Origin of the sequence: Methylophilus sp., assembly GCF_035460085.1 — a bacterium.
In the GTDB taxonomy this organism is placed as follows: domain Bacteria; phylum Pseudomonadota; class Gammaproteobacteria; order Burkholderiales; family Methylophilaceae; genus Methylophilus.
In genome coordinates this window covers 1-57,671 of the sequence record NZ_DATHWZ010000025.1, presented here as the reverse complement: position 1 = coordinate 57,671, position 57,671 = coordinate 1, and the positions used below count along the sequence as shown (strand labels likewise).

Genomic DNA, 57,671 nt, shown 5'->3' with positions numbered 1-57,671 from the left:
CAGCCAGTAAACCACCTGGCTGATAATGCCACTCAGCGTGACATTGAGATTGGCGCTGCGCATAAAAGATTCCAGACCGGAACGCTTGGCAAAAGCATCAAACTGGGTGATTTCCAGCAGGCGTTTCACGCCGATACGTACCAGCTTGGCAACCAGCCACCCAAAAAACAGGATGACAATGACTGCCAGCAATTTGGGGACAAAGTTGACTAGCTCAATCCAGAATTGATTGAGTGAAGAAAGAAAAATATCGATTTGATACTGCATGGCAGCCCTCCGTTTTTATCGTTAATACTTTAATTTTAAGCAGTGTTTCTGATGATAAGGTTTGTTAGCATAACTCAATCCGACCGGACTGTGGCGTAAAAGGTTCGTGAAAAAGCAACTGCTAGTGAAGCTACGCAGACGGCCAATCCCCTATGTTAAAATGGCGGCATGACTACCGTTAACCCTCCAAAATCACTGGTGATTGCCTCGCGCGAAAGCGCACTGGCGATGTGGCAAGCCAGGCATATTCAAGCGCGTTTACAAGCGCTTTACCCACAATGTGATGTCAGCATTTTAGGCATGACCACCACTGGTGACCAGATTCTGGATTCGCCTTTATCGCGCATAGGCGGCAAAGGCTTGTTTGTGAAAGAGCTGGAAAACGCACTGGCAGATGGCAGTGCTGACCTCGCCGTGCACAGTATGAAAGATGTACCCATGCATTTGCCGGAAGGCTTTGTATTAGTGGCTACCGGCGAGCGTGAAGATCCGCGTGATGCGTTTGTCTCCAATGCTTACACCAGCCTGGAAGCTTTGCCGGATGGCAGCATCGTTGGCACTTCTAGCCTGCGTCGTCAAAGCCAGATCCAGGCGCGTTTTCCGCACCTGAAAATTGAATCCTTGCGCGGTAATGTGCAAACGCGTTTGCGTAAGCTGGATGAAAACCAGTATGCCGCCATTATCCTGGCGGCTGCCGGTTTGATCCGCCTGGGCTTGGGTGAGCGTATTAAAGGTTTTATTGATGCGGCACACTGTATTCCGGCGGTAGGCCAGGGCGCTTTAGGCATCGAGATTAACGCCAGCCGCACCGATCTGATCGAGATTCTGGCGCCACTCAATCATGTAGATACCCAATTATGTGTAGAAGCGGAACGCGGTTTCAGCCGTGCTTTGGCCGGCAGTTGTACCGTGCCGCTGGGTGCTTATGCGACTAAAGAGGGTAATACTATTTCCATGCAAGGTTTTGTCGCCAGCGTCGATGGTCAGCAAATGCTCAAAGAATCCGTCACTGGTGATGCCGTGTTGGCAGAAAAGCTCGGCCAGCAACTGGCGCAGCAGCTGGTTGCCCGTGGGGCGGACAAAATCCTGGCAGCGCTGGACGGCGTAAAGTGACGCAGCCGCTGGCGGGAGTGCATATTGCAGTGACGCGCCCTCCGGAACAGGCGACCAAACTGAATGCTGCGATTGCACAAGCGGGTGGTTCGGTGATTTCATTTCCGCTACTGGATATTGCCAGCCTGCCTGATCTCTCGGCATTTTATGCTGCCATCTCACCGCTCAACCAGTTTGACTGGGCGATTTTTATCAGTAGCAATGCTGTGCAATACGGCATGCCACTCTTGCAACAAAATCCACTACCTGCCAGTTTAAAATTCGCTGCGATTGGGCCAACCACTGCCAGTGCACTGCAGGGTTTTGGTGTCACTGAGGTATTAAAACCAAGCGACCGTTTCGATAGTGAATCTTTGCTAGCCTTACCTCAATTGCAGCAGATGCAGGGCCAGCGCGTATTGATTGTGCGAGGCGTCGGCGGCCGCGAAGTGTTGGCGGATACCCTGAAACAACGCGGTGCCCAAGTCGTGTTCGGGGAGTGTTATCGGCGCGTCAATCCGCAGGAAAATGCTGACGTATTGGCGCAGGCTCATGCCAGCCACCAATTGCAGGCCATTATTATTACCAGTTCGGAAGCATTACGGTTTTTGCTCGATCTGGCAGGCGACTCCGAATGGCTGAAAACAATTCCTTTATTCGTCAATCATGACCGCATCGCCGAACAAGCACAATTACATCATTTGACAGTGTTCAGTGCCGGGCAACCCGGCGATGACGCCATGCTGCAATTGCTTATCCGGCATTTTCAACCCCATTAATTAAATTCTTTTCATAAGCATAAACAGGCTTGACATAAATCACTATATATCTAATTATTTAGTTATATGAGATTAATCACCCACATCCCTGAAGCCTGGTCGGATATTTCTGACCTGTTTGTTGCCTTAGGAGATGCACATCGGCAACGAATTTTGCTATCGTTTGAAAAAAACGAACGCCTGACCATTTTGCAAATCGTAGACAGTTCAAATCTCAGCCGCACGGCAGTTACACATCACCTGAAAGTACTTGAACGGGGGGGTGCCTTGCAAAGCGAGAAAATTGGCCGCGAGGTGTATTTCTGGGTCAACAAAGCGCGGATGCAGCAGGCCTTGCAAAACGTCATGACCTATTTAAAAGAAGATATTTAAGGGGAATTTAAATGCTTGTCAGCATTTTAAGAGTGTTATGCCGTTTGGTGTTTCGTGTTCGCGTAGCAGGGCTGGAGCACATACCTTCAGAAGACCGCTTGTTGATTATCGCTAATCATGAATCGTTGCTCGATGGCATGCTGATCGGCCTGTTTTTACCTAAACGTGCGACATTTGTTGTGCATAGCGATGTATTGAAGAATCCCGTTTTCAGATGGATTCTGAGTCTGACGCCACATCTGGCAGTAAATCCCACCAGCCCGTTAGCGATGAAAAAAGTGATTCAGCGGTTGAATGCCGGGGAAAATGTGGTGATTTTCCCGGAAGGGCGCATTACTTCTACCGGTGCGCTGATGAAGGTATATGACGGCCCTGGATTTGTCGCAGCAAAAACCGGCGTCAGGATCTTGCCGATCCGGGTAGAAGGGGCCGCCCAATCTTATTTTGGCCGCTTATCTGCCGCTCATCCGCGTAAATTATTTCCTAAAGTGATGCTGACCATCATGCCGCCGACTGAAATTCGTACCGAATCTCAAGATAAAACACCGCTTACCAGCAAGCAACGACGGCGCATTGCTGGTGCTGCTATGCGCAACATCATGCAAAACATGCTGTTCCAGACACAGCCAAATAAAACGTTGTTTGAAACCTTCCTGGATGCCATCGATAAATCTGGCAGCAGCATGCGGATTATTGAAGACTTGAACCTGCAGGAGGAAACTTACCGGGACTTGCTGAAGAAAAGCCTGGCACTGGGACGACTCGCCTGCAAGGTCAGCAAGCCAAACCAGGCCGTCGGCGTGTTGATGCCGAATATCACCAACACTGCTGGCCTGATCCTGGGGATGATGGCGTTCAAGCGCATTCCTGCTATGTTGAATTACACATCAGGCACGGCGGGTATCCAGAATGCCTGTATCGCGGCCAAAATCAACACCATCATGACTTCGCGCCAGTTCCTTGAAACGGCCAAACTGCAGGAAGTGGTTGCGCAACTGAAAGACATCAAGATTGTTTACCTGGAAGATTTGCGCCCGCAATTTGGCCTGCTGGACCGTGCCTGGCTGATCGGCTACGCGCTGCATTTCCCGCGTGCTGCCATGGAAAAGATCCACGCAGAAGATACTGCCGTGATCCTCTTCACTTCGGGGTCGGAAGGCAAGCCCAAAGGTGTTGTCCACAGCCACAAGAGTATCCTGGCTAATATCCACCAGATCATGGCGACGCTGGATTTCAACCCGACTGACAAGTTCATGATGTCGTTGCCGATGTTTCACGCATTTGGCTTTACCGGCACTTTGCTGCCGCTGCTTAGCGGTATCCGTATCATGCTGTTTCCCTCGCCTTTGCAATACAGGGTGATTCCGGAAGTGATATACGAGAAAAATTGTACGGTGTTTATCTCGACCAGTACTTTCCTGGCCAATTATGCCAAGTTCGCACACCCATACGATTTTTACAAATTGCGCATTGTGGTGGCAGGCGCGGAGAAACTGAATGAAGAAGTACGAAAGGTTTATCACGAAAAATTCGGCATTCGCATACTGGAAGGTTATGGCACCACCGAATGTGCGCCTGTGGTGTCGGCCAATACGCCAATGGCGAATAAACAGGGTACTGTCGGCCAGTTTTTTCCGGGGATTGCACACAAACTTGAGCCTGTGGCTGGCATAGAAAACGGTGGCTTATTGTATGTCAAAGGTGACAACATCATGCAGGGCTATTACCTGTATGACCAGCCAGGCAAATTGATTCCGCCGCCCAATGGCTGGTATGACACTGGCGATGTCGTGGAGGTGGATCAGGAAGGCTTTATTCATATCAAAGGCCGCGTCAAGCGCTTTGCCAAAGTGGCTGGCGAGATGGTATCGCTGGAAACGGTAGAAAAAATCGCTAATACGGCTGCGCCTGACCACAAACATGCCGCGACCACGCAAGCAAACGCCAACAGGGGCGAAAATATTGTACTGTTTACTACAGATGCTGCATTGAAACGGGAAGACCTGCAGGTGGTAGCCAAAAATCTGGGCGCACCGGAAATCGCCATCGCCAGGAAAATCATCGTCGTGGAAAATATTCCGCTACTAGGCACCGGCAAAACAGATTATGTGACGCTTAAACAAATGGCAGAAGAGCAGTAATGAACCGCAGGCAGTTCTTGCTGGCAGCAGGAGGCCTGGCCTTCGCTGGCATCAGCCACGCCGCCTGGCGCTATTGGCCAGATGCTGGCTTAAGCAATCCTTGCCTGGCAAACATGCCAGACAGTCTGCTGCAACACCCGACCTATCAACACATCTGGCAGGGAGTCCGGCCAGACCAGGTGTGGGATATGCATGTGCACCTGGTAGGCGTGGGCGATGCCAGCAATGAAACCTGGTTTAATCCGGAGATGGATAGCTGGATGCATCCATCGTTAAAGCTGCAAAAAGCGTTTTATATGAATGGCACCTGTGCAGACCCGGCGCGTATCGATGAATCCACTGTTGAGAAAATGACGCAATTGGTAACTGCCATGCCCGTGGGCGTCAAACTCATGTTGTATGCTTTTGACTGGTACAGGGACCAGACCGGGCAGATTCTCGAAGCCGCTTCCATTTTCCATGTATCCAATACTTATGCAGCACACATTGCCAACCAGTTCCCGGAACGGTTTGAGTGGGTGGCGAGTATTCATCCTTATCGCCCCGATGCGCTGGATGAACTGGATAAAGTCTACGAGCATGGCGCGCGTGCTATCAAGTGGCTGCCTTCAGGCATGGGCATAGACCCTGCCTCTAAAAAGTGTGCAGCTTTTTATAGAAAGCTGGCTAGCCTGAATTTGCCTATCATCAGCCATACAGGCAAGGAAAGCGCCGTTGCCGGAGGTGAACAAACCTATGGTAATCCGCTACGCATGCGCCAGGCACTGGACCAGGGTGTAAAAGTGGTGCTTGCGCATTGCGCCAGCGATGGTAGTGATGAAGACCTTGATCATGGCGGCCGCATCATCAAAAGCTTCGATTTATTCACCCGAATGATGGATACGCCCGATTACAAGTCATTAGTTTTTGGCGATATTTCTGCGACTACCCTGATCAATCATGCCTGGGTATTGCCTACTTTAATTGCACGCCAGGACTGGCACCCGCGACTGGTGAATGGCTCGGATTACCCTCTACCCGGCATCATGCCACTGACCAATATCAATACCCTGATTGCTGACGGCTGGCTAGCCGATGAACACAAACCCTTTTTATTGGGTTTGAAACGAACCAACCCTCTGCTATACGACTTTGCACTGAAACGCCTGCTTAAGATCAACGGGCAAGCGTTTTCCCCGCACGTTTTCGAAACCAGGTCATTATTTGAGCGACTTTGAAGAATCCATCATGAATAACCAATTCAGCTTACTTACTCAAAACCGTTTCCGCCCTTTTTTCTGGACCCAGGGACTGGGCGCCTTTAACGATAATGTATTTAAAACAGCATTGATCACGCAGGTGGCCTTTAACACTGCCAGCCTGACCACGCTGGATGGCAGTATGCTGGTCACGTTGCTGCCTGGCCTGTTCATCCTGCCGTTTTTCCTGTTCTCCGCATCTGCCGGTCAACTGGCGGATAAGTATGAAAAGTCGAAGATTATCCGGCTGGTCAAACTGCTTGAGATCGCCATCATGCTGTTTGCCAGCATCGGCTTTATGATACATAGCCTCGCCATGCTGGCCTTGGCATTGTTTCTGATGGGTGTGCATTCCACCGTGTTTGGCCCGGTGAAGTATTCATACCTCCCGCAACATTTGCAACCAGGTGAATTGACTGCTGGTAACGGCTTGGTGGAAATGGGCAGCTTCGTCTCAATTTTGCTGGGACAGGTACTTGGAGCGTGGCTGGGTAGCCTGCCGCAACATGAATTCTTCACCAGCCTGAGTATTTTGCTGATCGCTATCTCCGGCTACCACATCAGCCGCAGTATTCCGCTGTCACCCGCGCCGGTGCCGGAGATGAAAATCAACTGGAATCCCATCACCGAAACCATGAATAACGTGCGCATCTTTTGGGCGCAGCAGACTTTGTGGGTGGGTATCGTCGCCATTTCCTGGTTCTGGTTTTTCGGCGCCACCCTACTGGCGCAGTTTCCCAACCTGGCAAAAGATGGCCTGCATGGCAGCGAGCGCGATTTTATTGCCTTGTTATCCATCTTTTCGGTGGGCGTGGGGATAGGATCCCTCTGGTGCGAAAAACTCTCTAAAGGTAAGCAGGAGCTTGGCTTGGTGATGCTGGGAGCCGTTGGCATGTCGCTGTTCGCCTGGGATTTTGCCTCTACTGCGGGCAGCATCCAGCAACAGTTTTTGGCTAACCCTGGCTGGTCGCTGCAATCGATCAGCCAGCTGGACTACTGGCGCATGCTGTTAGATGTGGCCTTACTCGGTGTGAGTGGTGGCCTTTATATTGTGCCCTTGTATGTTTTGCTTCAATCAAGGGTTGAGGCGCGCTATCAATCGCGTGTGATTGCCGCTAACAACATTATGAATGCCTTATTCATGGTGCTTTCGGCCGGATTTTCTCTATTGTTATTTAGCCAGGGTTTAAGCATTCCGCAACTGTTTTCAGTGACGGCAGTCTTGAACCTGCTGGTGGCGGGTTATTTATGCCTGCGCCAGCCTGAATACTGGCTAACTAGCGTTGCGTATGTAAGACGCTTGTTCGCATCGGAGTAGACTCACATGCGCAAATTGGCATGGTTTGTACTGGGATGCTCCCAGACGGTAATGGCAGCAGGTGAGATTGTGAAACATCCCCTTGGGCAGTACGACAGCGAGCAGTTTATAACCCTGAGCATGCCTTGCGCGCATTGCCAGAGTTTGCCGCAGGCGCAATGGTATTTCAAAAATGAAATCGTGGCAGTGCCGGGAGCAGGTCAATCATTGACCTGCTTTTCACTGGATAAACGCGGTGCTGATGATGTAGCTTCTCTGGATTTGCATGCATTGCCAGATGTCGTATGGACTGGCTCGACCCAACAATGGACTCATACGCATTTATCAGGCGATGGAAAGCGATTGCAGTTAGCTGACGGCAAAGAAATGTCGTTTGAAATCGTGCCAAAAATCCCGACCAATCTGTCTTATTGGAATCAGGATACACAGGCGTTTTACGCACAACGAGCCCTCAGCATCCGCGGCGAGCAAGTCGGGCAAAGTATCATAGCGCGCACCCTCTGGCCGGAAGATTTTCGTCTTAATCTGCAAGCACAGCCGCAACCATTGCAAACGAATGAATCACTCAAACAACTGGTGCAATTCGATCAAGGCGGCGCACATAGTCCGCACGAAAGTCGGTTGTTATGGCAGAAAATGCCAAGTATTCAGCCGGCACTGGCCGGTAAAGCCGTCCTGGGTGTGTTGTTAAATGGGGCACAAGGTGACGACGATGAGGCACACGGAGGACATTTTGCGTTGGCTACCGGTGTCGTCGGTGACGATGGCAGTTATCACCACTGGCTGGTGAATAATTATTACAATCTGGCGACCAATAGCGAAAAAGGCATTATTGCCGGGGTGACGCCGTTTGATAAATACATGGCTGATCTCAATAGCGGGCAGGCATTTTACCGTCCGTCATATATGCTGGTGGCAGTGTTTTCGCAACCGTCTGTACCGGCCAATATTCAGGCGGCTAGCAACCGTGTCTACCAGCATTTTTACCGCAATGATTTTGTGTATGATCATGCCACTGACAACTGCGCAGGCACCAGTGTCGATGTCTTGCACAACCTGGGTTGGAAGGTACCGGAAAGTGGCGGTGAAAGCGTGCTCAAAGCAAGCGCTGCTTATTGGTACATAGCCGCGACTGAACGCAGCCTGACCAAAGGCCGCGAGATTTACGATTACCTCAACACTGAAATGACGCGCCTGTTTCCCGCTGTCGCGTTTGATGCGATTGGCAATGACTTGCTCAATATCGCCCAAACCGGCAGCACACAAACCTTGTCTTCACCCGAGATGCAAAGCATAGCAAATCAAATTGAAGCGATTTATTTTGTTCGCATCCCGCAGATTCCTTCCAGCCGGGTTGCAGGCCTGTCGCCGGTATATAGCTTCGAGCAATATTTGCGACAGGTACCTGCCGATAGAAGCCAGTGGAAGATTATTCCGGTCACGCCTAATCCTTTACCGCAAAACTTAAAGGATGGTTTGGCGCTTAAACCACAAATGCCAATGCTGATACCTTTGCCCGCTATTTTGTTTTTAATGAGCGTCCTCGGAGTCTTCTATTTGTTAATCAGAGTATCTTGGAACGCAATCAAGTGGCCGCGCAAAAATATTAAGAAATAAAGTATTATCGTCAAGACTTAAAGTTTTGTAATAAGCGTGGTCATTAAAATCTTTGTCATTTTCCAGTGAGACTCTATACAAATGCGATTAGGAATTATCTTTTACGTTTTTCTCTTTGTTTCAACTAATACATGGAGTGCGAGTTCTGACTTAAAGCCTTTTGACTTCCAGATAGAGTCAAATCAACCAAGTAACGTTACTCAGAATGTCGCATGTGGATTTCCGGCATTGGAAACATCATCAGATTTTGCTGTATTTGCAGCGGGTGCATATGCTGGCCGCAAGTTATCTTTCCAAATAGACCAGAGTGGGCACGAGGCAACACAGATAGATGTGGCTGTTAACAGTCCTAATAAGCCTGTGGTGCTTATGCTGGGAGCTTATGAGCCAACTGTCTGGAATATAGGATGGTCAAAAAATACCCAAATTTTGGCGGTACTTATCAGTGGTTATCATAGACAGGCGGTTGCCGGTTTAGAAAAAAACACTCCTCAATTAATTAGCTCAGCTGATAATCATGGTCCTTGTGGATATTTCTATGTCACTGACAGCAGTCTGCAAAAGCTTAATCCAATGGCAAGGCGAGTTTTCGGCAAAGCAGTCAATATGATTTTCCCTGCGGAGAATGGACGAGTAATTATTGGTGATGCATTACAAAAAGACACAAAGCTTGTTACCTCTGCCCAAATTTCACCAGCCGCATTTTATGTCAAGGATGCACCCATGGCAGGCGCTGTCGGCTTAGAGGATGCTGTTCGCAAAGGTATATTAAGAAAGGCGACTCAAGAAGATGCTGACTTATGGGTTGATTCAATAATACAAAATTCGGTGCAGCAGGACATTCCTCCTATAGCCAACAGGACGCTTCTCAAACCGCCTAGTCCAAGAATTTATAATGCTTATGTCGTTCTTAAAGCATTTACATATCCTGCAGGTCTCTATGGGGCGCAATCGGTTACCTTCATGATTCCTAAAGGGGTGCCCAGGCCAATAGGTAACCCTGGTCATTCAGCAATTTACGATTTCAATACACTGAAATGTGAAGGTGGTGAGTGTGGTCCACGTATGCCTGCTACGGGGTCAGTAGGTCCAAGATAAAGAGGAATTTGGATACTTTTGAGCATAAGTTATGAAAAGCTATGTATCAGTTTCAGCAGGACTTTTAATCATTCTCTTAGTAACTTCTGCGCGTGCTCAGGATGACGGGTTGGAGACCGAATCCAGAAATGTCGCATCCGCATTTATGGGCGCGGCTAATTTTGTCGTAGGCCGTATAGGCATTGAATGCCTGCCTATGCTGGGCCGGCTGGAAACGCCCAGGGAGTATGTGAATATCTGGCAGGAACGCAATGCCAAATACTACACCGCATCGACCAGATACATCGCGAAAAAGATGGAAGCTGCGGATGCCATTGGCGGCAGTGTTGCCAGGGATGCGGTACTCAAAGAATATTCGACTATCGTGCGTAAAGAAGGCGAAGCGACCATTGTTGACTGGATAGGAAAAGGCAATAAAAGGGAAGGCTGCCAGCGGGCGGTGATGCTGATTGATAAAGGCATACTGGACGTGAATCCCGAAGTACCTGTTTATCAGGACCTGCAAGCTTTGGCTGTCTGGTCCAAAATTACGGAATGATAGTCAGCTGACCAGTCAGGCACGGTATTTCAAGCAAAAAATCTATTGCAGACTATAGATGGTAGCAGTGGCCCATTATTTGTAACCAGCTAATTAAAACAAGCTGATTTGGACGCAACTTATTCATTCGTTAACTATCTGTTTACATGTCGTCCTATAATTTTCCACATAATAAAAAGGCCTCTTATGTCAGAATCAATCAATCGAAAACTTGTTTTAACTGCCATTATTTGCTTGTTGTTATACCAGGTAGGTACCTGGATTACGGTGATTGCCGGGGCAATGTGGGGGGCTTCGGCTGCAGTGGTCGTGGCGGTAGTTTCTTATGTGTCGGCAAGGCTCGCCAAACGCGGCGCGACCAGCACTATCTGGTTTCTGGTGCCGACTTTATTATTTACGGTGATTCCGCTGCTGGCGAAATTGTGGAGCGCATTCACCAGCCAGACCGGCATTGCCGATATGTTGCTGGATTTAACTCCGTTGCTGGTGGGCTTCGTGATTCCGGTGATCTTGCTATCCATGGTCTATCTGGACTTGCGTAAAAAATCTCTTAAAAATGGCATTTAGCCAAGCTGCCAGATACCTGCTGAACCAGGTATCTGGCGCTTTGCAATAACATTGCACAATAACCCGTTATAATTACACGCTTAAATCAATCCTGATTAAGCACAACATGCCATCAAGTTATTTCGGTACCCCGCGTCCACGTTCAAAGTTATGGGCGTTTGGTCATTGGTTCGGGCCTTACGCACCACTGATTGTAATGTTTTTGACCGGCCTGGTCTTTCTTTCCCTGACCCGCTTAGGTCTGGTCGGCTGGAAATGGGAGCGTGTACTGGCGACTGGCGAACTTAGCCAGATTTTGCTGCAAGGCGTGCGCGTTGACTTGATTCAGCTTGGCTTGCTGGCCATTATTCCGGTATTACTTTCGCCCATACTCGCCACCCGCAAACTGTTCCATGTCTGGCGCGCTTTTACCTTCTGGTGGGTGTTGCTGTCACTGGTCTTGCTGGTCTTCCTGGAAGCGGCAACCCCAGGATTTATCCTCGAATATGACGTACGGCCCAACCGTATTTTTGTCGAATACCTCAAATATCCGCACGAAGTGTTCGGCATGCTGTGGCAGGGCTTCAAAATAGAATTGTTTTTTGGCCTAGGCATGGCAGTGCTGGCATTTGTACTGGTATATCAACTGCTCAAGCCTTGGCGTGAAGCTGAATCAACCTGGTCAAATCCACAGTTATGGCTGGTATGGCCGGTGATATTAGTGCTGACAGCATTTGGGGTTCGCTCTACGCTTACACACCGGCCGGCTAACCCGGCCCTGTTTGCCATTACCCAAGACAGTATGGTTAACAGCCTGATCCTGAATTCTACCTATTCGGTTTTTTACGCCGCTTACAGCTTGCAGCATGAGGCTAAATCGAGTGAGATGTACGGCAAATTGCCGCGTGAAAAAATATTTGCAATCACCGGTGCAAAAGAAGGCGATATCCCAACTTTGACCACGTTGGTGCCATCGGTGAAACGCGAAAAACCATTAAACCTGGTGATTCTGTTGCAGGAAAGCCTGGGTGCCGGGTTTGTCGAATCACTGGGCGGTAAGCCGGTCACCCCTAACCTGGAACAACTCAAATCCGAAGGTATCTGGTTTACGCATTTGTATGCCACCGGCACGCGTTCTGTGCGCGGCATTGAAGCGGTGGTGACGGGCTTTCAGCCTACACCTGCAGACAGTACAGTCAAACTGGGCTTAAGCCAGGGTAACTTCTTTACACTGGCTTCCTTATTAGGCAAGCAGGGTTACCACACCGAATTCATTTATGGCGGCGAGTCGCATTTTGACAATATGCGCAGCTTTTTTATGGGTAATGGTTTCCAGCAGATTACTGACCAGCCTGACTTCAAAAACCCGGTGTTTGTGGCCAGCTGGGGCGCTTCGGATGAAGATTTACTCAATAAAACCCATGAGCAATTGCTGGCGCACCATGCCAGCGGCAAACCATTTTTCACGTTGGCATTCAGCTCATCCAACCACGCGCCGTTTGAATTCCCCGATGGCCGTATCGAGCTCTTTGAACAGCCGAAAGCCACTGATAACAATGCGGTGAAATATGCGGATTATGCGATAGGCGAATTTTTCAAGAAAGCCAAGGCCAGCCCATACTGGAATGATACGGTGTTCCTGATTGTGGCTGATCACGACATTCGCGTGCGCGGCGATTCGCTGGTGCCGATCGAGCATTTCCATATCCCGGCGCTGATTCTAGGTGGAGCGGTACAGGCAAAAACGGTTAACGCCATCGCCAGCCAGATCGATTTGCCGGTGACGGTATTGTCATTAATGGGCATAGCTGCCCAGCACCCGATGACTGGGCATGATTTATCCAATATCAATGCCGATTATCACGGCCGCGCCATGATGCAATACAACTATAACTATGGCTGGATGCAGCAAACGGGTGCCAGCATAGCGCAGAATGAAGTAGTGGTGTTGCGTGAGGGCAAGGCGCCGGCTTTCGGGCATTACGAACCGAACAGCAAAAAGCTGGTGAACACTGCTGCACCCGCCGATGCGCAGGCTTTATCCGAGCAGGCGTTGGCCAATGCCTTGTTGCCGGCCTTATTGTATAAAGAGCAGCGGTATCGCTTGCCAGAGTAAGAGGTTGGTTTGAAACGTTCCCCATTGCCAACAATGTTAACCAGCCAGGTGCTGCTGGATGGGTTGTCTTATATTTTCAAAGGAGGGTTGTGGCTCAAAAACAGCCACCTGCCGCAGAAAAATCATGCGGTGCCTGCACACTTTATCGGCATTTGCGTGGCGACCAATACCCACCCTGAAACCGATGATTATGTACTGGCGCAACTGGCTGCGCTCGGGCTAGGCCGCGTACGGCTGGATATCGGTGACGATGATATGTATGTGCATCAGACACGTTTATTGCAACGTTTGCTGGATGCCAGCTTGATTGTGGATGTACATTTGGTGCAGCCGTTCGCAATCGCCAGACATATGCTGGATGCGCAAGTACAGGCCAGATGGCAGCAGTTTGTCGAGCAGTTTCTGCAGCAATATGCCAGCCAGATTGCCAGTCTTGAAATCGGCAATACCATTAACCGCAAGCGCTGGTCCGGGTATCAGTGGCCTGGTTTTATGCAGGCCTGGCAGATCGCGCATCGCCTGGCCAGGCAATATGGTGTAAAAGTTGTTGGACCGAATATCCAGGATTTTGAACCGTTGTATAACATTAGCGCGTTTAAAAAACTGCAGGCCGAACACTTGCTGCCGGATATCCACAGTAACAACCTGTTTGTGGAGCGTGTCATTGAGCCTGAACAGCCGGATCACCGTATTTTCCAGTTCCGCTGGACCCGCTATTTGAAATTCAATCTGATCAAAAAAGCCCGCCTGCTGGAAAAAATCGGTGCCGATTATGGGGTAGAGACATTGATCTCGCCGGTGGCATTCTGGGCGATTTACCGCATCCAGCGGCATTTACCGGATGGGGCACAAAAGCAGGCAGATTATGTCACGCGCTATTTCACTTTGCTGGCGGCTTCCGGCGCCTTGCAACAGGCAAACTGGGGCGCCATGATCTGCCACCGTGAAGGCGTGATCAATGATGGCCTGGATGATGCACGCTATCCTGCATTGGAGCGGGTAGCCTATTACCAGTCAGCCGATGGTAATCTGCATGAATACCAGCGCAACCCGAGTTTTTCTGCCCTGAGAACAGTGGCGCGCTGGCTGAATGGCGCGCACTATATCGGCCCGTTGGCGACCGGCCACGGCTTGGAAATTCACCAGCTGCGCAAGCATCAAAAATTATTTCACATCGCGTGGACAGTCAACGGTCAATGTGCAGTGTTGAATCAGGTCTATGCGGAATCAAGCTTGCGTCAGATGGAGTGTATCAACCGCAATGGTCAGACGATCAGCCCACCAGCGCTGATCACAGAAACGCCTGTATACCTGATGTGGGAAGCCACGGAGAATGTTGATCTGCATACTGCCAACCCCAAGCTGTCGCAAACTGTTATCCACGCGCACATACAAGGTTTGCAGTATTTCCCGGTTCAAGAGGCTGACTGGCGTGGCATGATCCTGGCTGAGAGTAGCGAGCAGGCAGCGCAATTGTGGTACGCCTGGCATCCCGGCACGCTCAAGGCACCAGGCAAAGAACAAGCTTTGCGCCATGCCAGGAATGCCATCTGGCCAGTACCGGACCCCAGACCAGCTAGTAAAAATGCAGTCAATCAGGCATTCAGCAACACAACAGAGAGAAAAGTCACCGTCAAGCAGCCTATCCGTATGCATTGGCACAAGACGTTGCTGGATCGTTTTAAACCCAGCAAAGCCAAGCGCAGCTGGAATGGCGCCATGGAACTGTTGCGCCGCGGTGTAGGCACTGCCATGCCATTGGCGTATTTTGAACGTGCCGACGATGCCACCCTGAAGCAAAATTTCTTTATTTGCGAATATGTGAGACATGACTTTACGATTGCCCAGGCATTTATCGCCTTTAGCCAGGGCGCGGCGTCATTTAAGGGTGTTCCTGCGCTGACGTTGTACCAGTCATTCGCGCGTTTCTGTTTGCATATGCATGCTTCGGGTATTTATTTCAGGGATTTTTCCGGCGGCAACATCCTGGTCAGCCAGCAAGCTGATGAACTGGAATTTTCATTGATCGACACAGCCCGCTTGCATGCTTATCCAACTGCAACGCCTTACAGTGAAAGAATTGCCGATTTAACCCGCGCGGTGCAGAAATTACATTGGGATGGCCGTAAACAATTCCTTGCCCTGTACCTCGGCTTGTCCGGGCACGGCCTGAATATGGGGACGTTACTGCCATTTTATCTATATGATTTTAAAGTGCATTTGAAGCGCACTATAGGCCGCAAAGGCATGCGCAAGTTGTTGCTCAAGATTAAAAGCTTGCGTAACAGAAACGATGCTTAGGCGAGTCTCATGAAAATCATGACGGCATGTTGCGCAGTTTAAGCACGACAAGATTTGGGGTCGGTTTTAATATGGTTACACGTAATAGCAAACGCTAAAACGAAACTAATTAAAGGAAATCAATCATGTGGACAAAACCAGCTGCTACCGAAATGCGTTTCGGCTTTGAAGTAACTATGTACGTAATGAACAAGTAATTGTTCTTGCTACAAAAAACGGGCGCTATCAGCGCCCGTTGTCATTTGTGTAGTACCGTTTATTTCTGTTTGAGACCTTAAAACTTTTTAGCCGGGACTCGCTCAAAAAACGGAACAATCATCAACCCTGACTATAATGAACATATTTTCAAGCACTTCTGGATTCATCCGCTCTATTGGCGGGATGTTATTAGTTAGTTGCTTACCGCTACAGGCTTGTTTGGATCAACAATCGTTGCAAGCATTAGCAGACAAGGAAATGCAATATCTGCTACAACGTATCCCACCGGCCTTTGGTGATGCTGTGTCTGACCAATTGATTCATAGTCATATACGTTTAAAAGCTGGTGATGATTGTCAGGTACACTGGCAGTTGAGACTGCCCGCTAAAGATATCGCTGAAGCGCAAGCCTTGCTGCAGGCGGAACCAGCCAAACAGATCATGCTCGCTGCTCAGGGTTACGAGATACCTGAGCAAGAGGATGCCGAAGCAGATTTTTTTGTAGACCCAACTAACTTGCAACCTTTGCGAAAAGAGGTTTTGCAAACTGCGCCATTAGGTAAATTACGGGCCAGTGTTGAATTGATGTATGCCATGCTTACACAAGCAAGGACTAATGTGCAGGAAACGCATGCAGAATGGACACCAGCGGAGTTGCAATCTGTTCAAGCAAGCTGCCAGCAACAATTCCACGCCAGCAGTACTGAAGCCGAATGCGACTGTTACAGTCGAGGCCTGGCAAAAAAATATTCGGCAAGACAGGTGAAGTACAATCGCTATTTGTTGACCAACCCTTACGCATTTGCCACCGGCAATGGTGAAGATTTTAAGCGTCTAGACAAGACGCTACAAACATCTTGCGGGCTCAGCCTCTAAATTTGCTACACCTCATTAATAGTTAAACTGGCCAGATAAATACCAGCCGGTCTGGTTCTCTTTGGTGGCAATCGTACCCAGGTCGATATACGCGCCCGTCACAGACACGTTTCTATGTGGGAACCAGGTCAGGAACACATCTTGCGCTTTCTTTTCTTCTACACCTGACAGATTGTCAGGTTTAAAGCGTAATTCAGTGCCCACCAGGAAAGTATCCGACAACATCACCGCAGCTGAGACAGCAGGGTAAATGCGATAACTGTCTCGTCTGTCGCCTCCAAAACCCAGCAAACCAAACTGGTTGGCTTTGGTCGCATGCAAGTTAGCATTCACTAGCAGGTTATAGCCATTGGCCGCGCCGAGAAATAACTTGCTGGCGGCTACGTAATAATCGACACCACTACGGTCTTTGGCGCCTAATGATTTGGGCACAACATTAAAGTCTTCGTTATATTTGTACTGAGCGCCGACTGAAATCTGCGGTAGCAAACTGTCCTGGTCATAAATAGCATCGCCAATCAGGCGCAATTTAACGCCTAGTGTGTTCAGGCGGATTTCCTTACCTGGTACAGTATCACCCAAGCCAAATCTGGTTTGCGTTGCGCTGACTTCCACGCGGTTCTTAAAGCCTAACGAAATGCCGGCAGAATTCAACTTGTAGTCCGCTTTGGTTTCAGCATGTGTGTAAAAAGCAGATCCGCCAATTTGACCGTCAGTCCCGTAACCGCTGATCACTGCCCAAGGCATTAATCCGCCGCCGGCCGCGCCTTCGACCTGGGTCACACCACCGGTGGCCAGCAGGCGGTCGCCCGCGGTTGCTGAGGAAGAAAACGCCGCCAAGGCCAGTAAAACAGACAATGCGGATGAAATAGATTTCACTGTAAACATCACAATCTCTTTTAAGGATTATTCGATTTACGCATTATCTAGTTTTTGCGATAAATATAATTGCATGAAAAAAGACGGGATTATGGTTGTGCTTGCAATATAAATCCATGAGCCGCAATGTAAGATGTGATAGTTGACTGAAAGAATAAGGGAAAAAGAAATGCGATATTTTGTGATCGCCATGACGATATTGTTATGTGCAGGGTGCATGATGCAAACCAAGCCTGAAGCGACATTGTTTCAGCGCATTGGCGGCCTGCCGATGTTAAGCAGGTTGTCTAACCAGACCCTGGATATCGTCAGTAAAGACCCGCGTACCAGCCGCTCGTTTGAGGGCGTAAAAATGAAAACCTTGAAAGAAAGTGTCACTAATTTTCTGTGCGTGAAAACCGGTGGGAATTGTGTGTATGAAGGTGAGACGATGAAGAAGGCGCATGCAGATTTGCATAATACGGTTGCGGAATTTGAGATTATGGTGGATGTATTGCGGGAGCGCATGGATGCGAATGGCGTAGGTACTAAAGAAAAGAATGAGTTGCTGAAAATATTGGCACCGATGAAATACGATGTCGTCCCTAATTAGAGTGAAGAAAGAGCGCATGTTGACGATAATAAAGCGTACGCTGTTTGCAATCGCGATGACATTTTTTGGCATTGCCCATGCAGATGTCACTGTCATTGTTTCGAATGCAGCAGGTATTCCGGTGGCCGATGCGGTAGTGGCTTTTTATGATGGCAAAACGCCTGTCAGCAACCCAAATGCCAAGGGTAAAATTGTGCAAAAGAACAAGATGTTCAATCCAAAAGTGACGGTAGTGCAAACCGGCACCAGCATCAATTTTCCTAACGAAGACAGCTTCAGGCACCATGTCTATTCATTCTCACCAGCCAAAAAGTTTGAGCTTAAACTTTACTCCGGCGTGCCGACTGACCCGGTACTGTTCAACCAGGCCGGTTTGGTGACCCTGGGGTGCAACATTCACGATTCTATGGTAGGGTACATATACATTGTAGATACACCATTTTTCGCTAAAACGGATGATAAAGGCCGCGCAGTCGTCAAGCTGGCTGAAGGCCAATATACTTATCAGGTATGGGCGCCTGGCGTGAACAAACCAGCTACCGAGCAAAAAGTTAATATTGAGGGTGCTACAGAAGTTAAAGTGTCCATTCCATAAAAATAAACCTGAATGATCCAGTTCAAACATATTCGCTCTCGAATAGCGTTTACCTTTCTCTCTGTCGTAGTCGCTATTCAGTTAGCCGGCCTCCTACCGCTAAAGTATGCATTAATCAAACATGCTAACCAGCTTGCCGAGGAGCAGATGAATGTCGGTGAGCGTGTATTTGTTAACCTGCTGCAACACAACACACAAAGCCTGAAACAAGCCACCCAGGTATTGGCAGCTGACTTTGGCTTTCGCGATGCCGTGGCCAGTAATGATGCCGAGACCATCAAGTCTGCGCTGGAAAGCTATCAGGGCCGTATTCATGCGCAAGTGGCTTATTACATCAGCAATAGCGAAGAGCTGGTGATAGGGACGGTCGATGGCAATTTTGAAAACGATGCCAGAGAAGATGTGCGGCAGGCGATCTCGCAAAACCAGAATGGCACATTGAAGTTTGATATTGTCGATGGCAAGCCGTATCAGCTGATTACGGTGCCGGTGAAAGCCCCGGATGTGATTGGCTGGATTGTCATGGGGTTTGCCGTGGATGGCCGCTTAGCTGACCAGATCAAGCAGCTGACACATCTTGATGTGGCCTTTCTGCAAAAAACCGCACAGCGTGACTGGCAACTAACGAGTGGCACTGGCACCAATCGACTCTCTAATGTGCTGGTCAAAACCGTTTCAGATGTTTATCACCAGAAATTGTCGCTGCATAAAGTTGATCTACAAGGTCAAACCTATCACCTGAAAATCCGTTCCTTACACGAAACCAAAGACGAAGTGTTGCTGGTGGTCCTGCAAGGATCAGTCGCACCTTTCACACATGACCTGAATGAATTATTTCAAAGCATGGTGGTGCTGACTTTTGTCGGCGTGCTGATTTTCGCCGCCTTGATCTCGTATGTGTCGCGCAAAACAACGGAGCCGATTGCCGAGCTGGTAAAAAATGCGGATGAAATCGCCATGGGTAACTATGAAAAAGAAATCCATATAAATAGCACTGATGAAGTCGGCTATCTGGGCAAGGCGCTCAACAGTATGCGTGAAGCGGTGTTGCAGCGTACGCTACGTATTCAACGCTTGGCGTTTAACGATGAGTTGACTGGTCTCTCGAACCGGCTGGCATTCACCCAAGGGCTAAGCCAATCAATCATCCGACATGCAGAAACACAGCAATCGCTCAGCGTGATTGTCATTAACATCCATCGATTCAAGCCCATCAATAAAACGCTGGGCAGGGATTTTGGTGATGATTTATTGCGACATGTCGGCCAGGTCTTGAAGCAAAACGTATTTTCCGAGGATGATGTGGTTGCCCGCTTGGACGCAGATGGTTTTGCCGTGTTACTACAACACACTGACCAAGCCAAAGCGACCAAGTATGCCGAAAAAATTAACCGTATCTTCGATATGCCAGTGAATGTGCAAGGTCAGGCGATTGATGTGCGTATTGCAATAGGTATTGCGCTTTACCCGGAGCATGGCGTCAGTGAAGAGGCATTACTTAACCATGCCGAAACTGCCCTGCATGAATCCAAAATCAAGAAAGCAGACTGGATCGTATATAACACGGCACTTGAGATAGACCAATCGGAAACCTTAACCCTGATTTCCGATTTGAAAGAAGCCATCCAGAAAGATCAGTTATTGCTGTATATCCAACCAAAAATAGATGTGAAAACCCGCAAGACCTTGGGTGGTGAAGCGCTGATCCGGTGGGTGCATCCGGAAAAAGGCATGATTTTCCCTGACCAGTTTATTCCGTTTGCCGAACAAACCGGCATTATCAGTGAAATTACCAACTGGATGCTGCAACGCGCCTGCCAGGTGCTGGCCGATTATCGTAGCCAGGGCTTGTACATGAGTCTGGCGGTGAATTTATCCACGCGTGACCTGAACAATATGCAGTTGCCAGAGCAAATAGAAGCCTTGCTAAAAACACATAGATTGGATGCAAAAGCCCTTAAACTGGAGATCACGGAAGGCAGCTTGATGCAGGACCCAGAGCGTGCCGAAACGGTGGTCAGGAAGCTGGCAATGATGGGCCTGCACCTGGCAATCGATGACTTTGGGACGGGTTATTCGTCATTGGCTTACTTAAGGCAATTACCTGTGCAAGAGCTTAAGATTGACCGCTCGTTTGTCATGTTCATGGACAAAAACGCGGGGGATGCCAGTATCGTCAAATCCACCATTGACCTGGCCCATAACCTTGGGCTCACCGTGGTGGCTGAAGGCATCGAGAACGAAGAAGTGCTCGCTCAGTTAGCCAAACTGGGTTGTAATGAAGGGCAGGGGTATTTTATTGGCAAGCCCATGCCTGAAAAAGATTTTTCAATCTGGCTGGAGCGCTGGGAAGGGCAGAATGAGATTGATATCGATATTGGCGATGACCTGTCATTTGCCATTAATCCGCTGGACGGATTTAATCCTCCTGCCTGACAGCGATAAATTTCGCTAATCATTGCCATAAAAACATTCAACTTTCCTTAGCGGCTGATTGGTCTTACCATGCATTTCATATGCTTAAAAAGGAGATTGAAATGAGCAAAATCAGAATGCACAAAAAGGGCAATTTTATGATCCAGACACTATTGGACTATTTCAGAAAATAATTTATTTATTTTATTGCTATTTAATAGCGCGCTATTTATAATGTTTTTCATGAGTAGCACATCAGCAGGCAAAACCCCGATTTTAAATGAGCAGTTATGCTTTGCTGTCTATTCCTTATCGCTGGCAATCAACAAAGCATACCGGCCTTTATTGAAAAAGCTGGGGCTAACTTATTCACAATATCTCGTGATGCTGGTCTTATGGGAAGGTGACCAGCGTACGGTGAGTGATATTGGCGAACAACTATTTCTGGATTCGGCAACCTTGACGCCCTTATTAAAGCGACTGGAATCTGCTGAGTTATTGCAGAGAGTGCGTTCAAGTAAAGATGAGAGGCAAGTCATTATTTGCCTAACCGATAGTGGACGCAGTTTGCGTGAGCAGACATCAGATATTATGGATGAGATGTTATGCGCCATGGGCTGTCCGGTTGACGAACTTGTGTCGCTGCGCGACAGAATGAAAGTGTTACGTAACCACTTAATTCAGCATGCAGAATAAAGAAAAGGTTGAAAAAGTTTTTTAGTAGTTGGGTTGTTTTGCATTTTTTTTGTCATAAATATAGTGTGCTATTTAATTTTGCGTTATATGTTAATTTTGCGTTATTTGTTTTACGGTATTAATTTTTTTGCTTATTTACAGATTGAAAGGACATCATCATGAAAATAAAAATACTGATCAGCATGCTAACAGCGGCTTCCATGATCACTGTAACTTCTGCTATGGCAGAGGAAAAGCCGGTGACCGAGCAACTGGTGGATACCTTGACCACCCTCTCGGGCGGTCCACATGCAGGATTCCGCTCTAACCATGCCAAGGGTGTGATGCTGGAAGGCTCTTTCCAGCCCTCCGCACAAGCCGCCAGCATCAGCAAGGCTGCACATCTGCAGAAAGCCGCTAGCCCAGTGCTGGTGCGTTTCTCAGACGCAACAGGCGTACCTAATATCCCGGATGCCAACGGCAATGCTTTCCCCAAAGGGATCGCTATCCGTTTTCAACTGCCAGATGGCTTAAGCACTGATATCGTGAGCATCTCGGTGAATAACTTTCCCGCGGCGACGCCAGAGGATTTTTTAGGTTTGCTCAATGCCGTGCGTGATTCACAAAATAGTACCGCCAAACCAAGCCCTGTAGAACAGTTCCTGGGTGCGCATCCGGCAGCGCTGAAATTTGTGACCACACCCAAGCCTGCACCGGTTAGTTTTGCAACGCAACCGTTCTTTGGTGTGAATGCCTTCAAATTCACTAATGCTGCTGGTCAGACTGTCTATGGTCGTTACCAGATTATTCCTGTGGCAGGTGCACAATATTTGACCAAGGAAGCTGCTGATGCCGCGGCGCCGGATTACCTGATGACCGATATCGCCGAGCGTGTGAAAGCAAACGCGGTGCAATACAAACTGCTACTACAAATTGCGGACAAAGGGGATGAAGTCAATAATGCGACGGTGCAATGGCCAGAAAGCCGCAAGATCGTTGAGTTAGGGACGTTGAGCCTGAAATCAGTGGTTGCGGATAGCAAGGCAAAAGAAAAAACGCTGATGTTTAATCCGTTGCAATTGACCGAAGGTATCGAAGCTAGCCAGGACCCTATCCTGCTGGCCCGCCCGACATCTTATGCGGTGAGCTTTGGCAGAAGACTGGGTAAATAAAGCTTGGCCTGATCAATTAAAAAAGCCTCGGTTGATGTGCATCAGCCGGGGCTTTTTTCAGCCACTGACAAAAGTGGTGGCTTTGCCATTAATACAGTAGCGCAAGCCACTTTCCGTCTTGCCATCGGGGAACACATGCCCCAGATGCGCATCACAGACATTACATTTCACTTCGATGCGTTGCATGCCATGGCTGCCATCCTCAATATAAGCAATCGCATTGGGCGTCAGCGGTTGGTCAAACGAGGGCCAACCTGAAGACGACTCAAATTTTTGCCCGGAATCAAACAGTTCCTGTTCACAGCAGGCACACGCATAACGGCCTGGTGTGAATGCTTCACACATCTCTGAAGAAAACGGGCGCTCGGTGGCGCTGAGGCGTGCGATAGTGAAGACATCTTCATCCAGTATTTCACGCCATTCACTGGCGGATTTACGCACTCTGTAATTAGGCTCAGGATTGCCTTCTCTGGCAAATTTGAGTACATCTTTCCATTTCAACATCATCAATCTCACTTCACTCAAGGTATGCACTGATAGTAATGAAAGTAGCCTGCGACAAAAAAGCGTTAAACCAACTGATTTCCATGCTTGTTTTGCCAATGTAATCGAGGCGCTGGCGGGTACACTTAATCCATCGAGTATACCATCACAGCAATAGTTCGATTTGCAGGAGAATCTCTTTGATCGTCAGACCCAGACCGCATTTGTTTGAACTGTTTTTTATTATCAAGGGCTCGATTGTGTTGAGAATCATGCCGCTGCTGATATTTGTGGCTACGCTCTCCACCCTCATCGTCTCCATTTATACCTTTAAACCAGGCTGGTTGCCCAAGTTTGATGGTGGCCCATTTGCCTTGCTGGGCATTACCTTATCCATTTTTCTGGCGTTCAGGAATAACGCCTGCTATGAGCGCTGGTGGGAAGCACGTAAAATCTGGGGCGAATTTGTGCTGACTTCCCGCAGTCTCGCCCGCTTGAGCCAGCTACTGGAAGAGTCCGAAGATGCTACCCGATCTCCACGTCGCATCTTGCTCGAATGTAATATCGCTTATGCACAAGCGTTGCTGGTGCAATTGAGGCCCACTAATCCCAGCCACAAAATTCGCACTTACCTACCGGAAGCGGTATTTCTGAAATATTCAAATAGCAAAAACCCCGCAGAAGCGATTCTGCGCGCGATGGAATGTGTGTTGATCGAGGCATTACATAGCGATCGCATCGACACTATCCAGTTCAACATGCTTGATGAGCTGGTACAAAAGCTGGCGCTGGTACAAGCCTCTTGCGAACGCATACAAAATACCCCGATTCCGTTTGGCTATACCTTGCTGTTGCACAGAACCGCTTATACTTTCTGCTTTCTGTTACCTTTTTGTTTTGCCAATACCCTCGGCTGGGCGACGCCTTTTGTCACCGCCCTGGCTGCGTATACCTTTTTCGGCCTGGATGCCCTGGGTAACGAGCTGGAAGAGCCGTTTGCCATGGGCGCGAATGCATTGCCTATCAGTGCACTGGCAGATGTGATTGAAATAGAAACCAAGGAAGCATTGGGCGATACAAATATTCCCCCATTACCTATCCCGAAAGATTTTGTGCTGATGTAGGCCTTTCACTGCACGAACATACTTTAAACAAAATAACGTGAATATTGCAGGTCCTGGGTTTCTATCGCTGGGGTTTGCTGCGCCATAAGATCTGCCAATATTTGGCCTGAACCGCAGGCCATGGTCCAACCAAGCGTGCCATGGCCAGTATTGAGCCAAACATTGGGGAAACGTGCATCCGCCTGCCCAATGATAGGTGTCCCATCAGGGGTCATGGGGCGTAGTCCTGTCCAGAACTCGGCTTGAGAAATATCACCCGCTTGCGGGAATAATCCATTCAAGACTTTTTCCAGTGTTTTCCGGCGGTGCGGGTTCAGCGTCAAGTCAAAGCCTGCCAATTCGGCCATGCCACCCACACGTATGCGTTGGTCAAAGCGGGTAATGGCGACTTTATATGTTTCATCCATGACGGTGGAAACCGGCGCGGCATCGGTGTTAATAATAGGGACGGTGAGGGAATAGCCCTTCACGGGATACACCGGCAAATTCAAACCCATCCCTTGCATCAGCCCGCGCGAATAACTGCCGAGGGCAACCACATAGTGATCTGCCTCCAAGGTTTCGATACCATTGCTGCTATTAATTTCCACGCCTTGCAACTGATTGTTCTGTGTGATCAGGCGATTGATGGTGATCCCTTGCCTGAATTTAACCCCGAGAGTCTGTGCGAGCGCAGCCAGGCGACTAGCAAACAACTGGCAATCGCCGGTTTCATCATCAGGTAAATGCAGACCGCCTAATAGCTGGTCTTTAACGTGAATTAAAGCAGGCTCAATCTGCGCGCAGCCAGCAGGGTCCACATGCTGAAAAGGCACACCCATTTCACTGAGCACTGCAATATCTTTAAATTCAACATCAAGCTGTTTTTGGGTACGAAACACTTGCAAGGTACCCCGGCTGCGCTGCTCATACTGGATGCCCGTGTCAGCACGCAACTCCCGCAGGCAATCGCGGCTATATTCCGCCAGCCGCACCATGCGGGATTTGTTCAGCGTGTAGCGTTCGAGTGAGCAGTTTTTGAGAAATTGAGACATCCATTGCAATTGCCATCGGCTTAAGTCCGGCCGCATGGAGAGCGGCGCATAGCGCTGAAACAACCATTGAAATGCTTTCAGCGGCACACCGGGGCCGGCCCACGGTGCAGAATAACCGGGTGAAATCTGTCCTGCATTAGCAAAACTGGTTTCCAGGCCGACTGCCGGTTGTCGATCAACCACAGTGACATCAAAGCCTTTTAATGCAAGGTAATAGGCGCTTGTCACACCAATCACACCGGAACCTAGCACTAACACTCGCATGGTTGACACTCCTGAAGCAGCAGTCGATGATATAACGCATTTATTTAAACCGTTTAGGCCATATTATCAAAGTTGATAAAGAAATAGCTTGGTTTGAGAAAAATGTTGATTGATTAATTCAAAAATAATCTTTATGAATTGCAGAAGCGATTCTGGGGTGACTTGCGACCTACTCAGAGGTTTATCAGATCGTAAATGGCGACGTTATTTTGAAATAACGGAGTTTGTGGTTGGAAGAGGCTAGGTGATAAAGGATAAAAAGCGTCCGGACCGCAAGCGCCTTTAGGATTACTTTTAACTTGCGACCACTTTCTCTAACGCCTTCACCATTACTTGCGCGGGGTCACAAGGCGTAGCCCATTCTTTTGATTGTGCAGCAATTTCCACCATGCCGGTAGGGCTGGTGACGTTCACTTCGGTTAAATAATCTCCAATCACATCCAGCCCAACTAAAAACAGGCCGTGTTGTTTGAGGGCTTTACCAACTGTTTCCGCAATTTCCAGGTCGCGAGCGCTTAATGGTTGTGCAACGCCTTTACCACCAGCCGCCAGGTTGCCGCGGGTTTCACCTGCTTTCGGGATACGCGCAAGCGCGTAAGGCAATGGCTCGCCATTGATGATCAGGATGCGTTTATCGCCTTTAAGGATCTCCGGGATATAGCGCTGCACCATGATAGTTTGGGTTTGAAATTGGGTGAGTGTTTCCAGGATGGCGAAGATGTTGGGGTCATCTTTTCGCAAACGGAAAATGCCGCTGCCGCCCATGCCATCCAGCGGTTTGACGATGATATCGTCATGCTCTGCCAGAAAAGCCAGTATCTTTTCCCGCTGGCTGGTGACGATAAAAGGCGGCGCAAATTGTGGAAAGCGTGCTACTGATAGTTTCTCGTTCCAGCCGCGTATAGATGCGGGATCATTGATGATGCGTGCACCTTGTTGCTGAGCGAGTTCCAGCAAATAGGTGCTGTATAAATATTCGTTGTCGAACGGCGGGTCTTTGCGCATCAATACTGCGTCAAAAGCAGTCGGGATATGTGTAGTCTTGTCACCGACTACCCAGCCACTACCCTCAAATGCAAAAGGCTGCGCATCGACCAGTGAAACTTCACGCTGCAAGTGCCAATCATGTTGTTCACATACCCATAACGCGTGCCCACGCGCATGCGCAGCACGCATGATGGCAAGACTGGTGTCTTTGTAAACAGTCAGGGTGCGGAGCGGGTCGAGTATAAACAGCAGTTTCATCGTGCGCCTTAGATTATGCGTTCAGTGGATCGTTTTCCTGCAGTTCCATCCCGGCTGCCAGCAATGCCAGGCGTGCGACCACACCATACGCATAGAAGCGGTTCGGTGGTGCATCTGGTGCGCCAGCACAGTCTGGCAGGGTACAGGGCTTTTCAAATGCCAGTGGCACAAATTGCATGCCGGGCGCATTGAGGTTTTCATCCACACCGCGGCTGGTGTGCACGCGGTAAAAGCCACCCACCACAAAGTGATCCATCATATAGACGACAGGTTCAGCGACGGCATCATTGATGTTTTCAAAGGTATATACCCCTTCCTGGATCATGACTTCGCTGACTTCCATACCTTCTTTGATCACAGACATTTTGTTGCGTGTTTTGCGATTGAGGTCACGCACTTCGTCGGCAGATTTCACACTCATAATACCCATGCCATAAGTGCCGGCATCGGCTTTTACAATCACAAACGGGGCATGGGTAATGCCGTATTCGTCATATTTAGCCTGGATTTTCTTAAGCATGGCATCAACTTTTTCGGCCAGTTGATCTTCACCCACGCGGTTATGGAAATCAATGCCGCTGGCGGTGTCAAAATAAGGGTTGAGCTGCCACGGGTCTACATCCAGCAGCTTGGCAAAGTTAGCTACCACTTTGTCATAAGCGGCAAAATGTTGCGATTTGCGGCGGGTAAACCAACCCGCATGTAAAGGTGGAATTAAAGTTTGCTCCAGGTTTTGCAGTATCTCCGGGACTCCACCTGATAAATCATTATTGAGCAGGATGGCACAGCTATCGAATGCCGGGTAATCGACACCTTCAAAAGATGCGGCATTGAGTTTCAGGCGATTTTTTTCGCGTACCAACGGTTCCAGAATCAAAGGCAGGCCATCGTGGGTTTCCAGCCTGGTCACTTCAGTGATCTCGGGTGACAGGCTGCCAACGCGCACCTCCATACCTGCCGATTTCAGAATATGACACAGTTCAACAACGTTACGCAGGTAGTAGGTATTCCGGGTATGGTTTTCCGGGATCAGCAACAATCTGCGGGCATCCGGACAGATCTTCTCCACCGCAACCTGGGCGGCATGCACCGATAAACTGAGAAATTCCGGGTTCAGGTTATTGAATCCGCCTGGAAACAAATTGGTATCTACCGGTGCGAGTTTGAAGCCCGAATTACGCAGATCCACACTGGCATAAAATGGCGCGGCGACTTCCTGCCATTGAGAACGAAACCAGTGCTCGATATCCGGCATGGCTTGTAAAATGCGTTTTTCCAGACTGTCCAACGGACCGCTTAAGGCGGTGGTTAAATGGGGAACCATATCTTGCTCCTGTGCGAATCTTCTTAGGCTGGGTTTTTCAAGTGTGAAGGCCAGCGGGCTTTTAATTTATGCTTCTTGGGCGATGACTGCATGGGCCTGCTGGTCGGCATGGTAGCTACTACGCACCATGGGGCCGCTGGCAGCATTGTCAAATCCCATCGCGTCTGCCTGTTCCTTAAACCAGGCAAAGGTATCAGGTGTCACGTATCGCAGCACTGGCAGGTGATGTACGCTGGGCTGCAAATACTGACCCAGCGTCAGCATGCTGACATTGTGCGCACGTAAATCACGCATGACTTCTATGATTTCTTCATCTGTTTCACCCAAGCCGAGCATCAGTCCCGATTTTGCCGGCACATGCGGGTACATCTCGCTGAATTGCTTGAGCAGGTTAAGAGAATGCTGGTAATCAGAGCCTGGACGTGCTTGTTTATACAGGCGCGGCACCGTTTCCAGGTTGTGATTCATCACATCAGGCGGTGCTTCACGCAGGATTTTTAAAGAGACATCGAGGCGGCCACGAAAATCAGGTACCAGGATTTCGATTTTAATCGTAGGAGATTGTGCACGGATGGCGCGGATACAATCGACAAAATGCTGGGCACCACCATCCGGTAAATCATCGCGGTCAACCGAAGTCACGACCACATAACGCAGCTTCATTTGCGCAATAGTACGCGCCAGATTTTCCGGTTCATTCGGGTCAGGCGGTAATGGTTTGCCGTGCGCCACATCGCAAAACGGGCAGCGACGCGTACAAATATCACCCAGGATCATAAAAGTGGCGGTGCCGCCACTGAAGCATTCACCAATGTTGGGGCAACTGGCTTCTTCACACACGGTGTGCAGGTTATTGTCGCGCAGTACCTGCTTGATTTCCTGGAAACGCGCGGAATCGGGCACTTTCATGCGTATCCATTCCGGTTTTCGCAACGTCGGCATGGGCACGATTTTAATCGGGATACGTGAGGTTTTTGCAGCGTCAATTTCTTTGACGCCAGCCACCTTTTTCGCCGGGCGTTCAGTTTGGCATTTATCTGACATGCGCCAGTTTCTCTTTCAATTTTTGGGTTAGCGCTGCCGCAATATCAGCCATGGCCAACGGAATCTTTAATTCTGTGGTTTGCGTCATTTGCATGCCGGCGTAGCCACAAGGGTCTATGTCGGCAAATGGTTGCAAATCCATATCAACATTTAAACTTAAGCCATGATAACAGCACTGATTTTTAAGGCGTAGCCCTAACGAGGCTATTTTTTTACCGTCAACATAGACACCCGGTGCATCGGCACGCGCTTCAGCGGCCACGCTGTGATCTGCCAGGAAGTCTATCAGGCTGTTTTCCAAGATGGAGACGAGTTGCCTGACATTCAAGTGGCTACGGGCCAGGTCGATCAGGCAGTAAATAATCAGCTGTCCGGGGCCGTGATAAGTGATTTTGCCGCCACGATCTACATTCAATACAGGGATGCTGTTATCAGGCAGCCTCACTCCGCGTCGATTAAGGCCCAACGTATAAACCGGCGGGTGTTCAGTCACCCACAGTTGGTCGCTAGAGTCGGCATTGCGTTGCGCGGTATAAGCCTGCATTTCGGCCAGGGTGACTGCATAGTCAGTCAGGCCCAGTTGGCGAATTTCCACGTCAGGCATGGGAATGTGGGTTGCGACTACAGCACGACCTTGACCATCGGGTGCGAGGTCAGGCTGCGATAGATTTCATCCAGTTGCGGTTTGGAAGTGACGTACACCAGGCAGGTAAGGCTCAGGTATTTACCATTGCTGCTGCCACGGATTTCGATCAGGTGCGTGTCAAATTCCGGTAAATGTGCCTGTATAGTGCGGGTAATCTCAGAAGTAAAGTCATCATGCGTCTCACCCATGACCTTGATAGGAAAGTCAGTCGGAAACTCAATCAGCGTTTCTTCTGCTGCCGGTATTTGTTCAGAAGGTGTCTGGTCTTGCTGGCTCATATGGTCACCTGCTTTGAAACGGTTATTGCAAATATAAACGCACTTGGTCAATCATGCGTGAAAAAATATTACTGGCTTCAACCGCCTGCATGGTCACCAATGGCACGCTGTGGACAACTTTGCCATTCAACGTAAATTCAATTTTTCCTACCGCTTGCTGGGCTTTCAGTGGCGCTTCCAGCGGTTTGGCGATACGCACATTGGCTTTCATGTTCGCGTATTCGCCTTGTGGAAGAGTCAGGTACACCGGTTTTGCCACAGTTAAATCTACTTCGCTTTCAGTGCCTTTCCAGACTTTCTGGCGGGTAATGGCTTTAGCAGCCGGATAAATCAGTTTAGATTCAAAAAACTGGAAGCCGAAGTTCAGCAGTTTCTGGCTTTCGGCAGCGCGTACATTGTCTGAAGTGGTGCCCAATACGACAGAGATCAGGCGGAAATCATTACGTTTGGCAGAAGAGATCAGGCAGTAGCCAGCAGATTCGGTATGCCCTGTTTTCATGCCATCGACGGTCGGGTCCAGGAACAGCAACCGGTTACGGTTAGGCTGGGTAATCTTGTTATAGGTGTAAGATTTTTGTGAGTATAAGCGCGCGTAATCTTGAGGGAAGTCGCGGATCAAGGCATTCGCAAGGATAGACAAATCACGCGCTGTCGTAGTGTGGGTCGGGTCAGGCAGGCCGGTTGAGTTGATGAAATGGCTGTTTTTCATGCCTAAAGCCGCGGCTTTCTTGTTCATCAGCGTGGCGAATAACTCTTCACTGCCGGCAATCCCTTCTGCCAGCGTGATCGCCGCATCGTTCCCCGACTGGATAATCAGGCCATGTAAAAGCTCATCCACCGTGACGGTCATGGTAGTGTCGATGAACATTTTAGACCCTTCGACTTTCCAGGCCTTATGGCTCACAGGCAATGTTTGTGTCAGTGCCAAACGCTTTTGTTTGACCGCTTCAAAGGTCAGGTAAGCGGTCATCACTTTGGTCAGTGATGCTGGCTCTACCGGCATGTCAGGATTATTCGCTGCCAGCAACCCGCCGGTATTGGCGTCACGTAGCACAAACGCTTTAGCCGCCAGGGTCGGCGAGGGTACATTCAGGGTGATGGCTTCAGCCGCCAGCGTGATAAATGGAAGTGAGAATAGAAAAGCAATGCAATAGCGCCACATGGTTAGTCACTTAACGAGATAAACAGTCAATGAGAAAAACCCCTTACGGGATACATAAATTCACGAAGAAGAACCTTCTCCTGAACAAACAATTACCGGGTAAAAATCAGTGCAGGTAACTGCAATTGGTCACGCATCTGACTGGCTGCCTGTGCTGCCAATGCGTGATCTGGATACGGCCCCAGTACAACCTGGAACAGCTTGCCATTATACACTTTGTTGAGCAGGGTTTGTGTCTCGGGGATGGCAGTGAAGATGCGTTTCTGCAAGCGGTCGGCATTTTCTTCCTGGCCAAAAGCGCCTACTTGTATATAAATACCATTGGCTTCCAGCCCGCTGGTAACGGTGCTTGCCGATGTAGGCGCACCTGCAGTTGCAGATGCGTTCGCCGAGGAAAGTGCGCTTGCTGATGAAGCGGTCCCCGTTGAAGAGGACGACACAATCTCTCTGGTGACTTGCACTGTGTCACTGGATGCCGGCGGGCTCGCTGACATTGTCGGGTCGATCAGTGAAATTTCTACCTGGCTGGAACCGTGCTGGATAATGTCCAGTTGCTTGGCTGCCGCGTAAGACAAATCAATGATACGTGGACGGCCGAATGGGCCGCGGTCATTTACCCTGACAATCAACGATTTGCGGTTGCTGAGATTAGTCACACGCGCATAACTCGGCAGAGGCAAGGTCTTGTGCGCCGCTGAAAGTTTGAACATATCATAGACTTCACCACTGGCTGTTTTGCGACCATGAAATTTTTTGCCATACCAGGAGGCATGCCCGGTCTCGGTAAACGGCGTGGCGATAGAAGACATCGGGGAAATGGTTTCGCCATTGACGATATAAGGCTTGGTCGTGGATTTGACGATAGGTTCCAGCCTGGGCGTCACTGTCGTTTCCAGTGGAGTATTCGGGTCTATGCCATCGGTTGCATTGCCTTGAAATTCCGGTTTTGGATCAATATTGATGATGCGCGGCCCCATGCCTGATGGTGCGGGAGATGACGATGCCGGTGGAGCTGGCCGCTCGATAGGCGTCGTTTTACTGGCAGGCGGTTGTGAGGGAGAGGTCTGGCGAGGGGGCATACTGCTGCTGCAGGCAGCCAGCAGGCTGGTTAACAACACAAGTGCGAGCAGGTTCAAATTAGAAAACATCTTATCCTCACAGATTGACTGCATTAGTCAGTCGCTACCAGTCGCTTATGCGATTGCACGCTCATTAATAATCCCAGGCTCAAGCCCAGGGTCAACAAAGAGGTACCGCCATAACTGACCAATGGCAGTGGAATACCGACTACCGGCAAAATACCGCTGACCATACCCATATTCACAAAACAATAAGTGAAGAAGGTGGCGGCAATACTGCCTGCCAGCAGGCGTGAAAACGTGTTTTTGGCTTGCGAGGCAATGATAAAGGCACGGCCGATGATAATCGTAAACAGTAGCAATAGCAGGCAGCAGCCTACCAGGCCAAATTCTTCGGCAAACACGGCAAAAATAAAGTCTGTGGTGCGTTCGGGCACAAAATCCAGCTGGGACTGGGTGCCGTTCAACCAGCCTTTGCCGGTCATGCCGCCAGAGCCAATCGCGATGGTCGCCTGGATGATATGATAGCCGGCTCCCAGTGGGTCCTGGCTAGGATCAATCAATATCTCCACCCGGCGCCGCTGGTAGTCATGCAACATGGACCACAAGATAGGCAGCGCGGCACCAAAAGCAATCGCGCTGCCAAAAATGAATTTCCAACTCAGGCCTGCCAGGAAAATCACAAAAAAACCAGAAGCAAATACCAGGGTAGAAGTGCCCAGGTCCGGCTGCTTGGCAATCAGTAATACCGGTACCATTAAAATCACGCCTGCCACCAGGTAATCGGCAGTGCGTAACATGGTTTCCCGCTTGGAAAAATACCATGAAAGCATGATAGGCACTGCCAGCTTCATTAACTCCGACGGCTGGATTTTGGTCACACCCAGGTTCAACCAGCGCCGCGCGCCGTGACTGATGTCACCCACCAAGGCGACAGCCAGCAGCAATGTAAGACCAAACAGATACACCGGCAGCGCGATACGTTCAATCAGTTGCGGTTGCGTGTTGGCCACCAGCAGCATGACGCCCATCATGATCATGATATTCACAATTTGCGCATTCACTTTGGTCAGTGACTGACCGGATGCGCTGTATAACACCATTAACGCCACCACCAGCACCATCAGCACGGTGGCGAGCAGGACAGAATCTATATGCCGTATAAAGCGGACGATCAATTGCCTAATCATGGGGCTCCTCTTCAACTTCTGGCGCATTGGGAATGGTGACTTCAGGCACCGCTGCGGCGGCGGGGTCGACTGGTACTTTGCCGAGCAAATAATAATCCATCACCTTGCGCGCAATCGGGCCTGCAGTGGAGCCACCATGGCTACCATTTTCAACAATCACCGCCACTGCGATTTTCGGGTCATCAGCCGGTGCATAGGAAATAAACCAGGCATGGTCGCGGTGCCGTTCGTTAATCAGTTTTTCGTTATATTTCTCATTTTGTTTGATGCCGACCACTTGAGCGGTACCGGTTTTAGCCGCGATCAGGTAGCCGGCATTGGCACCAATCGCCGCTGCTGTACCGCCTGGTTGCGTCACATCCATCATGCCGAGTTTGACGATTTCCAGATTATTGGCGCTTAAATTCAGCTGGTCGGCAATTTCATGCGGTAATAAACTGACCTGGTTGGTCTTGGAGTTGACAATCGCATTGACCAGGTGAGGCCGGATAGATTTGCCGCTGTTGGCCAGCATGGCGGTCGCACGTGCAAGCTGCATCGGGGTCACCAGCGTATAGCCTTGCCCGATACCGACAATGACAGTTTCACCCATATACCACGGCTGTTTAAAGCGCCTTTTTTTCCAGCCTGGCGTTGGTAGCAGACCTGAAAGTTCACCCTGGATATCAATATTGGTTTTTTCGCCAAAGCCGAAATGGCGCACAAAATCGGTCAGCCGGTCTATGCCCAGTTCCATCGCCAGGCCGTAAAAAAAGGTGTCGCACGATACGGTAATTGCCTTGCGCATATCCACCGCGCCGTGGCCGGATGGTTTCCAGTCACGATACCGGTGACGGCTGTTTGGCAGCATGAAATAACCGGGGTCACTGATGGCAAAAGGCGGCTGGCGCTTGCCGGACTCTAATCCTGCCAGTGCCACAAATGGCTTGAAGGTTGAGCCTGGCGGGTAAATGCCTTTCAGGCTGCGGTTGATCAGCGGTTTGTCCAGTGAATTATTCAGCAGGTTCCAGTTGTCGTAATCTATGCCATCCACAAACAGGTTGGCATCAAATGACGGCATACTTGCCATCGCAAGCACTTCGCCGGTTTTGGGTTGAATGGCAACCAATGCGCCACGCCTGCCGGCAAATTCATGTTCGGCGATTTCCTGCAATTTGGCGTCCATGGATAGCACGATATTGTTACCAGAAGTGGGCGATGCGCTGGAAAGCACACGTACCGCGCGACCATCTGCATCAATTTCCACCTGCTGGAAACCGGTGATGCCATGCAGTTGCTCTTCGTAAGCCTGCTCGACTCCGGCTTTACCAATATGCTCGGTGCCTTTGTAATTGGAAAGCTGGCTGTTTTCTTTCAGCTGTTTCAGGTCGTTCTCATTGATTCGGCTGATATAGCCAATCGCATGCGTGCCCAGCGTGCCATAAGGGTAGTGCCTGAACAGCCGTGACTTTAATTCTACGCCCGGAAAGCGGAAGCGGTTCACTGCAAATTTAGCCGCTTCGTATTCGTTCAGGTGGGTGCGGATCGGGATGCTTTCAAAGGTGTGGCTTTGGCTGCGCAGTTTCTTAAAGCGTTTGAGGTCAGTCGGCGAGATTTCTACCAGTCGGCCTAATTCGTCAATAGTGTCCTGCAAGTCGTCGGTTTTGGATGGTGTGATTTCCAGCGTATACACAAAAAAGTTATGCGCCAGGATGATGCCATTACGGTCAGAAATCAGGCCACGGTTAGGGGTGATGGGGACAATAGAAATACGGTTATTTTCCGCCAGCGTCTGGTAGTAGTCATAGCGGAAAATCTGCAGAAAATAAAAGCGGCCGGCTAAAGCCGAAAAAGCGGCAATCACCGCTAATACCAGGAAAACCAGTCGAACCCGGAACTTGTGTTGTTCGTTCTGGTGGTTCTTGAGTTCGGTGCTATACCCCATGCGCTTATAACTTTTTCGGGCGCGACAATTCGCCAAACCACATGATCATGATTTGCCACAGGATCAGGTCGGAAATGATCGGCAAGCCATAGGTCCAGTCGGGCAATTCGCTGCCTGCGAACAGTTTCAGTAGCATGATCAATATGCGCTGCATGCCGAACAGGAATATCAGGTAGAGGTACAACTGCCAGCGGTTAAACAACACCAGGCGGCGCTGGTAAATTAAACCAAGAAAAGCAGTAATCGAAAAAGAAAGCGCGTGCTGGCCAAGCAGGCTGCCTGTAGCCAGGTCTACAAGTAACCCTGCAAACCACACCCAGCCGATATTGCAGTGATAAGGCGCCTGTAACAGCCAGTAAAGCGCAATCACCAGCAGAAAGTCCGGGCGGATAATGATGCCGGAGTTAGACCACGGATATAGCTGGAACACCAGGCCGACCAGCAAGGTGAAAAAGAAAGTGCTGAATTTAACCGGCTTCATGGACGCTCCGTTGCGGTAGGCGTTTGGTTGTTGGCCGGGGCTGCGTTATTAGGTTGAGCAATCCCTGGTTGAGTGCCTGCTGGCGGCGGCACTGTAGTCGCAGCTGCCGGGTCGCTATCGGTAGACTCCAGGCTTGGTAGTTCTGTGGCCGGGTGCGGGTCGACCGCAGCATTATTTTTTTGCAGCACATCGACTACCGATTGGTCCAGGTGTTGCGCGTTATTGCGTGGTAACACCGGTTTGTTATCAGTCACCGGATTGACAGTTGGTGATTCCGGGATTTTCAGAATCAGCACATGCTTATGGTTGTTGACGCCGGCGATAGGGCGGCTGACGATTTTGGCAAATGGTGAGTCCTGGCTTTGTTTGATTTGCGTGACCACAGCTACCGCTAATCCGGCTGGATAAACACCATCGATCCCTGAGGTGACAAGTTTGTCGCCGACTTTGATATCCACACTAGTAGGCAAGTACGGAATGTCCAATGTATTGCGCTTACCTTCCCCGAAAGCAATCGCACGTAATTGATTACGCTCGATCTGGATAGGGATGGATAATTTTTTATCGGTGATCAGCGTGACTTCACTGGTGAACGGATAAACACGGGTGATCTGGCCAACCACGCCTTGCTCATCCACCACTGCCTGGCCTGGCGTGATGTCGTGGCGGCTGCCGCGGTTCAGTGTGATGATATTGCTGAACGGGTCGCGCCCCATATGCATGACTTCACCCAGTGTCGCTTTGGGGATAATGGGCGCATCACCAGCCAGCAGTGTACGTAAATGCACATTCTCGGCATCCACAGTCGCCAGCCGTTGCAGCGCGGCATTATCAATCAGGCCCTGTTGCTTCAGCTTGAAGTTTTCCTGGATCAATTGATTGTGCGAGGTGAAGTAGGTGTTGATGTTGCGCCCCCACTCATTCGGGGCGCTGGCGACGATTTCCAGAGGATGCAAGGCAGCACTGAACCATTGGCGCACCTGGCTCAGGTATTCAAAGCGCGCATCGATGGCCATCATGACCAAAGACAGTGCGCAAAAAAACATCAGGCGTGAAAAAGGCCGCGGCCCCTGGATAAAAAAGGCCGGGGATTCATGCGGATCAAGCTGTTGGTGTATGCCTTTGAGCATAATGAGGATATTGCCAGCCGGGCCTTACATTATTCACTGGCAAATACATTGCCCAGTTTGTCCATTTCTTCCAGTGCACGGCCACAACCACGGGCCACGCAAGTCAATGGGTCTTCAGCCACGATGACTGGCAAGCCGGTTTCTTCCACCAGTAAACGGTCCAGGTCACGCAGCAATGCGCCACCGCCGGTGAGCACCATGCCTTTTTCTGCAATATCTGCGCCCAGTTCCGGCGGCGTTTGTTCCAATGCGGATTTCACTGCGCCGACGATAGAGTTGAGTGGTTCAGTCAGGGCTTCGAGGATCTCGTTGCTGGAAATCGTGAATTTACGTGGCAAGCCTTCCGCCAGGTTACGGCCGGTCACTTCCATTTCCAGCACTTCTGAACCAGGGAATGCTGAACCGATTCTTTTCTTGATTGCTTCAGCGGTCGGCTCGGAAATCTGCATGCCGTAGTTGCGGCGGATGTAATCGATAATCGCCTGGTCAAACTTGTCGCCACCGACGCGTTCGGATTTCGCGTAAACGATACCACCTAATGAAATCACCCCGACTTCAGTCGTACCACCACCGATATCCACCACCATGGAGCCGGTCGCTTCAGCTACCGGCATATCCGCGCCAATCGCTGCTGCCATCGGCTCTTCAATCAGGAACACCTGTTTGGCACCGGCGCGCTCGGCAGATTCTTTGATCGCGCGGCGTTCTACCTGGGTGGAACCGACCGGCACACAGATGATGATGCGTGGGCTAGGTGAAAACCAGCGGGATTCGTGTACTTTACGGATAAAAAACTTGAGCATCTGCTCGGTGATGGTGAAGTCGGCAATCACGCCATCCTTCATCGGGCGGATCGCCTGGATGTTTGCCGGGGCACGTCCCAGCATGCTTTTCGCATCGGAGCCTACCGCCAGCAATACTTTTTTCCCATTCGGCCCGCCTTCGGTACGAATCGCCACCACAGAGGGTTCGTCCAGCACGACACCTTTGCCACGTACGTATATCAGCGTGTTGGCTGTGCCAAGGTCGATTGCGAGATCATTGGAGAAGTAGCTGTTGAGTGCACCGAACATGTTTTATCCTGTAAAATTCCGACTTTTGAAGCGCCAGCCGAGTGTGGCTTAAAATCAAGGTATAATAGCGCAAAACGCACATGAAATTAAGATGTGATTTCGAATTCTTGAAGACTTATCCTCTATGGCACTCACTCTTGAAGACATCAAACGTATAGCGCATCTGGCTCGCATCGAAGTCAGTGACAAAGAAGCGCAAGAAACTTTAAATAAACTTTCCGGCATTTTAGGGCTGATCGAGCAAATGCAGGCAGTAGATACCACCGGAATTGCCCCCATGTCGCACTCCCAGGATGTCACGCAGCGCTTGCGTGAAGACGTGATCACCGAGACCGATCAGCGTACATTATTCCAGTCTATTGCCCCTGCCACGCAAGATGGTTTGTATCTTGTGCCCAAGGTCATTGAATAGACATTGATCGAACAATAGGTTGTTCCACAGTCGCCACTCCTAAAATACGGTTTTTATGATGATTAACAGTAGCCTCAAACAGCTGGGTCAACAACTGGCCAGCAAGCAAGTTTCCAGTGTCGAGCTCACGCAAGCCTATTTGCAGCGCGTGACACAACTCAACCCGGCCATCAATGCTTTTATCACCCTCGATGAAGAGAAAACCTTGGCGCAAGCCAAAGCTGCTGATGCGCGCATTGCCGCCGGTGACTTCGGCCCGCTGACCGGTATACCGCTCGCTCAAAAAGATATTTTCTGTGCCAAAGGCTGGCGTACCACTTGCAGCTCGAAAATGCTGGAAAAATTCATTGCACCCTATGATGCGCATGTCATCAGCCAGTTTGATGCCGCTGGTGCCGTGAACCTGGGCAAGACCAATATGGATGAGTTCGCCATGGGCTCTTCCAACGAGACCAGCTATTTTGGCGGCGTCAAAAACCCGTGGGATTTTGACCGTGTGCCTGGTGGTAGCTCGGGTGGTTCTGCGGCTGCGGTGGCTGCGCGCTTGTGCGCTGCCGCAACCGGCACAGATACTGGCGGCTCCATTCGCCAGCCAGCCTCATTGTGTGGCTTTACCGGCCTGAAACCGACTTACGGATTAGTCTCCCGCTACGGCATGATTGCCTTTGCTTCATCGCTGGACCAGGCGGGCCCGATGGCCAAATCGGCTGAAGACTGTGCACTGATGCTCAACGTGATGGCGGGTTTTGACGAACGTGATTCGACTAGCGTCAACCGCGAAAAAGAAGATTACACGCGTGGCCTCGCCAACATGCAAGGCGAGCAACCGTTAAAAGGCTTACGTATTGGCCTGCCTAAAGAATACTTTGCTGAAGGCCTGAGTGCCGACGTTGCCAAAGTGATTGAAACCGCCATTACCGAATATAAAAAACTGGGCGCAGAAATCGTCGATATCAGCCTACCGAATAACAACCTGTCTATCCCGGTTTACTACGTACTGGCTCCCGCAGAAGCTTCCAGCAATTTGTCTCGTTATGACGGTGTGCGCTACGGCCACCGCGCTGCCGAATACAACGACCTGCAGGAAATGTACATGAAGTCGCGCGCTGAAGGTTTTGGTGCCGAGGTCAAGCGCCGTATCCTGATCGGCACCTATGTATTGAGCGCAGGTTACTACGATGCCTATTACCTGAAAGCCCAGCAGATCCGCCGCCTGATTGCGCAAGATTTTGTGGAAGCGTTCAAACACTGTGATGTGATCATGGGTCCCGCTGCTCCTTCGACAGCCTTTAAGGCTGGGGAGAAGACCAGTGACCCGGTCGCGATGTACCTGGAAGATTTGTACACCATCGCCGTCAACTTGGCCGGTTTGCCAGGTATGAGCGTGCCGGCAGGTTTTACCCAAAGTGGTGACGGCAAACCGTTGCCGGTTGGTTTGCAGATCATCGGTAATTATTTTGATGAGGCGCGCATGCTGGATATCGGCCATGCCTATCAACAAGTGACTGACTGGCACACACGTATGCCGGAGGGAATCTAACATGCAGTGGGAAGTCGTGATTGGGTTGGAAACCCACGTTCAGTTACAAACAAAATCCAAGCAATTCAGTGGCGCTTCTACTACTTATGGCGCTGCGCCGAATACCCAAGCCTGCGAGGTAAGTATCGCTTTGCCAGGCGTATTGCCGGTGTTGAATAAACAATCCGTTGAATGTGCCATTAAATTCGGCCTGGCGATTGATGCCGAGATCGCGCCGCGCAGCATTTTCGCCCGCAAGAATTACTTTTACCCAGATTTGCCCAAAGGCTACCAGATCAGCCAGTTTGAGTTGCCGGTTGTGGGTAAAGGCAAAGTCACGATACAGGTGCCCGCTGGCAAAAACAGCGAGGCTTACGAGAAAGTCATTAACATCACGCGTGCGCATCTGGAAGAAGATGCCGGCAAATCGGTACATGATGCGGTAGAAGGCATGTCCGGCATTGATTTGAACCGTGCCGGAACACCGTTGCTGGAAATCGTCACCGAACCGGATATGCGTAGCGCTGCAGAAGCAGTCGCCTATGCCAAAAAACTGCATGAACTGGTGCAATGGATAGGTATTTGCGATGGCAATATGCAGGAAGGTTCGTTCCGCTGTGATGTCAACGTGTCAGTGCGCCCGAAAGGCACGGAAAAATTAGGCACGCGTCGCGAGATTAAAAACCTGAATTCTTTCAAGTTCATGTTGCAGGCGATTGAGTATGAAACGCAGTGGCAGATTGAAACATTGGAAGATGGCGGTACTATCCAGCAGGCGACCATCCTGTTCAACCCCGATACCGGCGAAACACGCGCCATGCGTAGTAAAGAGGAAGCTAACGATTATCGTTATTTCCCAGACCCGGATTTGTTACCGCTGGAAGTGACTGAAGCGGACAAGGCTCGCGTTCGAGCGGATATGCCGGAATTGCCGCAGGCACTGCAGGCGCGCTTCACCAGTGAGTATCAACTGTCAAGCTACGACGCCAGTAACCTGACAGGCTCGCGTGCAGTGGCAAATTACTTTGTTGCGGTGGTCAATGCCGGTGGTGACGCCAAGCAGGCTGCTAACTGGGTGATGGGTGCGCTGTCTGCCAAACTGAATGCCGATGAGAAAACCATAGACGCGAGTCCGGTCTCCGCGGCACAACTGGCTGCTTTATTGAAGCGCATTGCCGATAACACCATCTCTAACAATGCCGCCAAACAGGTGTTTGAAGGCCTATGGGTAGGAGAAGGCGACGTCGATGCGATTATTGAGGCTAAAGGCCTCAAGCAGGTGTCCGACACCGGAGCCATTGAAGCGATTATCAATGAAGTGCTGGCCGCAAATCAGGCGATGGTAGAAGAATACAAAGCCGGTAAGGAAAAAGCCTTTAATGCGCTGGTGGGCCAGTGTATGAAGGCTTCCAAAGGCAAGGCCAATCCGGCACAGGTGAATGAACTGCTGAAAACTAAATTAGGTTAGTCTTGCTTTATTCTGCCTAAGTGCTGGCTGAAGCGTAAAGTGACTAAAGTAAAAATAATGGCGTGACGATTACTCTTCGCGCCATTTTTCATTGATGGCGATCAAGTCTGGTAAACAGTTCAGCAACGCTTCGACCACCGCCGGGTCAAAGTGGCGGTTGCTTTGTGATTTGATTTCTTCAACTACCTTATCAATTGGCCAGGCTTCTTTGTAAGGACGCTTGCTCAGGAGCGCATCGAACACATCGGCGATGGCTACAATCCGTGCTTCAATCGGAATTTCTTCCCCCTTCATCCCAAATGGGTAGCCGGTACCATCCCATTTTTCATGATGATACAAGGCCACGGTATAGGCCAGTTTGATCAGTGGAGAAGTGGATTTGTCCAGGATATCAGCACCTAGCTGAGGATGGGTACGCATGGTTGCCAGTTCCTCATCATCGAGTTTTCCGGGTTTGAGTAATACATTGTCAGGGATGCCAATTTTGCCAATATCATGCATAGGCGCGGCATGTACCAGTTGCTCGGCAAAGCCTGCATCCATGCCAAGCTCCAGCGCTATCCTGCCTGATACATGACTCATGCGGATCACATGCATGCCGGTTTCGTTGTCTTTAAATTCCGCAGCACGTCCTAGGCGTTGAATCAATTCCAGGTGGGTACTTTTTAATTCGTCGATGTGAATTAATGACAGATGTGCTTTCACGCGCGCCCGTACCAGGGATGGCGAAATTGGCTTATTAATATAATCAACCCCACCCGCCTTAAATCCTTGTGACTCATCCGCTTCATCTGCCAGTGCGGTGACAAAAATCACCGGGATGGTCTGGGTGTCAGGATCATCTTTCAACTGTTTGCAGACTTCAAAGCCGGTCATGCCCGGCATCATCACGTCAAGCAGAATCAGCCGCGGCTTTTCCTTTTTCACCAGCTCAAGTGCATCCATGCCATTTTTGGCAAAGCTCAGGCGGTAGTCGTCCTGCAAAACTTGCTTGAGTACTTTCAGGTTGAGCGGTTCGTCGTCGACAATCAGAATCCGCGGTTGCTGGGTAATGTAGTCCATCATGAAGGTGTTCCTTGCGTCTGGGTCTCCAGTAGTTGATCGATCTGTATCACTGCTTGTTCAAAGTCAAACTCGTTCAGTGATTGCACAATGGCATTGCATTCTTCGCGCCAGGCAACAGGCGCATGCCGCATCAGTTTGTTTGCCAGCGTATCATCCAGTTCTGCCATGGCAGCCAGCGTGCGTAGTGTTTTCAAACAGCTGATGATCTGGTCTATATCCTTTTCTTCACTTGCAGCCGGGTTTTCAACAATAGCTGGTTGCAAGTCTTTCAATGAAGTAACTGCCTGCTGCAATACTTGGGCAAATGTCCGCAGCTTCTCAACCAATGCCACAGATTCTTGCCAGGTTTCTTCAGTGATATGTTCCAGGGCATGATAAACAGACTGGATCTGTGGCAACGCCAGATTGGCGCTCACGCCTTTATTGGCATGTGCGATGAGCTTTAATGCTGCAGGGTCATTCGCCTGTATAGCGTCGGTTAAGTGATCTATATGTCTTGGCGTTTCCAGCAAATATTGGCTGACCTCGTTCAAGTAAGTGTGAAGGTCACCCCACAACATCACCCCTTTATTGAGGTCGATATCTTGCTTGGCCATGGTTTGTTCAATGTGCACCGCGGGAGGTGAGACAATCACGCCATGCAGCACCCGCGCCATTTCGGCCAGCAATAACGGTAATTCAATAGGTTTGGAACTGAACCCATCCATATCGGCCTGTTTGGCGGCTAAACGGTCCTGCTCCAGTACGCTGGCCGTTAAGGCGATAATCGGCGTTCTATCCCAACCTGCTTCGCGCTCTATCTCGCGAATGCGGAGACTGGCGGTTAAGCCATCGACAACCGGCATCTGTACATCCATCAAAATGATATCAAATGCCCGTGTTTGCAGGGCGTCGATGACTTCTTGGCCATTGGTGGCCAGTGTCACTCTATGACCTTGTTTTTCAAGCATGATATTTAACAGTTTGCGGTTTTGTTCAATATCATCTGCTGCCAGAATATTCAGTGAAGGCAGGAAACTCTGGCTAGTATTAAGCTCAATCGGGTTCTCTTTGCGCGTGCCCTCCGCTAGAGGCAGGATCACAGTAAAGCAGCTACCTTGACCCAGCGTGCTGGCGGCAGTGATACGGCCATCCATCAACTCCACCAGCTGTTTACTGATCGTAGTGCCGAGCCCGGTGCCGCCAAAACGGCGACTCATGGTGGCATCCGCCTGGGTGAAAGGCGCGAAGATGCTTTCCAGACGATCCGCATCAATGCCGATGCCGGTATCAATCAGGTCAAACTGTATTTCGCCATTGGCTGTGGGGTAAACTTTTAATTCGACATAGCCGGATTCGGTAAATTTGACCGCGTTGCCGAGCAAGTTAGTCAGCACCTGGCGGATGCGGTGTTCGGCACCTTTGTAATAGCCTGAAGCCAGCGGATCCAGTGACAGCTTTAATTCCAGCTGTTTTTTGCGGGCTTGCAGCCACAGTGAAGAAATCACGCTATCAACCAGTTCACGCATGGAGAAGTCCACAATCTCCAGATCCAGCATGCCTCTTTCCAGTTTGGCACTGTCAAGAATGTCATTCAGCAGGTACAACAATGATTTGGCCGACTGGCTAATGGTGGTTAAGTAATTGCGCTGTTCCTGCTGCATGGCGGTGTCCAGCAGCAGCTCACTGAAACCGATGATGGAGTTCATCGGTGTGCGGATCTCATGGCTCATATTGGCCAGAAAGGTGCTTTTGACGCTGGCAGCCTGCTCGGCCTTTTCTTTGGCCAGCAGCATCTCCTGTTCCATCTGTTTACGTTCGCTGATGTCTATCATGAACATCACGACTTTGATCACTTTGCCATCTATATTGCGAATCGGGCTATACGAAGCATGTATCCAGATTTTTTTGCCGTGTTTGCCATAGCGCAAAAATTCGCCATGCACAAACTCACCTTTTTTAAGCGCAATCCACTTTTGTCTATAGCGGTCTGTGGAGACAAATTCCGGTGAGCAAAGGATAGAGTGATGGCGGCCGCGGATTTCAACCAGCTCATAGCCGAGCAGGTCCAGAAATCTGCGGTTGGCGCTCAGCACGAAACCATCAATGCTGAATTCGGCCATGCTGGTGGAGTTATTAATGGCATTCGCAATGCCTTCGAATTCGGCATTTCGTTGTTTGGATTCGGTCACGTCTAGCATCACCCCATCAAGCGCTTCAGCCGTGCCATCGTTACTGTAGATCGCGGAGGCAAACTCTGAAATCCATTTTTCATTGCCGTCGCGATCGGTGATGCGGTATTCAATGGCATAGTTGGTGCGTTGGGCAACGGCCTTTTCCACAATAGGTTGGATTCGCTCCGCATCATCCACGTGGATCAGCTGCGAAAAATGCATGGTGCCATTGAGGAAGTCCTCCACTTTCCAGCCAGTCATTTCCAGCACTGCATCACTGATCAGTCGCATGCTCCACCTGTCATCCAGGTTGCAACGGAACGTCACGCCCGGGATATTATTCATCATGGAACGGATCTGCTGGTCTTTTTCACGGATGGCTTTTTCAATCGCTTTGCGCTGGGTAAGGTCAGTGATAAAGCCGACAAATAATTTTTCTGACGGTAGCTCGACCTCACCTATCGCCAGACGGACCGGGAACTGTGTGCCATCTTTTTTGATGGCGTCGAGATCGCGGCCTTCATCCATTACCTGCGCGCCTTTACCGCGTTTTCTCAGGTGTTGCAGGTGGACCGAGAAATCGGATTTCGGCAGCAGCATAGCCATGTTTTTACCTTCAAGCTCCGATTTGTGCCAGCCAAACAGCTTCTCAACGACCTCATTACAGGAGATGATCCTGCCGCTGGTGTCAATGGTCAGGATTCCGTCCACAGCCGTATTCAGGATAGTCGACAGGCGTGTCTCACTGGCCTGGATGTTTGCCATGATCTGCCGGTAACTGATCAATACATTAATGGCGGTGGCAATCATGCCTATCAGTATCGTCACTAGTGTGATGCCCAGTGCCAGTGAGATGGATTGATTATCTGCCGGATCGAATCCTGGCTGTGCCTTACCGATAAAACGTGCTGATGCCATGCCTGTGTAATGCATGGCGGTGATGGCACTGCCCATCAACACGCCACCCAGTGCGATGCTCACTTTGGCCGGCAGCTTGCCTGTCTTGTTGAGAAAAATGCCTGTCCATAACGAGAGAGTGGCCAGGCTGACGACTACCACGACAGACATCAATACCCAGCCCAGGTCAAATTTGAGCATAGGCCCCATTTGCATGGCAAGCATACCGGTGTAATGCATGGCGCCTATGCCGGCACCTACCGAAAACCCGCCCTTGATGAGCTTGGGATAATCAAGCCGGTTCTCTGTCATCAGGTTCAATGCATAGTAAGACGCCAAAATGCCTGGCATCATCGAAATCATAGTGACTTCAGGGTTATACGTCACCTTAGTGCAGATTTCATAGGCCAGCATGCCGATAAAATGCATGGCCCAAATACCCGCGCCCAGTGAAACCGAGCTGGCAAGAATGGAAAATTTCTGTGAGAGCACAGAGGTCTGCTTTTGTGAAAGACGCGTCAGTTGTAATGCCAGGACAGAGGTGCCGATAGCCACCATGGCAGACAGGACGACTAACCATGGATTGTAAGTACCATAGAGCAGGGTGGTGGGTGACCCTTCCCTGAAAAAGAAAATACTGTACCAATCCATGCGGTGATTGCCTTCAATAAAAATGTTGATCTTGCGAGCGATATTTTATCTGGTGCATACGATAAATAATATTGAGAACAATGCTGTTTTTAAAGGCTATTTCACCGTTTAGTTGATCGGAATGAATAGGGGTTTTGCATGTGTCAGAAAAGCACAAAACCCCGCAGATGCAGGGTTTTCTAGGACAGTCAGTGTTGATTTTAGGTGATTAATGACGCTGCACGTGACAAATCAGCTAGTAACAAATCTTCATAAAACCGATGGTGCTCAGTACCAAACTGATGGCAGGAAATACCTTCCATTTCATTTTGCTGCAGAAGTCGCTGTCAAAATGCCGCAATTGTGAAAATAGTCGGGTTGGTAAATCCGCCGATATCCACGCAGACACAGGCAAATGATGTAATTCAATGCCAGCGGTTTTGCATGCAGCAAAAAACCCAGTTGATCCAGCATCGATACCCTGAATAGGGAGCCAGCGGGCAAAAGACATTAGCCATGCGGATAAAATTAAAACGGTAGTACAGGTAACTGCGGCTATCAATAAGACGTCCATTTTTTCTCTCCTGAGCTCTGATGTAAGGATGCCCCGTATTTTTATTGTGTCGGGTAATGCGATTGTAGACAGTTTGTCTACTTGTCAATCCCCGGACCATGCACACGTTAAAACTTGCGTTATCCGGTGTTTTCCCGCACAATCCGTCCGTTGCTAGGGGTCTGTAAACCCTTCATTTATTGAAGATTTTGCAGTGAGAATTACCCTTCGAACCTGATGTGGTTGATACCACCGTAGGGAATGCAAAATTTTTTCGCATCCTTACGTCTTTTCTTTTAAGGATGCCAAATGAACGCCATAGATAAAAATCTCCAGTCCCAGGATCTTAAATCTAAAAATATTAAATTCGTTAACGCTGAGGCAAAAGTTGACGAAGCCACCACCAAACCATTTGCCAAGTCGCGCAAAATCTATGTTCAAGGTTCCCGCCCTGATATCCAGGTGCCATTCCGTGAAATTTCACTCAGCGATACGCCTTCCAGTTTCGGTGGCGACATTAACCCGCCCGTGGTGGTTTACGATACATCCGGCCCTTATACCGATCCAAATGTAGACATTGATATCCGTAACGGTTTGCCTGCGTTGCGTGCGCAATGGGTGATGGAGCGTGGCGATGTAGAGCAGCTGGATGGCCCTAGCTCTGAGTTTGGTCACCAACGTCTGGTCGATCCTGAATTGTCACAAATGCGTTTTAACCTGCATCGCAAACCGCTACGTGCCAAGGCTGGTATGAATGTCAGCCAGATGCACTATGCGCGTCAAGGGATCATCACGCCGGAGATGGAGTTCATCGCGATTCGCGAAAACCAGCGCCGTGAAAACATGAGTGAATTACTGCAAACGCAGCATGCCGGCCAGAATTACGGTGCAAATATTCCTAAAGTCATCACACCTGAGTTTGTGCGTGACGAAGTGGCGCGTGGCCGTGCCATTATCCCTGCCAACATTAACCATCCTGAAATTGAGCCTATGATTATTGGCCGTAATTTCCTGGTCAAAATCAACGCCAATATCGGTAATTCTGCACTGGGTTCTTCCATCTCTGAGGAAGTGGAAAAAATGGTCTGGGGTACACGCTGGGGCGGCGATACCGTGATGGATCTGTCTACCGGTAAAAACATCCACGAAACGCGGGAATGGATTATCCGCAACTCACCGGTGCCTATCGGTACTGTGCCTATTTACCAGGCGCTGGAAAAAGTCAACGGCAAGGCTGAAGACCTGACCTGGGAAATCTTCCGCGACACGCTGATTGAACAAGCTGAACAGGGCGTAGATTACTTTACCATCCATGCCGGTGTGCGACTGGCTTATATCCCGATGACTGCCAAGCGTATGACCGGCATCGTGTCGCGCGGTGGATCCATCATGGCGAAATGGTGCCTGGCACATCATAAAGAATCATTCCTGTATGAGCATTTTGAAGATATCTGCGAAATCATGAAGCAGTACGATGTATCGTTCTCCCTGGGTGATGGCCTACGTCCTGGTTCGATTTACGATGCCAACGATGAAGCGCAATTTGCCGAGTTGAAAACACTGGGTGAGCTGACACAGATTGCCTGGAAACATGACGTGCAATGCATGATCGAAGGCCCGGGCCACGTGCCTATGCACCTGATCAAAGAGAACATGGATCTGCAACTGGAGCACTGCGGTGAAGCCCCGTTTTACACTCTGGGCCCCTTGACGACTGATATCGCGCCTGGCTACGACCATATCACTTCGGGTATTGGTGCGGCGATGATAGGCTGGTATGGCTGTGCCATGCTGTGCTATGTGACACCGAAAGAGCACTTGGGTCTGCCGGACAAAGAAGACGTGCGTGTCGGTATCATTACTTACAAAATTGCAGCGCATGCGGCTGACCTGGCTAAAGGCCACCCTGGCGCGCAGATCCGTGACAATGCCTTATCCAAAGCACGTTTCGAATTCCGCTGGGAAGACCAGTTCAACCTTGGCCTTGACCCTGAAAAAGCCAAGGAATTCCACGATGAAACCCTGCCGCAGGAAGGCGCGAAACAAGCGCATTTCTGTTCTATGTGCGGCCCGCATTTCTGCTCGATGAAAATCACGCAGGATGTACGCGATTATGCGGATAAACTGGGTGTGGATGAGCAGGCCGCTTTACAAAAAGGCATGCAGGAAAAAGCGATAGAATTCGTGAAAAAAGGCAGCGAGGTTTACCAGAAGGTCTGATAACTTTTTGTATCTGAAGAAAACCGGCTAGTGCCGGTTTTTTTATTGCTGTAAATTTGCTTATTTAATCAGCAAATCAGTTGCTTTTCCAAGCATTCAACACAGCCGTCTCGCGTTATAGTCCACCATCTAAAAAGCGGATATAGGGTTAGTACAATGGCGGATAACCTGCAAAGCAGCATAGTACGTGACTTCCGGCAAACATTATTGTGGCCGATACAGCTGATGACAGAAAACAGCGATCCCTATGCCATGCATTGCCCGTGGAAGACCTTGAGTGCCGACCCTGATTCGAAATGGGTGGAAATAAAAGACGAATTTTTACAGGATTCGCCACATCTGAGTGAAGCACGCTACCAGGAGTTCGTCACCTTTTTGCCGTTTGCGCAGCGTTTTTTATACGGCGAAGGCCGTCACGGACGCGAAGCCGGTGGCTATGGCGAGTCGCCTATCCATATTTTTACGCGCAGTGATATCAGCCATGTCCGCATTAAATTGCATGACGAACCCGAAAGCCTGCTACTACGTGTTTCGCATGTAGAGCTTTATTTCTTTTTTGACATCGATGTCGCGATGCTGGCGTTTGAGGTCACCGGCAACGAATTGCCATTAAAATCTGCCATGGAGATTCTTTACCGTCTGGGCCGCACCTACCCCAACTATTGGGATGACACCGGCGAAGGCGGCCATTGCGCAGAGCGTATTGAATGGCTGGATAAGCAGGGTGAGATAATCGCCAGCTCGGATTATGAAGACAAGGCGCGCTACCTTGCCTATGTGAAAGAAAACCATGTGCCCTGCGTGTCTTTACATTGGCTGGCGTTGCTGCATCCGTTGGTGCCGCATTATTCCGGACAGCAGGGCGCGCTACGTTATCGTGAAATTGAGTATCAGCGCATGCCACTGATGGCTTACCTTTCATTTGACGATGTCAGCCAGCTTAGCCGAGGTGACATGATCCGCCTCGGTTTGGTTTGCCAGCCCTGGCATTCAGAAACTTTGCCATTTACCGAACAGTTTTTGCAGGCGTTTGAAAAGAACAACTGCTATGACCGCTATTGGGATGAGTCGCGGATAGATCCATGGAGCACGACGCGTATCATGTGCACCGGGCAAAATTTTGTGGTGGTTGGCAGTCATCAGCACCGTGTCTTTACCAATGAAAAAACCGGTATCAAGCGCCATTACCAGAACCAGTATTTCTTGTTGTTCCTGATTGCGCATTTCCAGAAAGCGGCTCTGCTGATGCTGTCTGACCGCATGGTGCAAGCCATCAGCAGGCTGGATGTTCAGCGTGAAGATTCTGTCAAGGCGTTCCGCGCCCGCATCCGGCATGCGACGGCTGTGTTTTTACGGTTTACCCATCGCTACTGGTTTGAGAATGTGTCTGACCAAGCGGTCGCTAAAGACCTGTTTACCCTGATGCTGAAGCAGCTGGATTCCGTGAGCCTGTTTGAAAAAACCCGCCGCCGCATCATGGATATGGCTGAATACCTGGAAGGTGAAGAAATCAAACGCCAGGCCGATACCGTGGTGCGACTCACGGTAGTCACGATACTGGGCCTCATCGGCACCATGACCAGCGGCCTGCTGGGCATGAACCTGATAGACCTTACCCAAAGCAGTGGGCTGGAAAAAGTGGCTTATTTTGCGCTGGTATTTATCCCGGTCAGCCTGCTCACATTTTACACAGTGATCAAATCCAGGAGGTTATCGTTATTCCTAGACGCGCTTTCTAATGAAGGCGCAGGTCTACGCTATAAGCTGGGCAAGCTTAAAAGTGTATGGATGGGCAAGCTCGAAGATTAGATAATTACGCAAAAAACTAAGCAGCTGATAGCTAATTCGCTGGCTTGAATAGAAAATTGAACTGGACTTTCACACTTGTTAAAAAATGAATCTTTGCGCCAATACCTTTTCAAATATCACAAGACGATGTGATATCGATGAGGAGAAACGTAATGAGACGAAAGCTTTATTTTGTTTTGCCGAATATCAGCACTGCACACACCATGATGGACGAGTTGCTGCTGGATAGAATTGATGAGAACCACATTCATTTTCATGCCGAAAAAGAGCAGGAATTGGGTAGTTTGCCTAAAGCTGTCGCCATGGAAAAATCCGATGTTATTTACAGCGCCATGGGCGGTTTTTTGTTTGGTGCTTTATTTGGGTTGCTCGGTGGCGTACTGGCTTATATGGTGCCATGGTGGTTTGGCGAGGTTTCGCTCACGGTGATTCCCTACTGCATGGTATTAGGCGCACTGGCTTGTGCTGCCTGGGCAGCTGCGGTGGCAACAGCCGCGCCCAGTTACCGTATCAGGTCATATAAAGGCGCGATCGAACAGGGTAATGTCCTGATGATTGTGTCAGTACCATTGCGCAGGCTGAACGAAATTCGTCGCCGTTTAGTGAGCCGCCATCCGGAGGCTATTTACACTGGTGTATGGCCTGCAGAGCATCATTTGTTTCCATGATAAAAAAGCCAGCAGTTGCTGGCTTTTTAGTATCAATTCCATGATTCTATTTCACTCCACTTCTTTCAAGCGTAGCACTTCCAGCTCGAAACTACCGCCTTCATAACTCACCAGTATTTGCTGGTCCTGAATAGTAAAGCTGATCGCAAGGCTTCTGGCTGCAGGTGTCTTTAGTTGCTCGGTATCAGGGAGGGTAATCACTGTCACATTGTCGAGCTTAAGTACTGCTTTGCTGTTCTGCGTCCACCACATATCAGCAGTCCTGCCGCCATATAGCACCTGCACTACGTGTTTTGATTTGCCACAGGCTTTGCGGATCTCGCGCTCTTCCGGCAATCCAACACATATCCAGCGTTCAATCGCGCCAGTTAAATCTTTTTGCCACAAATCAGGCTCATCTTCTTCGCTTAGTCCATTACCAAAGGCGAGGTTTTCATTGGCATACAGTACAAACGCCAGTAAACGGACCATTAACCGCTCATCCGTTTCTGAAGGATGTTTAGCCAGCGTAAGGTTGTGCTGTTGATAGTAATGCCTATCCATATCCGCAATGTTGAGGTCTATTTTATAGATGGTGGATTTCAGCGCCATGCCTGAACAATCTCGTTTGAATTTAAGTGATGCGAGTATAGCAAACCCTGTATGACACGCGCTGGTAATCATATCAAGACTCTCAAGTATCATGACGGATACAACAAAGTTCTTGCGTGTTTATAGAAAGTAATTAAAATGAAAATGAAACGTTTTATTTTTATTTATGCAGAATCCTATACTTTTATCCCCGATGGACATTTCACCTCATAAGGTTAAAGCTGGCCGCCCCAAAGCGGGCACCGAGCATGAGCGCCACGCGTTGATGCTGGAGCAGGCATTAGAGCTGTTTATGCTTGAAGGCGTGTCGCAAACCAGTGTCGCACGCATTGCTAACGTGTGCGGAGTGTCGACGCGAACCATTTATGAGCGCTTTGATAATAAATATGCGCTGCTGATTGCGGCGATCAAACATATGGTGGAAAAAGATGTCTCTGCCATGGTGCAAATCGATAATTTATCTAACCAGACGCTGCAACAGGTACTTACGGATATTGGCCGCTTTATGCTCAATCGAGTGCTTGAACCGCGCATGTTGTCTTTCTTTAAAATTGGCGTGGCCGAAGCCTCACATTTACCGGAATTAGCCCGCGCAATGAAAGCGGTGGGGCCTGAGCGCATCCATCAAATGTTGTCTGATATCTTTAGTTTCTATGCCGCAAAAAACATGTTGCCGACGCTGGATTTCAAGCGTGCTGCCGAGTCTTATTGTGAGCTGCTGATCGCCGCACCGCGACAAAAAGCTTTATTTGGCGTGTTAGGCGCAGACTGGGATGCCGAAGCGCATCTCGCTTTTGTAGTGAATTTGTTTTTGCACGGATTGCAGGGAATGGAGCCGGCCAATGCAGTTAAGTAAACATTGGGTTTGGCTATGCATACTGCCGCTGGCCAGTTGCTCGGTCATTGATGAGTATACCCGCCCCAACCCGATCAAGGTTCAAGAGTGGCAGGCGCCATTACCGCATCACGGCAATATAAGTTCATTAACCAACTGGTGGGCGCAATTCAAGGACCCGGTGCTAGACCAATTACTGGCGCAGGCACAAAAAGAAAGCCCTTCGCTGGAAATTGCGTTGGCTAATATTCGTACCGCACGCGCGAATGTACTTTCCGCACGCGCGCAGGGGATTCCTGATTTAACCAGCACCGGTAGTATGAACCGCAGCAAAGGCGGCGGTGGCGGTGGCGCGTTCCCTGCCACCACGATTGAAATTGATTCGATTACGCTGGATGCCAGCTGGGAAGTCGATCTGTTTGGAAAAATAAAGGCAGCTAAACAAGCGGCCAAAGCACAACTGGAAGCGAAAAAAATCGCGTGGCACGATGCACGCCTGACGGTAGCGGCAGAAGTCGCGAACAACTACGTGAATTATCGTGCCTGCCAGGCCTCGGTGGATGCATTGCAAGGGGCATTTAACTCGCGTAAAGAAACCGCACGTTTGACAGGCATTTCAGCCAAGGCTGGCTTTACCGCCCCGTCTGATCTTGCGCTGGCAGAGGCAGCTACGCATGCGAGTGAGTCTACACTGGATGGCCAACAGGCAGAATGTGAAGGGTTGGTAAAAGCATTGGTTGAGTTAACCAACTACCCCGAACCGGAGTTAAAAGCTTTGCTTGCCAAAGGCAAGGGCGTGCCGCAACCAGCAATGTTTGAAGTGAATGCATTGCCGGCAACCTTGCTGACACGTCGCCCGGATCTGGCGATTGATGAACGTAACCTGGCAGAGGCCAGCGCCAATGCAGGCGTAGCCAAAGCACAACTTTATCCAAGTCTGACCTTAAGCGGTTCGATAGGTTATCGCCGTACTAATTTTGGCGGTACGGTCACCCGCGCTGATACCTGGTCGTATGGGCCTTCAATCAAATTGCCGATTTTTGATGGTGGTACTTTACGTGCCGACCTGGCCGAAGCGCGCGCCAATTTTGATAGCCTGATGGCCACTTATAAACAAGATGTACGCAAAGCCCTAAAGGAAGTGGAACAGGCGCTGGTCAATCTTGACAGTGCCAACCGGCGAGCACAATCCGAACAGGCTAGTGCTCAGCAATATGCGCAATATTTCAAGGCCGCTGAACTGAACTGGAAATCTGGTGGTATTGATTTACTGTCATTGGAAGATGCGCGCCGCCAGAAAATCAATGCCGAGTTAAATGTAGTGACGCAGCAAAAGAATAGAGTTTTACAGTGGATTGCCCTCTATAAAGCCTTTGGTGGCGATTGGTATGAGATGCAGCAGCAGGAAAAGCAAGACAACAAAAATACGACAGGAAAAGGTAAATAGCATGGCTAGAGGACGCTCAAAAAAAGGAATATTTCTGGTCATTGCCGCATTGCTGGTGGGCATAAGTGTTTGGTTTTTTCAGCATCCGTCGCACAAGACTGAACTGGCGGAAAAGCGCGGTAATCGTGCCACAAAAGAAAGCGCTAGCGGATTAAGCAAAGCAACATTAAGTGTAGAGGCTAGCAGCCCCGCAGCAGTGCAATGGCCGATGACGCTGGTGTTGAATGGCAGTATTTACCCCTGGCAAGAAGCACTAGTCAGTGCTGAGATCGCCGGTTTGCGTATTCAGCAAGTATTAGTTGAGGTGGGTGCACAGGTCAGCAAAGGCCAGCCGCTGGTGCTGTTGGCAGATGAAACTGTAAAAGCGGATTTGCAGAAACAACTCGCTACGGTAGAAAAAGATAAAGCAGGCCTGGCGGAAGCCAAAAGTAATGCTGACCGAGCCAATGAAATTAAAGACAGCGGTGCATTGTCTGCCCAAAAAATTAATGAGTATGTGATTGCCCTGCAAACTGCCAGAGCTAATCTGGCGTTATCAGAAGCCGAATTGGAAAACCAGCGTATCCGTATTCGCCAGACTAAAGTGGTTGCGCCGGATGATGGCGTGATATCTGAACGGTCTGCAAATTTGGGGAATGTAGTTTCTGCCGGTACTGAATTGTTCAAGCTGATCCGCCAAAATCGTATCGAATGGCGCGGCGAAGTCAATGCTGACCAGCAAGGCGCTTTGCATGCCGGGCAAACCGTCACTCTTAACCTGGCCGGTGGTAAAACCGTATCAGGAAAAGTACGCCTGATTTCACCGGTGGTAGATAACAATACGCGTAATGCGCTGGTGTATGTCGATATCCCTAAAAATAGCGCCAAGCCTGGCATGTACGTACAAGGGAAAATCGATATCGGCCAGCAACAAGGCCTGGCGATCCCCTTAAGTGCCGTGACATACCGTGATGGTTTTGCCTATGTGTTTGTGCTGGGTAATACTAATGCGGATGGCATGAGTAGAATCACGCAACGTAAGGTAAAAACCGGCCGTACGCTGGGCGAGCAGATTGAAGTATTGAGTGGCGTAGATGCCGCAGAAAAACTGGTGCTCAGCGGCGGCGCTTTCCTGAATGATGGCGACACCGTAAAAGTGGTGACACCCGCCAAGGCCGGAGCTTAAACATGAATTTTTCGGCCTGGTCGATCCGTAATCCGGTTCCGGCAATCCTGCTGTTTGTAGTGCTGACCTTCCTGGGTATCCGCTCGCTGAACCAGTTAGGCAAACAGAATTTCCCCGATATTGAACTGCCGGTGATCATGGTCAGCGCGACGCTGGAAGGCGCGGCCCCGCCGCAGCTGGAAACGGAGGTGGCGCGCAAGCTGGAAGACAAGATTGCGACCATTGGTGGCATTGAGCATATGTCCAGCGTCATCACTGATGGTGGCGTCAGCATCAGCGTGCAATTCACGATAGATACCAATAGTGAAGAGGCGCTCAACCTGGTGCGCAATGCGGTAGATAGTGCGCGATCCGAGCTACCAGCGGCGGTGACCACGCCGACAGTCTCTAAACTGACGACTGCCGGCAGCGCCATTCTCACGTATGTTGTCTCAGCGGAAAACATGGACGAAGGCGAATTGTCCTGGTTTGTCGATAACGAGATCAGCAAGGCCATGCTGTCGGTCACAGGCGTCGGCAAGATCAGTCGTACCGGCGGCGTAGACCGTGAAGTGCAAGTCAACCTCGACCCGACCTTGATGTCAGGTTTAGGCGTCAATGTCAGCGATGTGTCGGCACAACTTAAACGTGTGCAGCAGGATGCCTCTGGTGGCCGTGGCGATATTGGCGACAACATCCAGTCAGTACGCACACTGGGTGCGCTACACAGCGCTGATGAAGTACGCAACCTGGATATTCCTATCAGTGATGGCCGTCATATCAAGTTGTCGCAAGTAGCTGAAGTGCTGGATACCTATGCTGAGCGCAGCACCTATGCGAGCTATGATGGCAAAGAAGTGATCCGTTTTGAAATCACGCGCAGCAAAGGCACCAGCGAAGTCACCGTAGCCAAACATGTGCGGGAAGCGCTGGCGAAATTCGAGCAGTTGCATCCGCAGGTCAAGATTGTCGAAGCCTTTAATATGGTCAAGCCGGTGGAAGACAACTATAACGGCTCCATGCAATTGTTATACGAAGGCGCATTGCTGGCGGTGCTGGTGGTGTGGTGGTTCCTGCGAGACTGGCGCGCGACCATTATTGCCTCGGTGGCATTGCCGTTATCCATGATCCCAACCTTTGCCTTTATGCAGTATTTCGGCTTTTCGCTAAACCTGCTGACTTTGCTGGCACTGGCACTGGTAGTAGGCATCCTGGTCGATGATGCGATTGTGGAAATCGAGAACATCGTTCGCCATTTGCGCATGGGCAAAACCCCGTACCAGGCGGCGATGGAAGCGGCTGACGAAATCGGTTTTGCCGTGATTGCCACTACGTTTACGCTGGTAGCTATTTTCCTGCCGACTGCGTTTATGAGCGGGATTCCCGGCAAGTTTTTCAAACAATTCGGCATTACGGCAGCCATTGCCATCACTTGCTCACTGATTGTGGCGCGCTTGCTCACGCCCATGATGTCGGCTTACCTATTAAAACCGCATCCTGTCAAAGAAGAACAAACATCAAATACCATGCGCATATATCTGCGCTGGGTGGCCTGGTGTTTGGCCCACCGTAAAACCGTGGTGCTGGGGTTTGTGCTGTTTATCATTGGCTCCATGAGCCTGATGCCATTGCTGCCCAAAGGCTTTGTGCCTTCTTCGGACAGCAGCCAGACCAAGGTGAACATCGAACTGCAGCCAGGCACGCCGTTGTCGCAAACCCGCCGCCTGGTAGATCAGGCAGAACGTATCGTGAGGCAGCATCCCGAAGTCAAGGCGGTGTTTAGTGCCGCTGGCGCGGCCAGTACCGGCGGTGGCGGGCCGCATGCAGCGGAAAACACCACGGATGTACGCAAAGGCAGCCTGATTATCAGCCTGACAGACCGTAGTGACCGCAAACAGAAACAATCCCAGATCGAAGCTGATTTGCGCGAGCGCTTGAAAAACCTGCCGGGAGC

General features: G+C 49.9%; 49 protein-coding genes, 1 pseudogene and 1 riboswitch (1 of these 51 running past the window's edge). Of the genes and pseudogenes, 30 read left to right on the top strand and 20 right to left on the bottom strand.

Going from position 1 to position 57,671, the window contains the following annotated elements; translation table 11 throughout:
- Window positions 1-267 carry the beginning of a mechanosensitive ion channel family protein gene (locus tag VK958_RS04540; RefSeq protein WP_055830559.1) on the bottom strand. The gene continues 411 nt to the left of window position 1, outside the view, so the window shows 267 of its 678 coding nt (coding positions 1-267); the start codon lies at window positions 265-267; the stop codon falls past the left edge of the window.
- Window positions 268-435: 168 nt separating this feature from the next.
- Here VK958_RS04540 and hemC point away from each other — a divergent pair, with 168 nt between their 5' ends.
- The 14 genes from hemC (at window position 436) to VK958_RS04470 (ending at window position 16,497) form a co-directional block, all read left to right on the top strand.
- Window positions 436-1,380 (top strand): hydroxymethylbilane synthase, encoded by a 945-nt coding sequence (gene hemC, locus VK958_RS04535; RefSeq protein WP_325239349.1) that lies wholly within the window; start codon window positions 436-438, stop codon window positions 1,378-1,380.
- A complete protein-coding gene (locus VK958_RS04530; protein ID WP_325239347.1) occupies window positions 1,377-2,138 on the top strand; it encodes a uroporphyrinogen-III synthase in 762 nt (253 codons plus the stop codon). Before hemC ends, VK958_RS04530 begins: the two co-directional genes overlap by 4 nt.
- 66 nt (window positions 2,139-2,204) lie before the next feature.
- Window positions 2,205-2,510: an ArsR/SmtB family transcription factor gene (locus VK958_RS04525; protein ID WP_325239345.1), complete on the top strand. Its 306-nt coding sequence runs from the start codon at window positions 2,205-2,207 to the stop codon at window positions 2,508-2,510.
- Between the two features lie 11 nt (window positions 2,511-2,521).
- Window positions 2,522-4,651, top strand: coding sequence for a bifunctional acyl-ACP--phospholipid O-acyltransferase/long-chain-fatty-acid--ACP ligase (gene aas, locus VK958_RS04520; protein WP_325239343.1), 2,130 nt, complete (start codon window positions 2,522-2,524; stop codon window positions 4,649-4,651).
- The gene (locus tag VK958_RS04515) at window positions 4,651-5,868 is read left to right on the top strand and encodes an amidohydrolase family protein (protein WP_325239341.1); all 1,218 of its coding nucleotides are present in this window, start codon (window positions 4,651-4,653) and stop codon (window positions 5,866-5,868) included. Before aas ends, VK958_RS04515 begins: the two co-directional genes overlap by 1 nt.
- Window positions 5,869-5,878: 10 nt before the next feature.
- On the top strand, window positions 5,879-7,207 hold the full coding sequence (locus VK958_RS04510; RefSeq protein ID WP_325239339.1) for an MFS transporter: 1,329 nt from the start codon (window positions 5,879-5,881) through the stop codon (window positions 7,205-7,207).
- 6 nt (window positions 7,208-7,213) lie between these two features.
- Window positions 7,214-8,824, top strand: a complete 1,611-nt coding sequence (locus VK958_RS04505; RefSeq protein WP_325239336.1) for a hypothetical protein — start codon at window positions 7,214-7,216, stop codon at window positions 8,822-8,824.
- Window positions 8,825-8,905: 81 nt separating this feature from the next.
- A complete protein-coding gene (locus tag VK958_RS04500) occupies window positions 8,906-9,922 on the top strand; it encodes a hypothetical protein (protein WP_325239334.1) in 1,017 nt (338 codons plus the stop codon).
- A 109-nt stretch (window positions 9,923-10,031) separates the two neighbouring features.
- On the top strand, window positions 10,032-10,460 hold the full coding sequence (locus VK958_RS04495) for a hypothetical protein (RefSeq protein WP_325239332.1): 429 nt from the start codon (window positions 10,032-10,034) through the stop codon (window positions 10,458-10,460).
- 186 nt (window positions 10,461-10,646) lie between these two features.
- Window positions 10,647-11,027: a hypothetical protein gene (locus VK958_RS04490; RefSeq protein WP_325239330.1), complete on the top strand. Its 381-nt coding sequence runs from the start codon at window positions 10,647-10,649 to the stop codon at window positions 11,025-11,027.
- Between the two features lie 106 nt (window positions 11,028-11,133).
- Complete coding sequence (locus tag VK958_RS04485; RefSeq protein ID WP_325239328.1) at window positions 11,134-13,122, top strand: LTA synthase family protein; 1,989 nt, start codon at window positions 11,134-11,136, stop codon at window positions 13,120-13,122.
- 9 nt (window positions 13,123-13,131) lie between these two features.
- Window positions 13,132-15,423: a lipopolysaccharide kinase InaA family protein gene (locus VK958_RS04480; RefSeq protein ID WP_325239326.1), complete on the top strand. Its 2,292-nt coding sequence runs from the start codon at window positions 13,132-13,134 to the stop codon at window positions 15,421-15,423.
- Window positions 15,424-15,548: 125 nt separating this feature from the next.
- Window positions 15,549-15,620 (top strand): pyrroloquinoline quinone precursor peptide PqqA, encoded by a 72-nt coding sequence (gene pqqA / locus VK958_RS04475; RefSeq protein ID WP_081624291.1) that lies wholly within the window; start codon window positions 15,549-15,551, stop codon window positions 15,618-15,620.
- 259 nt (window positions 15,621-15,879) lie between these two features.
- Window positions 15,880-16,497, top strand: coding sequence for a hypothetical protein (locus tag VK958_RS04470; RefSeq protein ID WP_325239324.1), 618 nt, complete (start codon window positions 15,880-15,882; stop codon window positions 16,495-16,497).
- A gap of 15 nt (window positions 16,498-16,512) precedes the next feature.
- Here the strand turns inward: VK958_RS04470 and VK958_RS04465 are convergent, their stop codons facing one another.
- Window positions 16,513-17,385 carry a DUF3034 family protein gene (locus VK958_RS04465; RefSeq protein WP_325239322.1) on the bottom strand — a complete coding sequence of 291 codons (873 nt, stop codon included), beginning with the start codon at window positions 17,383-17,385 and terminating at the stop codon, window positions 16,513-16,515.
- Window positions 17,386-17,545: 160 nt separating this feature from the next.
- Between VK958_RS04465 and VK958_RS04460 the strand changes: the two genes are divergently transcribed.
- The 5 genes from VK958_RS04460 (at window position 17,546) to VK958_RS04440 (ending at window position 22,825) form a co-directional block, all read left to right on the top strand.
- Window positions 17,546-17,968 (top strand): group I truncated hemoglobin, encoded by a 423-nt coding sequence (locus tag VK958_RS04460; RefSeq protein ID WP_325239320.1) that lies wholly within the window; start codon window positions 17,546-17,548, stop codon window positions 17,966-17,968.
- 16 nt (window positions 17,969-17,984) lie between these two features.
- Window positions 17,985-18,563 carry a methylamine utilization protein gene (locus tag VK958_RS04455; protein ID WP_325239318.1) on the top strand — a complete coding sequence of 193 codons (579 nt, stop codon included), beginning with the start codon at window positions 17,985-17,987 and terminating at the stop codon, window positions 18,561-18,563.
- A 12-nt stretch (window positions 18,564-18,575) separates the two neighbouring features.
- A complete protein-coding gene (locus VK958_RS04450; RefSeq protein ID WP_325239316.1) occupies window positions 18,576-20,999 on the top strand; it encodes a bifunctional diguanylate cyclase/phosphodiesterase in 2,424 nt (807 codons plus the stop codon).
- Between the two features lie 222 nt (window positions 21,000-21,221).
- A complete protein-coding gene (locus tag VK958_RS04445; protein WP_325239314.1) occupies window positions 21,222-21,674 on the top strand; it encodes a MarR family winged helix-turn-helix transcriptional regulator in 453 nt (150 codons plus the stop codon).
- 158 nt (window positions 21,675-21,832) lie between these two features.
- Window positions 21,833-22,825 carry a catalase family peroxidase gene (locus tag VK958_RS04440; protein WP_325239313.1) on the top strand — a complete coding sequence of 331 codons (993 nt, stop codon included), beginning with the start codon at window positions 21,833-21,835 and terminating at the stop codon, window positions 22,823-22,825.
- 57 nt (window positions 22,826-22,882) lie between these two features.
- Here the strand turns inward: VK958_RS04440 and msrB are convergent, their stop codons facing one another.
- A complete protein-coding gene (gene msrB, locus VK958_RS04435) occupies window positions 22,883-23,332 on the bottom strand; it encodes a peptide-methionine (R)-S-oxide reductase MsrB (RefSeq protein ID WP_414683842.1) in 450 nt (149 codons plus the stop codon).
- A 176-nt stretch (window positions 23,333-23,508) separates the two neighbouring features.
- On the opposite strand from msrB, the gene VK958_RS04430 reads away from it, so the two are divergent.
- Window positions 23,509-24,432 (top strand): bestrophin family protein, encoded by a 924-nt coding sequence (locus VK958_RS04430; protein WP_325239311.1) that lies wholly within the window; start codon window positions 23,509-23,511, stop codon window positions 24,430-24,432.
- A gap of 23 nt (window positions 24,433-24,455) precedes the next feature.
- Here VK958_RS04430 and VK958_RS04425 read toward each other — a convergent pair whose 3' ends face one another.
- The 13 genes from VK958_RS04425 to VK958_RS04365 all read right to left on the bottom strand — a co-directional run bounded on the left by VK958_RS04425 (window position 24,456) and on the right by VK958_RS04365 (window position 38,306).
- Window positions 24,456-25,730, bottom strand: coding sequence for a D-amino acid dehydrogenase (locus VK958_RS04425; protein ID WP_325239310.1), 1,275 nt, complete (start codon window positions 25,728-25,730; stop codon window positions 24,456-24,458).
- A 294-nt stretch (window positions 25,731-26,024) separates the two neighbouring features.
- Entirely contained in the window at window positions 26,025-26,975 is a 951-nt protein-coding gene (gene gshB, locus VK958_RS04420) for a glutathione synthase (RefSeq protein WP_325239308.1), read from the bottom strand.
- 13 nt (window positions 26,976-26,988) lie between these two features.
- The gene (gshA, locus tag VK958_RS04415; RefSeq protein ID WP_325239307.1) at window positions 26,989-28,299 is read right to left on the bottom strand and encodes a glutamate--cysteine ligase; all 1,311 of its coding nucleotides are present in this window, start codon (window positions 28,297-28,299) and stop codon (window positions 26,989-26,991) included.
- Between the two features lie 66 nt (window positions 28,300-28,365).
- Window positions 28,366-29,343 (bottom strand): lipoyl synthase, encoded by a 978-nt coding sequence (gene lipA, locus VK958_RS04410; protein ID WP_325239306.1) that lies wholly within the window; start codon window positions 29,341-29,343, stop codon window positions 28,366-28,368.
- Window positions 29,333-29,947 (bottom strand): lipoyl(octanoyl) transferase LipB, encoded by a 615-nt coding sequence (gene lipB / locus VK958_RS04405; protein ID WP_325239304.1) that lies wholly within the window; start codon window positions 29,945-29,947, stop codon window positions 29,333-29,335. Before lipB ends, lipA begins: the two co-directional genes overlap by 11 nt.
- Before the next feature lie 17 nt (window positions 29,948-29,964).
- Window positions 29,965-30,267, bottom strand: a complete 303-nt coding sequence (locus tag VK958_RS04400) for an HP0495 family protein (protein ID WP_325239303.1) — start codon at window positions 30,265-30,267, stop codon at window positions 29,965-29,967.
- A gap of 22 nt (window positions 30,268-30,289) precedes the next feature.
- Window positions 30,290-31,387: a D-alanyl-D-alanine carboxypeptidase family protein gene (locus VK958_RS04395; protein ID WP_325239359.1), complete on the bottom strand. Its 1,098-nt coding sequence runs from the start codon at window positions 31,385-31,387 to the stop codon at window positions 30,290-30,292.
- 134 nt (window positions 31,388-31,521) lie between these two features.
- The gene (locus tag VK958_RS04390; RefSeq protein WP_325239302.1) at window positions 31,522-32,577 is read right to left on the bottom strand and encodes a septal ring lytic transglycosylase RlpA family protein; all 1,056 of its coding nucleotides are present in this window, start codon (window positions 32,575-32,577) and stop codon (window positions 31,522-31,524) included.
- Between the two features lie 23 nt (window positions 32,578-32,600).
- Window positions 32,601-33,698, bottom strand: coding sequence for a rod shape-determining protein RodA (gene rodA / locus VK958_RS04385; RefSeq protein WP_325239301.1), 1,098 nt, complete (start codon window positions 33,696-33,698; stop codon window positions 32,601-32,603).
- Window positions 33,691-35,622: a penicillin-binding protein 2 gene (gene mrdA / locus VK958_RS04380; RefSeq protein ID WP_325239300.1), complete on the bottom strand. Its 1,932-nt coding sequence runs from the start codon at window positions 35,620-35,622 to the stop codon at window positions 33,691-33,693. The genes rodA and mrdA overlap by 8 nt, the downstream gene beginning before the upstream one ends.
- Window positions 35,623-35,626: 4 nt before the next feature.
- Complete coding sequence (mreD, locus tag VK958_RS04375; protein WP_325239299.1) at window positions 35,627-36,103, bottom strand: rod shape-determining protein MreD; 477 nt, start codon at window positions 36,101-36,103, stop codon at window positions 35,627-35,629.
- A complete protein-coding gene (gene mreC, locus VK958_RS04370; RefSeq protein ID WP_325239297.1) occupies window positions 36,100-37,233 on the bottom strand; it encodes a rod shape-determining protein MreC in 1,134 nt (377 codons plus the stop codon). The genes mreD and mreC overlap by 4 nt, the downstream gene beginning before the upstream one ends.
- A 29-nt stretch (window positions 37,234-37,262) precedes the next feature.
- The gene (locus tag VK958_RS04365; protein ID WP_055830500.1) at window positions 37,263-38,306 is read right to left on the bottom strand and encodes a rod shape-determining protein; all 1,044 of its coding nucleotides are present in this window, start codon (window positions 38,304-38,306) and stop codon (window positions 37,263-37,265) included.
- A 124-nt stretch (window positions 38,307-38,430) separates the two neighbouring features.
- On the opposite strand from VK958_RS04365, the gene gatC reads away from it, so the two are divergent.
- The 3 genes from gatC to gatB are packed head-to-tail and all read left to right on the top strand — an operon-like array spanning window position 38,431 to window position 41,705.
- Complete coding sequence (gene gatC, locus VK958_RS04360) at window positions 38,431-38,718, top strand: Asp-tRNA(Asn)/Glu-tRNA(Gln) amidotransferase subunit GatC (protein WP_325239294.1); 288 nt, start codon at window positions 38,431-38,433, stop codon at window positions 38,716-38,718.
- 58 nt (window positions 38,719-38,776) lie between these two features.
- Window positions 38,777-40,258: an Asp-tRNA(Asn)/Glu-tRNA(Gln) amidotransferase subunit GatA gene (gene gatA, locus VK958_RS04355; RefSeq protein WP_325239357.1), complete on the top strand. Its 1,482-nt coding sequence runs from the start codon at window positions 38,777-38,779 to the stop codon at window positions 40,256-40,258.
- Window position 40,259: 1 nt separating this feature from the next.
- A complete protein-coding gene (gene gatB, locus VK958_RS04350) occupies window positions 40,260-41,705 on the top strand; it encodes an Asp-tRNA(Asn)/Glu-tRNA(Gln) amidotransferase subunit GatB (protein ID WP_325239293.1) in 1,446 nt (481 codons plus the stop codon).
- A 69-nt stretch (window positions 41,706-41,774) separates the two neighbouring features.
- On the opposite strand, the gene VK958_RS04345 is transcribed toward gatB, so the two are convergent.
- From VK958_RS04345 to VK958_RS04335, 3 genes and pseudogenes are all read right to left on the bottom strand, one after another.
- Window positions 41,775-42,770 (bottom strand): two-component system response regulator, encoded by a 996-nt coding sequence (locus VK958_RS04345; RefSeq protein WP_325239292.1) that lies wholly within the window; start codon window positions 42,768-42,770, stop codon window positions 41,775-41,777.
- Window positions 42,767-46,471 (bottom strand): PAS domain S-box protein, encoded by a 3,705-nt coding sequence (locus VK958_RS04340; RefSeq protein ID WP_325239291.1) that lies wholly within the window; start codon window positions 46,469-46,471, stop codon window positions 42,767-42,769. Before VK958_RS04340 ends, VK958_RS04345 begins: the two co-directional genes overlap by 4 nt.
- A gap of 235 nt (window positions 46,472-46,706) precedes the next feature.
- Window positions 46,707-47,024, bottom strand: a pseudogene (locus tag VK958_RS04335) (hypothetical protein).
- 145 nt (window positions 47,025-47,169) lie between these two features.
- Window positions 47,170-47,282: riboswitch (TPP riboswitch) on the top strand.
- Window positions 47,283-47,312: 30 nt separating this feature from the next.
- Here VK958_RS04335 and thiC point away from each other — a divergent pair.
- From thiC to VK958_RS04320, 3 genes are all read left to right on the top strand, one after another.
- Entirely contained in the window at window positions 47,313-49,223 is a 1,911-nt protein-coding gene (gene thiC, locus VK958_RS04330; protein ID WP_325239288.1) for a phosphomethylpyrimidine synthase ThiC, read from the top strand.
- 156 nt (window positions 49,224-49,379) lie between these two features.
- Window positions 49,380-51,032 carry a hypothetical protein gene (locus VK958_RS04325; protein WP_325239287.1) on the top strand — a complete coding sequence of 551 codons (1,653 nt, stop codon included), beginning with the start codon at window positions 49,380-49,382 and terminating at the stop codon, window positions 51,030-51,032.
- Window positions 51,033-51,184: 152 nt separating this feature from the next.
- Window positions 51,185-51,700, top strand: a complete 516-nt coding sequence (locus VK958_RS04320; RefSeq protein ID WP_325239286.1) for a hypothetical protein — start codon at window positions 51,185-51,187, stop codon at window positions 51,698-51,700.
- Window positions 51,701-51,751: 51 nt separating this feature from the next.
- Here VK958_RS04320 and VK958_RS04315 read toward each other — a convergent pair whose 3' ends face one another.
- Window positions 51,752-52,291: a YaeQ family protein gene (locus VK958_RS04315; RefSeq protein WP_325239284.1), complete on the bottom strand. Its 540-nt coding sequence runs from the start codon at window positions 52,289-52,291 to the stop codon at window positions 51,752-51,754.
- 193 nt (window positions 52,292-52,484) lie between these two features.
- On the opposite strand from VK958_RS04315, the gene VK958_RS04310 reads away from it, so the two are divergent.
- The 4 genes from VK958_RS04310 to VK958_RS04295 all read left to right on the top strand — a co-directional run.
- Entirely contained in the window at window positions 52,485-53,147 is a 663-nt protein-coding gene (locus VK958_RS04310; RefSeq protein ID WP_325239283.1) for a TetR/AcrR family transcriptional regulator, read from the top strand.
- Entirely contained in the window at window positions 53,134-54,573 is a 1,440-nt protein-coding gene (locus tag VK958_RS04305; protein WP_325239282.1) for an efflux transporter outer membrane subunit, read from the top strand. The genes VK958_RS04310 and VK958_RS04305 overlap by 14 nt, the downstream gene beginning before the upstream one ends.
- Before the next feature lies 1 nt (window position 54,574).
- Window positions 54,575-55,738 carry an efflux RND transporter periplasmic adaptor subunit gene (locus VK958_RS04300; protein ID WP_325239280.1) on the top strand — a complete coding sequence of 388 codons (1,164 nt, stop codon included), beginning with the start codon at window positions 54,575-54,577 and terminating at the stop codon, window positions 55,736-55,738.
- 2 nt (window positions 55,739-55,740) lie between these two features.
- The coding region (locus tag VK958_RS04295) for an efflux RND transporter permease subunit (RefSeq protein ID WP_325239279.1) at window positions 55,741-57,671 on the top strand (1,931 nt) is incomplete at its 3' end.

Bases quoted from the DNA above. Each gene is read 5' to 3' on its own strand.
- VK958_RS04315 (WP_325239284.1), bottom strand. From the start codon at position 52,291: ATGGCGCTGAAATCCACCATCTATAAAATAGACCTCAACATTGCGGAT.
- VK958_RS04365 (WP_055830500.1), bottom strand. From the start codon at position 38,306: ATGTTCGGTGCACTCAACAGCTACTTCTCCAATGATCTCGCAATCGAC.
- mreD (WP_325239299.1), bottom strand. From the start codon at position 36,103: ATGAAGCCGGTTAAATTCAGCACTTTCTTTTTCACCTTGCTGGTCGGC.
- lipB (WP_325239304.1), bottom strand. From the start codon at position 29,947: ATGCCTGACGTGGAAATTCGCCAACTGGGCCTGACTGACTATGCAGTC.
- VK958_RS04400 (WP_325239303.1), bottom strand. From the start codon at position 30,267: ATGAGCCAGCAAGACCAGACACCTTCTGAACAAATACCGGCAGCAGAA.
- gatA (WP_325239357.1), top strand. From the start codon at position 38,777: ATGATTAACAGTAGCCTCAAACAGCTGGGTCAACAACTGGCCAGCAAG.
- VK958_RS04450 (WP_325239316.1), top strand. From the start codon at position 18,576: ATGATCCAGTTCAAACATATTCGCTCTCGAATAGCGTTTACCTTTCTC.
- VK958_RS04485 (WP_325239328.1), top strand. From the start codon at position 11,134: ATGCCATCAAGTTATTTCGGTACCCCGCGTCCACGTTCAAAGTTATGG.
- VK958_RS04455 (WP_325239318.1), top strand. From the start codon at position 17,985: ATGTTGACGATAATAAAGCGTACGCTGTTTGCAATCGCGATGACATTT.
- VK958_RS04340 (WP_325239291.1), bottom strand. From the start codon at position 46,471: ATGGATTGGTACAGTATTTTCTTTTTCAGGGAAGGGTCACCCACCACC.
- gatC (WP_325239294.1), top strand. From the start codon at position 38,431: ATGGCACTCACTCTTGAAGACATCAAACGTATAGCGCATCTGGCTCGC.
- VK958_RS04425 (WP_325239310.1), bottom strand. From the start codon at position 25,730: ATGCGAGTGTTAGTGCTAGGTTCCGGTGTGATTGGTGTGACAAGCGCC.
- VK958_RS04510 (WP_325239339.1), top strand. From the start codon at position 5,879: ATGAATAACCAATTCAGCTTACTTACTCAAAACCGTTTCCGCCCTTTT.
- VK958_RS04460 (WP_325239320.1), top strand. From the start codon at position 17,546: ATGCGATATTTTGTGATCGCCATGACGATATTGTTATGTGCAGGGTGC.
- VK958_RS04325 (WP_325239287.1), top strand. From the start codon at position 49,380: ATGGCGGATAACCTGCAAAGCAGCATAGTACGTGACTTCCGGCAAACA.
- rodA (WP_325239301.1), bottom strand. From the start codon at position 33,698: ATGATTAGGCAATTGATCGTCCGCTTTATACGGCATATAGATTCTGTC.
- msrB (WP_414683842.1), bottom strand. From the start codon at position 23,332: ATGATGTTGAAATGGAAAGATGTACTCAAATTTGCCAGAGAAGGCAAT.
- gatB (WP_325239293.1), top strand. From the start codon at position 40,260: ATGCAGTGGGAAGTCGTGATTGGGTTGGAAACCCACGTTCAGTTACAA.
- mrdA (WP_325239300.1), bottom strand. From the start codon at position 35,622: ATGGGGTATAGCACCGAACTCAAGAACCACCAGAACGAACAACACAAG.
- VK958_RS04320 (WP_325239286.1), top strand. From the start codon at position 51,185: ATGAGACGAAAGCTTTATTTTGTTTTGCCGAATATCAGCACTGCACAC.
- aas (WP_325239343.1), top strand. From the start codon at position 2,522: ATGCTTGTCAGCATTTTAAGAGTGTTATGCCGTTTGGTGTTTCGTGTT.
- VK958_RS04390 (WP_325239302.1), bottom strand. From the start codon at position 32,577: ATGTTTTCTAATTTGAACCTGCTCGCACTTGTGTTGTTAACCAGCCTG.
- VK958_RS04515 (WP_325239341.1), top strand. From the start codon at position 4,651: ATGAACCGCAGGCAGTTCTTGCTGGCAGCAGGAGGCCTGGCCTTCGCT.
- VK958_RS04300 (WP_325239280.1), top strand. From the start codon at position 54,575: ATGGCTAGAGGACGCTCAAAAAAAGGAATATTTCTGGTCATTGCCGCA.
- VK958_RS04525 (WP_325239345.1), top strand. From the start codon at position 2,205: ATGAGATTAATCACCCACATCCCTGAAGCCTGGTCGGATATTTCTGAC.
- VK958_RS04305 (WP_325239282.1), top strand. From the start codon at position 53,134: ATGCAGTTAAGTAAACATTGGGTTTGGCTATGCATACTGCCGCTGGCC.
- VK958_RS04310 (WP_325239283.1), top strand. From the start codon at position 52,485: ATGGACATTTCACCTCATAAGGTTAAAGCTGGCCGCCCCAAAGCGGGC.
- VK958_RS04500 (WP_325239334.1), top strand. From the start codon at position 8,906: ATGCGATTAGGAATTATCTTTTACGTTTTTCTCTTTGTTTCAACTAAT.
- thiC (WP_325239288.1), top strand. From the start codon at position 47,313: ATGAACGCCATAGATAAAAATCTCCAGTCCCAGGATCTTAAATCTAAA.
- VK958_RS04505 (WP_325239336.1), top strand. From the start codon at position 7,214: ATGCGCAAATTGGCATGGTTTGTACTGGGATGCTCCCAGACGGTAATG.
- VK958_RS04470 (WP_325239324.1), top strand. From the start codon at position 15,880: ATGCAATATCTGCTACAACGTATCCCACCGGCCTTTGGTGATGCTGTG.
- VK958_RS04345 (WP_325239292.1), bottom strand. From the start codon at position 42,770: ATGATGGACTACATTACCCAGCAACCGCGGATTCTGATTGTCGACGAC.
- VK958_RS04445 (WP_325239314.1), top strand. From the start codon at position 21,222: ATGAGTAGCACATCAGCAGGCAAAACCCCGATTTTAAATGAGCAGTTA.
- lipA (WP_325239306.1), bottom strand. From the start codon at position 29,343: ATGTCAGATAAATGCCAAACTGAACGCCCGGCGAAAAAGGTGGCTGGC.
- gshB (WP_325239308.1), bottom strand. From the start codon at position 26,975: ATGAAACTGCTGTTTATACTCGACCCGCTCCGCACCCTGACTGTTTAC.
- mreC (WP_325239297.1), bottom strand. From the start codon at position 37,233: ATGCTCAAAGGCATACACCAACAGCTTGATCCGCATGAATCCCCGGCC.
- VK958_RS04490 (WP_325239330.1), top strand. From the start codon at position 10,647: ATGTCAGAATCAATCAATCGAAAACTTGTTTTAACTGCCATTATTTGC.
- hemC (WP_325239349.1), top strand. From the start codon at position 436: ATGACTACCGTTAACCCTCCAAAATCACTGGTGATTGCCTCGCGCGAA.
- VK958_RS04465 (WP_325239322.1), bottom strand. From the start codon at position 17,385: ATGTTTACAGTGAAATCTATTTCATCCGCATTGTCTGTTTTACTGGCC.
- VK958_RS04440 (WP_325239313.1), top strand. From the start codon at position 21,833: ATGAAAATAAAAATACTGATCAGCATGCTAACAGCGGCTTCCATGATC.
- gshA (WP_325239307.1), bottom strand. From the start codon at position 28,299: ATGGTTCCCCATTTAACCACCGCCTTAAGCGGTCCGTTGGACAGTCTG.